The following is a 57,671-nucleotide window of genomic DNA, read 5'->3' on the forward strand; positions in this document are numbered from 1 at the left end:
GTAACGCAATCCCCCCATCCTCCTCCCCTGCGTCCGCGTGTCGTGGGGCCTGGGACACTCGTCGCGCGGGGGGGCCGGCCCCGGGGGGGGGCCACCCCCCGGGCCCGCCCACCGCACTCGCGTACCCCGTACGTACGAAAGGGAGCGCACCACCATGAGTACCCGCACCCTGATCCGAGGCGGTCTGGTCATCACCGCCGCCGAGGAGCTGCACGCCGACGTCCTGATCGAGGACGGCCGGATCGCGGCGCTCGCGGCACGCGGCACCCAGGCCGCGGCGGCCTGGAGCGCGGACCGCGTCATCGACGCGAGCGACAAGTACGTCATCCCTGGCGGCGTCGACGCGCACACCCACATGGAGCTGCCGTTCGGCGGCACCTTCGCGTCGGACTCCTTCGAGACCGGCACCCGCGCCGCCGCCTGGGGCGGCACCACCACCATCGTCGACTTCGCCGTCCAGACCGTCGGCCGGGCGCTGCGCGAGGGCCTGGACGCCTGGTACGCGAAAGCCGACGGCAAGTGCGCCGTCGACTACGCCTTCCACATGATCCTCTCCGACGTCAACGACCGGACGCTGAAGGAGATGGACCTGCTCGTGGAGGAGGGCATCACCTCCTTCAAGCTCTTCATGGCCTACCCCGGCGTCTTCTACAGCGACGACGGGCAGATCCTGCGCGCCATGCAGCGCTCCGCCGCCAACGGCGGGCTGATCATGATGCACGCCGAGAACGGCATCGCCATCGACGTCCTGGTGGAGCAGGCCCTGCAGCGCGGCGAGACCGACCCGCGCTACCACGGCGAGGTCAGGAAGGTCCTCCTGGAGGCCGAGGCCACGCACCGCGCCATCCAGCTCGCCCGGGTCGCGGGCGCCCCGCTGTACGTCGTGCACGTCTCCGCCGAGGAGGCCGTCGCGGAGCTGGCGGCCGCGCGGGACAAGGGACTCGACGTCTTCGGCGAGACCTGCCCGCAGTATCTGTTCCTGTCCACCGACAACCTCGCCGAGCCGGACTTCGAGGGCGCCAAGTACGTCTGCTCGACGCCGCTTCGGCCCCGCGAGCACCAGGCGGCGCTCTGGCGGGGCCTGAGGACCAACGACCTGCAGGTGGTCTCCACCGACCACTGCCCGTTCTGCTTCACCGGCCAGAAGGAGCTGGGCCGCGGCGACTTCTCGAAGATCCCCAACGGTCTTCCCGGCGTCGAGAACCGCATGGACCTGCTGCACCAGGCCGTCCTCGACGGGCACATCACCCGGCGCCGCTGGATCGAGATCGCCTGCGCGACACCGGCCCGCATGTTCGGCCTCTACCCGCAGAAGGGCACCATCGCCCCCGGCGCCGACGCGGACGTCGTCATCTACGATCCCGGCGCGCCCCAGACCATCTCCGCGGCCACCCACCACATGAACGTCGACTACTCCGCGTACGAGGGAAAGCAGGTCACCGGCCGCGTCGAGACCGTCCTTTCGCGCGGTGAAACGGTCATCGAGCAGCGGGAGTTCACCGGCCGCGCCGGGCACGGCCGCTACACCCCGCGCGCCACCTGTCAGTACCTGAGCTGACCGGCCGCACGCGCGCCGCTCACTCACCTGAACCAGCTAGGAGGTCCCTCGTGGATTTCGGACTTGTCCTGCAGACCGACCCGCCCGCGTCCGCCGTGGTCGACCTGATGCGCCGCGCCGAGGGGTGCGGCTTCCGCTACGGCTGGACGTTCGACTCGGCGGTCCTGTGGCAGGAGCCGTTCGTGATCTACAGCCAGATCCTGGAGCACACCGAACGCCTGACGGTCGGCCCGATGGTGACCAACCCGGGCACCAGGACCTGGGAGGTCACCGCCTCCACGTTCGCCACGCTCAACGACATGTACGGCAACCGCACCGTGTGCGGCATCGGCCGCGGCGACTCCGCGATGCGCGTCGCGGGCCGCAAGCCCAACACCCTGGCCCGCCTCGGCGAGTGCATCGACGTGGTCCGTGACCTCGCCGAGGGGCGGCAGGCGGACGTCGGCGGGCAGACGCTGCGCATCCCGTGGGTGCGCGACGGCAGGCTGCCGGTGTGGATGGCCGCGTACGGCCCCAGGGCGCTCGCCCTCGCCGGGCAGAAGGCCGACGGGTTTATCCTCCAGCTCGCCGACCCGTTCCTGACGGAGTGGATGGTCAAGGCGGTGCGGGCCGCGGCCGTGGAGGCGGGGCGCGATCCGGGGGCGGTGAGGATCTGTGTGGCGGCGCCCGCCTACCTCACCGACGACGACTCGCCCGAGGCGCTCGCGCACGCCCGGGACGAGTGCCGGTGGTTCGGCGGCATGGTCGGCAACCACGTGGCCGACCTGGTGGCGAAGTACGGGGAGCACTCGGGCCTGGTGCCCGAGGCGCTGACCGACTACATCAAGGCCCGTGAGGGGTACGACTACGCCCACCACGGCCGCGCCGGGAACCCCGACACCGCCTTCGTGCCCGACGAGATCGTGGACCGCTTCTGCGTCATCGGCACCGCCGACCGACACCGGCGGAAACTGGAGCAGTTGCGCGACCTCGGGGTCGACCAGTTCGCGGTGTACGCGATGCACGACGCCCGCGAGAAGGTCATCGACGGCTACGGCAGCGCGGTCATTCCGGCGCTGGGGCGGTAGCCGCACGGATGAGACCGGCGCGCGGGCGGACGCCGTTGTCCGCTCGCGCGCCGTCCCGTGGGGGACTGTTGGAGCGTCAGCCCCGGATGCCCGGACGGGTGCCGCAGTCGCCCGCGGCGCACTTGTCCAGCCAGTTGGCGAAGTCCGCGTCGTAGCGGGTGCCGATGGTGTTGGTGAGCAGGGTGCGGGCCGCGGCCCAGTCGCCCTTGCGGTAGTGGCCGAGCAGGGTCGTCACGTCCTGGGGGTGCGACTGGATCAGGTAACGGACGGCCAGGTAGCCCCAGTTGTAGATGCGCGTGCTGTCGGCGTTGTCGTAGGTGGTGTCGAAGAGCGTGCTGAGCCGGTACGTCTTCTTGCCCGCCTGCTTGATCGCGTCGTCATAGGTGACACCGCGGTACGAATACGAGATGTACTCGGCGAAGCCCTCCACCCACATCACGGTCGGCGTCTTCATGCCCTCCGCGAAGTCGCCGTACATGTTGAAGCGGCCGTCGAGGTAGTGCGTGTACTCGTGGTTGAGGTTCCAGATCTGGAAGTCGGGGCGCAGCCACTCCGCCTCGTACGCGATGAACCGGGGCAGGTTGCCCGCCTGGGCCGGATTGCCCTCCAGGTACATGCCGCCGTTGTTGGTGTCGATGCCGAAGACGATGCCCGCGTACGTCTTGTAGTCGCTGCTGGAGTCGAACGCGACGACTTCGAGGGTGGTGTTCTTGTCGTTGGCGACGGGGCCGTTGTCCTTGGCCACGCCGTGGAAGTAGGAGTCCTGGGCGAGCAGGCTGGAGCAGGCCGAGCTCAGCTCGGTGGACGTCATCTGCTGGGCGACGATCCGCAGGCTCGGGGCGCAGGTGTGCTTGACCGTGAGGACGGCGTCACGCACGCGGTTCTGCAGGTCGCAGGTGTTGTAGTACGAGCAGTTGTCCTTGTCGTACGCGTCCGTCATCTCGGCCAGGCCGACCCACAGCGGAGCCGTGCGGCCCGTGATCCGGCTGCGGTCGAGGAGCTGCTTGACCAACTGCGGCACCACGCCGCCGAACTGCTCGTGCCGCAGGAAGCGGCCCAGCTCGCGACCGGCGTTGGAGGTGAGGTACGACTTGTCGGTGCCGAGCAGGCCGTCATGGGTGACGGCGAAGTCCCGCAGGACGGTCAGGACGCTCTGGTCGGCCTGCACGGCGGCCACGAACTCCGGCACCTGGTGGCCCCGGAACAGCACCGTGTAGGTGTTGTTGACCGCCGCGACCATCCACCAGAAGCGGTCGTAGGAGGAGTTGTAGCTCTGCAGGAGCCGCTTGACGACGTTCAGGAAGCGGGCGTTCTCGCCCGAGCTGTCGATCAGGGTGACCGTCTCGGCGAGGGTCTCGCCGTTGCCCTCGGTGACGTCGAAGGCGTGCGAGGAACGGAAGAACGCGTCGAGGCCGCCCTGGACGGCGCTCTTCAGCGCCGGGCCGTAGGGGCCGACGGTGTCCGGCTGGCCCCACTGCACGTAGTAGCCGGCGCGCAGGTAGAGCACCACCTGCGTGATCGAACCGCTGTTGTTGCCGGGGTAGTTGACGGCCGTGTCGCGCAGCGCGCGGGACACCGTCACCATCTGCTCCTCGCGGAACAGGGCCCGGGCGTCCGAACCGGTCACGCCGAACAGCGTGTTGATGCAAGCGGTCTCCGAGGACTTGATCTGCTGGACCAGGGCGCCGCCGGTCTTCGACGTGAAGTCGGAGACGTTGCAGGCCGCCTTGGGGGCGCCGCGGTACGCCTTGGGTGCCTGCTTGACGGTGTGCGTCGGCGGGCGCTTGGAGGGGTCCCTGGTCGGCCTGGCCGCGTGCTCGGCCTCGGTGGCCCGCAGGTCCTCGGTCGAGGTGGGGGTGGCGGGCGAGGGGGCGGTGCCCGGGCGCGGTGCGGGTGCCTTGGCCCCGGTGCCCGCCGAGGCACCCTGGCCGGTGAAGGCGACCAGGGTGAGGCCGAGGCACATCACCAGTGCCGATATCAGGAGCCGGGCCAGGGGAGTTCTCGGTGCGCGGGACTTCTGTGGTCGTGAGGTGCGTTTCAAAGTGCCCTCCGGGCGGTCGGCGGCCGTGCCCGAGCACGGCCGTGGGGGTGCGCGAACCGTGGCGACAAAGGGTGCGAGGCGCTGAGCTGCAGAAACCCTTGAACTGTCATGCCCACGAAGGATGCGTGACATGTAATATTGCACACATCACATGGTCAGAGAAGGCCTCTGCGGGCATGGGCAGAGATTGACGCAGCGTCATATCCGGGGTGGGGGAAGGGCGTTGTTCACCGCGATGCGGCCTAGGCGCCGCGCGTGCGGCGCCTAGGGGCTCCGGTGAGGGGGCTTCGGTGAGCCGGGGTCAGCGGGCGGTGCCGAGCCCGCCCCTGCGGGGACGCTTGGCCGGCTCCTGGGGCTGGCGCCCCTTCGCCCACAGGGTCCGTACGTGCCCGAGGTGGCGCGTCATGCACTTCTCGGCGCCCTTGGCGTCACCGGCCAGCATCAGGTCGAGGAGCTCGATGTGCTCCTCGGCCGACGGGAGCAGCTCGCCGCGCTCGTCCAGACCCGTCAGGCCGTAGAGGCGGGAGCGCTTGCGCAGATCGCCGACGGCTTCCACGAGCCGGTCGTTGCCCGACAGGGCGAGCAGCGACAGATGGAAGCGCCGGTCCGCCTCCAGATAGCCGATGAGGTCGTGGACGCGGGCGGCGCGCACGATCTCCTCGGCCACCTCGCGCAGCGCCTCCAGGTCCTCGCGGGCGGCGGTGCGCGTGATGCGGCCGATCGTCGGGACCTCGATCAGGGTGCGGATCTCCGTGTACTGGTCGAGGTCCTGTTCGTTGACCTCGGTGACGCGGAAGCCCTTGTTGCGGACCGGCTCGACCATGCCCTCCCGGGCCAGGTCCAGCATCGCCTCGCGCACCGGCGTCGCCGAGACCCCGAAGTCCTCGGCGAGCGCGGGCGCGGAGTAGACCTCGCCGGGCTTGAGCTCGCCGGAGATCAGGGCCGCGCGCAGCGCGTTCGCCACCTGGTCGCGCAGGCGCTCGCGGGTGGTGATGAGGTCGCGCTGCGTCAGATGACCCATGGCCGTGGTGATCCCTTCGTGCCTGCGCCCCGCGCCTTCGTGGCCGGGCGGATCACCAGCGTACAATGTCACGTTGTTTTCGCAGCTGAGCGGGCGGGGAGGAAGCGGGTCCCCAGCGGTACCGCCAGGAGCGGCGTTCGGGGATCATGTTGGCTTCCGCACGGCCCCTGGTACTCCTCCCCTCCAGCGAATGGCCTGCCCATGACCGACACCGTCCCCCCGGGCCCACCCGCCGTCCCCGCCGGTCCGCCCCCGAGCACCCCCGCCCAGCGCACCGCCCCCGACGGCCGCGTCGAACTGCTCCCCGGCGCCTACCCGCACGACAGCCGCTTCGCCAACGACGACCTCCGGCCCATCCCGCTCGCCGAACGCCACTGGTCCACCTACAACTTCGCCGCCCTGTGGGTCGGCATGGCCCACAACATCCCCTCCTGGACGCTCGCCTCCGGCCTGGTCGCGCTCGGCATGGACTGGAAGCAGGCCGTCTTCACCATCGCGCTCGCCAATGTCGTCGTCCTGCTCCCGATGCTGCTCACCGGGCACGCGGGCCCCAAGTACGGCATCCCGTTCCCGGTGCTCGCGCGCGCCTCCTTCGGGCTGCGCGGCGCCAACCTGCCCGCGCTGATCCGGGCCGCCGTGGCCTGCGGCTGGTTCGGCATCCAGACGTGGATCGGCGGGCAGGGCATCTTCGTCCTGCTGAACGAGGTCTTCGGTGGCGCGTGGGCCGACGCCTCGCACATCGGCGGCCATCCGTGGACGCTGTGGCTGTGCTTCGTGGCGTTCTCGGCCCTCCAACTCGCCATCATCCACCGGGGGATGGAGACCCTGCGGCGGTTCGAGAACTGGGCGGCGCCCTTCGTGCTCGTCGGCGCGGTCGTGCTGCTCGTCTGGATCTCCGACAAGGCGGGCGGCCTCGGACCGCTCCTCGACCAGCCCTCGAAGCTCGGCTGGGGCGCCGACTTCTGGCCGGTGTTCTTCCCCGCTTTCATGGGGATGATTGGCTTTTGGTCCACTTTGTCGCTCAACATCCCGGACTTCACGCGCTTCGGGAAGGGGCAGCGCGCGCAGGTGTGGGGCCAGAGCCTCGGCCTGCCGACCACGATGACCGCCTTCGCGCTGCTCTCCGTCCTCGTCACCTCCGGCTCGCAGGCCGTGTACGGGGAGCCCATCTGGGAGCCCGTGGACCTCGCCGCCAAGTCCGACAACGTCTTCGGTCTCCTCTTCGCGCTGGTGACGGTGCTCGTCGCGACGGTCTCCGTGAACATCGCGGCGAACGTCGTCTCGCCCGCGTACGACCTCGCGAACCTCGCGCCGCGGCTCATCAACTTCCGTACCGGCGCGCTGATCACGGGCGTCGTGGGCGTCCTGATCTTCCCCTGGAAGCTGATCGAGACACCCGAGCTGTACATCTTCGTCTGGCTCGGAGTGGTCGGCGGACTGCTCGGCACGGTGGCGGGCGTCCTCATCGCCGACTACTGGATCGTGCGCCGCACCGCCTTCGAACTGGCCGACCTCTACCGGCAGGACGGGCGCTACTGGTACGCGGGCGGCTGGAACTGGCGGGCCGTCGTGGCCTTCGCCGTCGGCGGGGTGCTCGCCGTCGGCGGCTCGCACTCCGACCCCGGCAAGGGGCCGTTCCCCGACGACGGCATGATCCCCTTCCTCGAGCCGCTGGCCGACTACGGGTGGGCCGTGGGGCTCGGGTCGGCGTTCGTGGTGTACCTCGCGCTGATGTGGTCGCGCAGGGAGGGCGTGAAGTAGGGGAGCAGGGGCGGCGGCAGGGGAGCCGGGGCGGTACGTCAGCTCGGGCGGGTCGCCGTCACCAGCCACACCCGCGCCATCATCCGGACCCCGCGCCCGCCCGCGTACGGGCTGAGCGTGTCCTCGAGGGCCTTGCGGGTGACCCTCGGCACCACGCGGTCGGGCGTGCGGGAGAGGAGGAAGTCGACGGCGTCCGCCGGGTCGCGGCCCCAGTACGTCTCGACGGGCAGCGAGGTCACCGACACGTCCGTGTAGGCGGCGAGGGAGCGGCGGATGTGCGCGGGGTCGCTGAGCGAGGCCATCGCGGCGCGGGCGTCGGTGTGGTCGGCGGAGGGGGCGGCCCCCTGGGCGCCGAGCAGGCCCGCGAGCAGGCCGAGCGCGCGGGACTCCTCGATGTCGGGGCTCGCGGGCTGCGGGCAGACGAACACCAGGCGCCCGCCGGGACGCAGCGCGCGGGCCACGTTGCGGAACGCGGCCGCGTGGTCGGCGAAGAACATCACGCCGCCCCGGCTGATCGCCACGTCGTAGCGGCCCTCGGGAAAGCCGTGCGTCTGGGCGTCACCGAGTTCGTACGAGACGTTGGTGACCGCCTCGGCCTCGGTGCGGACCCGGGCCCGATCGAGGAGCGGCGCCGAGATGTCGACGCCGACCGCGTGCCCCTGCGGCCCGGCGAGCCGCGCCGCGATCCGCGTGACGGTGCCCGCGCCGCAGCCGATGTCCAGGACCCGGGCCCCGGCGCTGATTCGCGCGGCCGCGAACAGACGGCCGTTGAGGTCGCCGCTCATCGCGTCGTAGCGGTCCTGCTGCTCGGCCCAGTGCCGGCCGATGGGGCCGTTCCAGAGCTCCTCCTGGCGGGCGTTGGGGCGGGCTTCGGGCCGGGTGTGCGTCGTCATGGCGGTTCCTTCGCCTCGGGGATCGTCCACGGGGTGCCGCTGTGTCGTGGTGCTTGTGCCGCCGATCGTCGCCGCACCGGTGCCCTCCGGTCGTCGTACCGGCGAAGGCAGTTGGATCTACGGCGACGGGGCCGGGCGGCCGCGCGACTACTACGCCGGGAGTAGCGCCGGAGCGGTCCGCACGGGGGACGTCGCTGTCCTAGGGGCGGGCTAGGGTGCGGGACATGACGGGGGAACGCGGAGGCTCCGGTGGCTGCGGCCACCTCGACGAGCGCAGGATCAGGGCGATGGTGGCGGTGTTCGCCGTGGTCATGGCCGCGGTCGTCGTGGGCGCGACGGTGTACGAGGGCGGCGCGGACGCCGTCGACTACGCCTTGGCGTGCGTCGGCTCGCTCGCCCTCGCGGAGCACCGCCGCGCCCCGCGCGTCGTCCTCGTCGTCAGCGCGGTCGCCATGGCCGCCTTCGTGCTGCACGCCGAACCGGCCACAGCCGCGGCGTTCCCCGTCCTCGCCGCCGTGCACGCCGCCGCACACCACGGCCACCGGCTGCTCGCCTCGGGCACCGGACTCGCCTTCCTCGTCGCGTTCCTCGGCGCCGACCCGGGCCGCGACGGCGCCGTCGAGCGGACCCTGCTGCTCACCGGCTGGTTCGTGTGCGCCGTCGCCACCGGCATCGCGGCCACGACCTGGCAGGCCTATCTGCGCCAGACCGAGGAGCGCGCCCTGGAGGCGGAGCGGACCCGGGAGGAGGTGGCGCTGCGCAGGGCCGGGGAGGAACGCCTGCGCATCGCCCGCGAACTGCACGACTCGCTCACCCACCAGATCTCCATCGTCAAGCTCCAGGCGGGCGTGGCCGTCCACCTGGCGCGCAAGCGCGGCGAGGACGTGCCGCCCGCGCTGCTCGCCATCCAGGAGGCGAGCGGCGAGGCCATGCGGGAACTGCGCGCCACCCTGGAGGTGCTCCGCACGGACGGGCCGACCGGCAGCCCCGCCCTGCTCGTCGAGCGCGCGCGGTCCGCGGGCCTTCCCGTCGAGCTGACGGTGACCGGGCGCGAGCGGACCCTGCCGACGGCCCTGGAACAGGGCGTGTACCGCATCGTCCAGGAGTGCCTCACCAACGCGGCCCGGCACGCGGGCGGCCCGGCGTCGGTCGGCGTCCATCTCGACTACGGCGAGCGGCAGGTGGTGGTCCGCGTGGACGACGACGGGGCCGGGCGCCCGGAGGTGCCCGTGGAACCGGGGGTCGGGCTCATCGGGATGCGCGAGCGGGTCGAGGCCCTCGGCGGGGCGCTGCGCGCCGGGGCGCGGGACGAGGGGGGCTTCTCGGTGCGGGCCGAACTGCCGCTGGGGACGGCGGGGTGAACCGGGTGAACGGGGTCATCCGGGTCGTGCTCGTCGACGACCAGGCCCTGATGCGGGCCGGGTTCCGGGCCCTGATGGACGCCGAGGACGGGATAGAGGTGGTCGGCGAGGCCGCCGACGGGGCGCAGGGCGTGGCGCTCGTCGGGGAACTCGTGCCCGACGTCGCGCTCGTCGACGTACAGATGCCGGTCATGACGGGCATCGAGGCGACCCGCCGCATCGCCGCCGACCCGCGCCTCGCGGACGTGCGCGTCGTCATCCTCACCAACTACGGCCTGGACGAGTACGTCTTCGAGGCGCTGCGCGCGGGGGCCAGCGGCTTCCTGCTCAAGGACACCGAGCCCGCCGACCTGTTGCAGGCCATCGAGGTCGTGGCCCGCGGCGACGCGCTGCTCTCGCCCGCCGTGACGCGGCGCCTGATCGGCGAGTTCGTGGCCAGGCCGCCGGACCGCGCGACGCCGCCGGGCCTGGAGGGCCTCACGCGCCGCGAACGCGAGGTGACGTCCCTCGCGGCCCGCGGCCTCACCAACGAGGAGATCGCCGCGCACATGGTCATCAGCCCGTTCACGGCCAAGACGCATGTGAGCCGGGCGATGACGAAGCTGGGCGCGCGGGACCGGGCCCAACTCGTGGTGTTCGCCTATGAGTCGGGTCTCGTGCGGGCTCGGGTCGAGGGGGACGAGAGGGATGCGGGCCCGGGCCCGGTCGGCGGGGGAGGCGTGGACGGTGGGGGTGCGGACGGCAGGGGTGCGGACGCCGGGGGCGCGGATGGCATGATCCCGGCGTGACTCTCCTGACGCCCCGCCGTGCCCCCTCCCTCTGCGCCCTCTGCGCCCTCGCGATACTCGTCGCCGGGTGCGGGCAGTCGAAGGGGTCCGGGCGGGACGGCGCGGAGGACGGCGCCGCGACCCGTGTGGCGGGCCAGGGCGGACTGCCCCCGACCGCGGCCGGACCCACCCCGTCCCACGCCGGGCCCACCCCGACTCACGCCGGACCCACCCCGTCCTACCGCGTCACCCCCGACGAACTCCCGTCCGGCGCCGCGAGCGCGCCCCCGTACGGAGCGCTGCCGCCCGAGCCCCGGCAGGCGGGCAGGGACTGCTCCGGGAGGCGCGACACCCTCGTCGAACCGGGCCCCGTCGACGCCGCGATGGGCCTGCGCGCGATGCGGGTCACCCTGACGCACTGCGGCACCAGCACCTACCGGCTCCACGGCTACCCCGGCCTGCGCGCGCTCGGCGACGACGGGGCGCCCCTGGACGTGAGCACCCTGCGGGGCACCGGGCGGATCACCACCGGCGTGCCCGACCCCGGGCCGCACCCCGTGGCGCTGCGGACGGGCGAGTCGGCGACCGTGGTCGTGGTGTGGCGCAACACCCACACCGACGTGACGCGCCCCGCCGTGCACGCGCCCCGGCTGCGCGTCGTCCCCGCCCCCGGCACCCCGGCACGGACCGTCACGCCGGACGGCGGCATGGACCTCGGCAGCACCGGCCGCATCGGGACGACGGCCTGGAAGAAGTACGTGCCCGACGGCACCGAGGGATGAGTCGGCCCGGAAGCCGAGGGGTGAGTCGGCCCGGGGCCGTGGCTGAGTCGCCGCGAGGCCGCTCGTGCCACCGGACGCGCCGCACCCCAGGCAAGGTTGGCTTGAAATCGCCAGCCAGGGGGTGCGATTTCAGCCGCAGGAAGGTTCCTGTCCGCGATGGATGGCTGACCCAAGCACCGTACGTATGTACGTGGCCGACGGTGCGTCACCGTCCGGCCTGGGGTGTCGGGTTCCGTACGGGAGTAGCACGCGCGCGGCCCCGATGAGTCCTTTCGCGACGAACCTTCCGGACAGTGCCCCCCGGAGCTGAATGCCCGCTTCCACTGTGCGATCTTGTGACTAGCATGACCACCACAAGTGCCGTCGGAAGACAGCGCCACCAGGCGGACTTCCCTCGCGGCGGCACGCAGTCGAGGGCGGGCCGACGGCCCGCGCACCCGTGCCGACACCGAGGGACCACGGAATGACACAGCCCGCCGATCGTCGTCCGGACCGCACCCCGAGCAGCCGGCGAACGGCATACACGCTGCCCTTGTGTCTCCTCATAGCCGCCGCGGCGGCGGGCGCAGCCGTCGCCGCACTCGCCCCGGACGAGGCCCGCGCCTGGGTGGGCGCCGCGGCCGCCGGGGGCTGGATCCTGCTCACCGTCGCCGTCCTCGTCGGCCTCGCGACGACGAACAGGCTACGCGCGCGGGTCGCCGACGCCGAGGGCGAACTGCTCTCCGTGCGCGGCCAGTTGGACACCCGTACCGCGGAGGACATGGGGCTGGCGCAGGTGACCCTGCCGGGGGTGGCCCGGCTCGTGCGCGAGGGCGTCGCCCCGGACGAGGTGCTGCGCCAGACCCGGCCGCCCGCCCTGCCCTCCCAGCGCGAACTGCTGCGGGTGTCCGTGGGCGCCCTGGCCGACGCCGAGCAGCGCGCCGCCACCGCCGCCGCGGCCCAGCGCCGCACCGCCGACGACCTGGCCCGCGTCACCGAGGACGTCCGGCTCCTCGCCACCGAGACCCTCCCGGACGTGGTCGCCACCCTGCGCGCCGGCGCCTCCGTGGACCGCGCCCTCGCGGGCACGCGCTGGCCCGACGACGCCGCGCTGCGCGCCCTGACCGATGCCGCCGTCCGCGAACTCGCCCTGAGCGAGCGGCGCGCGGCCGCCGCGCAGGCCGCGAGCGCCAAGGCCCTCAGCCGCGTCCAGGCCAAGTCCGTGAGCATGCTCGCCGACCTGCGGGACATGCAGGACCGGCACGGCGAGGAGGTCTTCGGCGACCTGCTCCGGCTCGACCACAGCACCTCGCAGCTCGGCCTCATGACCGACCGTCTCGCCCTGCTCATGGGCGGCCGCTCCAGCCGCGCCTGGAACAAGCCCATCGTGATGGAGTCCATCCTGCGCGGCGCCGTCGGCCGTATCGCCGCCTACCAGCGGGTGCGGCTGCACTGCTCGACCAGGGTCGCCGTCGTCGGCTTCGCCGCCGAGGGCGTGATGCACCTGCTCGCCGAACTCGCCGACAACGCCGCGAACTTCTCCCCGCCCACCGACGAGGTCCACGTCTACGTGGAGGAGTCCCGCACCGGCATCGTCATCACCATCGAGGACAGCGGCCTCAGGATGTCCGAGGCGGCCCAGCGCCGGGCCGAGGAGTCGGTGTCCGGGCGGATGACCGACCTCGCGCTCCTCCAGGGCACCCGGCTCGGGCTCGCCGTCGTCGGCGGTCTCGCCGTGAAGTACGGCATCAACGTCAGCTTCCGCCCCTCGGCGCGCGGCGGCACCGGCGTCGTCGTCCTGCTGCCCCCGCAGCTGATCGCCCAGCAGCCGCAGCCGGAGCGCGCCCCGGCGCTCGACGCGCCCGCGCTGCCCGCTTCCGGTACGGCGGCCGCGCTCGGAGCGGAAGCCGTGCCCACGCCGCGCACCGCCGCGGAGGCCCCCGCGACCCCCGCCGCACCCGTCGACGCGGGCCTCGGCGGCGCACCCGGCGAGCGGGCCGGGACGCCCGAGCACACCGCCGTGCGCGAGCGCGCCGCCGACGGGACCGACGAGTACGGGCGGGCCCCGGGCCACGGCACCGACGGCAGGGGAATCGCCACCGACGGCCGGGGCGGCACGGACGGCCGGGGGATCGCCACCGGCGGCACCGACGGCAGGGGGATCGCCGCCGGTGGCACCGACGGCAGGGGCGCCACCCTCGGCGGCCTTCCGATGCGGCGCCCCGGCCGCACCATGGCCGCCGCGCACGCCGAACTGCAGCAGCGCCAGGCCGCCAACTCCGCCGCCCGGGAGGCCACTCGGAGCGGCCCGGACACCACCCCGGGAGGCCGGGGCACCACCCCCGCGGCCCCCGACGCCCACCGGCACCCCGACCCGGGCGCACCCGGCACGGACGGCGCGGACCCCGCCGGGGCCGAGCGCCCGCCCCGCGACCTCGGCGCCCGGTTCGGCGCCTTCCACCGCGCCCGGCGGGCCGCCGCGGAGGGCGAACCACCGCGGGCCGCCCACGAGAGCGAGCCGCCGCGGGCCGAGTGACCGGCCCCCGCGGCCGCCGGGACCGGTCCGCCCGGACCGCGTCCCCGGCGCGCCGCGCGCACCCCGCGCCCCGCGCCGCCCCGCGGGTCCGCCACGACGAGCCCCACCGTTCTCACCTTCCCCACCCCCGCCCCGCATCGAAAGGGAGGCACGGGCGTTCGCGCACCCGGTGATCGCCCCGAATCAACATGCAGACCACCGACAACAGCCTGAACTGGCTTCTGGACACCCTCCTCGACGGCACCCCCGGAACCCGGCACGCCCTCGTGCTGTCCCGGGACGGCCTCAAGCTCTGCTGGAGCCCCGGCCTCAGCCTCGACCAGGCCGACCAGCTCTCCGCGATCTGCTCCGGCATCCAGGCGCTCGCCCAGGGCGCCTCCATGGAGTTCGGCGACGGCTCCGGGGGCGTACGGCACTCCATGACCGAGTTCCACGGCGGACTGCTCTTCGTCGTGGAGGCAGGACAGGGCGCGCACCTCGCCGTCATCGCCGACGAGGACGCCGACCCCGGTGTGGTCGGCCACCAGATGAGCCAGCTCGTCTCCCAGATCGGCGAACACCTGCGGGCCGAGCCCCGCGGCCAAGGGCACGGGAACCCCGGGGATCCCGCGCGCCCCGTCTCGTGATGCGCCGGCCCGTCGATGTGGGCGACCCCGACCGGCTCTACACGGTCACCGGGGGCCGCAGCAGCTCCGACGGCAGCTCCTTCGACCTGGTCACACTGATCGTCGCCGAGTGCGAGCCGTCCGTGGGCCAGCAGTCGGAGCACGCGCGCATCCTCGAGCTGTGCCGCCACCCCACGGCCGTCGTCGAGATCGCCGCGGAGCTGTCCCTGCCCATCACCGTCGTCCGCATCCTCCTGGAGGACCTGCTGGCGACCGGCCGCATCACCCCTCGTCACCCCCGCGTGGCGGCCTCCGCCGCGCTGCCCGATTCCGCTCTTCTCACGGAGGTGCTCCATGGGCTCCGCAACCTCTGAGCTGCCGTCGTCCCGGACACCGCTGCGCGACACGGCCGAAAACGGCCTGAAGATCGTCGTGGTGGGCGGCTTCGGCGTCGGCAAGACCACTCTCGTCCGCTCCGTCAGCGAGATACGCCCCCTCAACACCGAGGAGGTGATGACGCAGGCGGGCGCCGGAGTCGACCGGATACCCGAGTCGAGCGGCAAGAACACCACCACCGTCGCCTTCGACTTCGGCCGCATCAGCCTCAACGACCGCCTGGTGCTCTACCTGTTCGGCGCCCCCGGCCAGAAACGCTTCTGGTTCCTGTGGGACCGTCTCTTCTCCGGGACGCTCGGCGCGGTGGTCCTCGTGGACACCCGCAGAATGGACGATTCCTGGTACGCCATCGACCGGCTCGAACACCACGGCACGCCCTTCGTCGTGGCCGTGAACCGCTTCGACGACGACACGGCCCGGCACTCCCTTGAGGACATCCGCACCGCGCTCGCGCTGCCGGCCCACGTCCCCCTCATCGACTGCGACGCCCGGGTCCGCTCGTCCGGCAAGGACGTGCTGATCACGCTCGTCGACCACCTCCACCACCTGGCACGGGAACGGGAACTGACAGCATGACCGAAGCGAGTGGACCCGCGGCCGCGCCGAACACCCCGCCGCCCGGCTGCCCCGCCCACACCGCTCACCCCGACGCGGTGCCCCTGAGCGGCCTGGAGTACCAGCAGACGCCCTTCGACCTGTACCGCAGCCTGCGCGGCAAGCACGGCTCGGTCGCGCCCGTCCTCCTCGACGGCGGCGTGCCCGCCTGGCTCGTCCTCGGCTACTCCGAGGTCTCCTACGTCACCGCGCACGACGAGCTGTTCGCCCGCGACTCCCGGCGCTGGAACCAGTGGGACAACATCCCCGCCGACTGGCCCCTGATGCCGTTCGTGGGCTACCAGCCCTCCGTCCTGTTCACCGAGGGCGCCGAACACCGCCGCCGCGCGGGCGTCATCACCGAGGCCCTCGAAGGCGTCGACCAGTTCGAACTCGGCCGTGAGTGCGCCTACATCGCCGACCAGCTCATCGCGTCCTTCTCCGGCCGCGGCAGCGCCGAGCTGATGAGCGTCTACACCCACCCCCTCGCCATGCGCGCCGCCGTCCACATGGTCGGCATGCCGCCCGGCGCCGCCGACACCGAGGCCCTCGTCGAGGACCTGCGGATGTCCCTGGACGCCGCCGAGGGCGACGACCCCGTGGCCGCGTACATCCGGGTCGGCGAGCGCGTCCACCACCTGGTCAAGGAGCGGCGGCAGCATCCGGGAGCCGATGTCACCTCGCGGATGCTGGAGCACCCGGCGGGCCTCTCCGACGAGGAGATCGTGCAGGACCTGATCTCCGTGATCGCCGCCGCCCAGCAGCCCACCGCGAACTGGATCTGCAACGCGCTGCGGCTGCTCCTGACCGACGAGCGGTTCGCCCTGAACGTCTCCGGCGGCCGCCTCAGCGTCAGCCAGGCACTCAATGAAGTGCTGTGGCTCGACACCCCCACCCAGAACTTCATCGGCCGCTGGGCGGTCCGTGACACCCAGCTCGGCGGGCGCCGCATCCGCGCGGGCGACTGTCTGGTCCTCGGCCTCGCCGCCGCCAACGCCGACCCGCAGATCTGGCCGGGCGCGCAGGTGGGCTCCGAGAACTCCGCGCACCTGTCCTTCAGCAACGGCGAACACCGCTGCCCCTACCCGGCGCCGCTGCTCGCCGACGTCATCGCCCGCACCGCGGTCGAGACGCTCCTGGAGCGGCTGCCGGACCTGGTGCTCGCCGTCGACCCGGCGGAGCTGACCTGGCGTCCTTCCATCTGGATGCGCGGCCTCACGGCCCTGCCGGTCCAGTTCACGCCCGTGGCGCAGTGACGGCGGCGGCGCGGAGACGCTCCGCGCCGCGTCCGGCGGCGGGACGGAGCTCAGCGCGGCACGGGCGTGAACTCCACGGGCAGGGCGGCGGGGCCCCGTGTGAACACGCCCTGCTCCGAGGGCACGAAGCCGTCGGCGAGCCGCATGTCCGGCATGGCGTCGAGGAGTTGGTTGACACCCGTCTCCACCTCGGCGCGGGCGAGCAGCGCGCCCACGCAGAAGTGCCGGCCGAGGGCGAACGCGAGATGGTCGGCCGCCGCGGAGAACGCGGTGGTGGCCGTCAGGTCGTCCCGGAAGATGTCGAACCGGTCGGGATCGCGGTAGCGCTCGCCGTCCCGGTTGGCGGAGCCGATGAGGCAGGTCACGGTGGCACCGGCGGGAATGGTGCCCCCGGCCACCTCGACGTCGACCGCGCTCTGCCGCATGATCATGTGGACCGGCGGGGAGTGGCGCAGGGTCTCCGCGAACGCCCGGTCGATCAGGGTGCGGTCCGCGCGCACGGCGGCGAGCTGGTCGGGGTGCGTGAGCAGGTTCGCGAAGATCCCGGCGATGGCCTTGTCGGTGGTCTCGCCGCCCGCGGCGAGCAGCAGGCTGCAGAACGCCTTGATGTCCTCGTCGCTCATCCGCACCCCGTCGACCTCGGCGGCGCACAGCGCCGAGAGCAGGTCGGTCCCCGGGTTCTTCCGGCGCTCGGCGATCACCGGGAACATGTACTCGGCGAACTCCACCCGGGTCCGCTCGCCCGCGGCCGTCACCTCGGGGTCGCCCGCCAGATTGCCGAGGAAGGCGATGACGGTGGTGTACCAGCCGTGGAACCGGGCGTGGTCGGCCTTGTCCAGGCCGAGCATGTCGGCGATCACGTTCACCGGGAAGCGGGTGGCGTAGTCGGCCACCAGGTCCGCGGAGCCGCGGTCGCGGAAGGCGTCGATCAGCTCCTCGGAGTTCTGGCGGATGACCGGCAGGAAGACGTCCCGCAGCTCGCTGCCGCGGAAGGCCGGGGCGACGAGGGCCCGGCGGACGGCGTGTTCACGGCCGCTGAGCTGGAGTATCGTCCGGCCGTGCACGGGCTCGAGCTGCCAGTCGTAGTTCTCCGTGGTGAACTGTGCCTCCTTGTCCTTGAAGACACGGGCCACGTCCTCGTAGCGGGAGACGAGGTAGCTTTTGGTGGGCTCGTGCCACAGCAGCGGGGCTTGTTCCCGCAGGGCGCGATAGACAGGGTAAGGATCGGCCGCGAACTCGGGCGAGAGAATGTCCGGTATGGGCTGAGCAGTGGACACGGTGCTCCTTCGGAGGGCGACTGCCTGGCCGGCACAGCCTATTGATCAAGGAAAAGAACCAACAGAGTGCGTCAGCCGTCATCTGTCGGCTGTTCGCCGTCATCCGTCAGCTGTTACATGTCACCCATCAAGTGTTTTCCCCGCATTCCCCGAGCCCGTCGGGGCATACGGGTCCCACCACCCCCCGAATCCCCTGGAGGCACGCCGTGGAGGCCGAGGTCAGAGTGACGGTGTTCATGGAACTGGAGACCGCCGACGTACCCGGCGGCCGGGCCCCCCTCTCCGCCGATCTCGCCTACGCGGCCGCCGATCCCTTCGCGGTCACCATGACGTTCCACTGCGAGGGCGGTGAGGTGACGCGCTGGCGCCTGGACCGGCAGCTCCTCGGCGACGGCTGCCGGGGCCCGGCCGGTGAGGGCGACGTCCGCGTCGAGCCGACCGCGGACACGGGCCGCGGGTCCGGCGTGCGCATCGAGCTGTTCGGCATGCCGGGCCCCGCGGGTCGCTCCCACGGCGTGCTGCACGCCGCCGCGGCCGACGTCACCGCCTTCCTCGCCACCACCCACGAGATCGTGGCGCCGGGCGCGGAGCGGATCTGCCTGGACGAGCTCGTGGCGGCCTGCCTGGGCGACAGCGAGAGCCCGTTCGGGGAGCACGCGGCGTAGCCGCGGGCGGCGCGCTCACGCGGACCGCGGTCCGTCCGCGGCCCCGGCGGACCGCCGCAGCCGTTCCTCGATGACCGGCGCGAGGGACCGCAGGACGTCGGGGCGTACGAGGGTGTGGTGCTTGGACCGGACGAGGTGGCGGGTGATGTGCCCGTCGACGTACCCGCGCCACATCTCGGCCGTGACGAGCGGCGGTTCCCGGTCGGTGGCCGCGAACAGGAGCATGTCGGTGGCGACCCGTTCGTGTTGGTGCTGTCCGGCCAGGCGCACGAAGTGCCGGGTCCGCCGCACCAGCGCCGCCACCTCCTCCTCGGACAGTGAGCCGAGTGCCGTGCCGGTGGTCCTCGCCGCCTCGGTGAACTGTTCGTAGGTGAGGCGGTCGGAGTCCGGCTCGGCGCCCATCAGTTCGAGCAGCGTCGCGTAGATGCGTCCGGTGTCGTCCATCCGCTCCAGCTCGTCGGCCGGGACCGGCCGCGCGGGTTCGCTGTCCAGGGAGACGATGACCTCGACGCGTTCGCCGGACCGCTCGAGGAGCGCGGCCATGGCGTGCGAGACGATGCCGCCGAAGGAGTGCCCGAGCAGGTGGTACGGGCCCGTGGGCTGGACGCGTCGCATCTGCTCGACGCAGTCCGCCGCGATCTCGTCGATGCTCGCGGGCACGTCGTCGGGGTGTCGGAGCAGTCGTGACTGCAGGCCGTAGACGGGGAAGTCGGCGCTGAGCAGCGGCAGCAGATTGGCGTAGCTCCAGCTGTCGCCGCCGCCCTGGTGCACGCAGAACAGCGGCGGCAGGTCCCCGCCGGTGCGCAGCGGCAGCAGGACGTCCAGGGAGTTGTCGCCGTCGGTGGCGTCGTCGAGGTGGGCGGCGAGCCGGGCGGGCGTCGCCTGCACGAAGACGACGCGCAGCGGCACCTCGGCGCCGAGGGTGGTGCGGATGCGGCTGATGAGGGTCGTGGCGAGCAGCGAGTGCCCGCCCAGGTCGAAGAAGCTGTCGTCGACGCCGACTTCGCCGATGCCGAGCACCTCGGCGAAGAGCGTGCACAGGATCTCCTCGCGGGGCGAGCGCGGCGCCCGCCCCCCGGTGGTCGCGGGGAGTCCGGGCGCGGGCAGGGCGCGTCGGTCGACCTTCCCGTTCGGTGTCAGCGGGATGGCGTCGAGGGCGACGATCGCGGACGGGACCAGGTGCGCCGGCAGCCGTTCCTGGAGTGCCGTGCGCAGTTCGGGAAGAGGGAGCTCGCCGGGCACGGCGGGTACGACGTACGCGATGAGCCGTAGGTCGTCCGCCTCGGTCTGACGAGTAGTCACCACGGCCTGAGCGACGGAGGGTTGGGCGGTGAGGGCGGCCTGGATCTCGCCGGGTTCGATGCGGAAGCCGCGGATCTTGACCTGGTCGTCGGTGCGGCCGAGGTATTCGAGTTGGCCGTCGGGGGCGCGGCGGACGAGGTCGCCCGTGCGGTAGAGACGTGAGCCCGGCGGGCCGTAGGGGTTGGCGGTGAAGCGGCTCGCGGTGAGGGCGGGTTGGCCGAGGTAACCCCGGGCCAGCCCGGCGCCCTCCACGTACAGCTCGCCGGGGGTGCCGGGCGGGGTGAGGGCGAGGTGTTCGTCGAGGACGTGCAGGCGGGTGCGCGGCAGCGACAGGCCGATGGGGACGCGGTCGCCCGTCATGGGTCGGCTGATGGTGGCGAGGGCGGTGATCTCGGTGGGTCCGTAGCCGTTGAGGAGACGGCGGCCCGGCGACCAGCGGGCCACCAGATCCGGCGGACAGGCCTCCGCGCCCACCATGAGCCCCCGCAGCCCGGTGAGGGCACGCGGGGCGTCGGCGGGCAGCGTCGCCAGGACCGAGGGCGGGACGAACGCGTGCGTGATCCGGTGCTCGGCCAGGGCGTCGGCCAACTCCTCGCCCGCGAGCCGGGGTTGGCCCGGAACGACGAGCGTGGCTCCGGCACGGAACGCCATCGTGTACTCCAGGACCGAGGCGTCGAAGCTCACGGACGACAGCTGGAGCACCCGGCTTTCGGCGGTGACCTCCGCCCGTACGGCCAGGGCCGTACCGAGACCCGCGAGGCCGGAGTGCGTGGCCGCGACGCCCTTCGGCCGTCCCGTCGAGCCCGATGTGTGGATGACGTACGCGAGGTGCGCGGGCGTGAGGGGAGCCGTGCGGTCGGCGTCCGTGGGGTCGGCGGTGGATGCCTGTGCCAGCGCGTCGCGTACGTCGGACGCGTCGAGCGGGACCAGGCGCGCGGGCAGCTCCGGGGGAAGGTCCCGGGCCGTGGGGTCGTCGGTGAGGACGAGCGCGGGCCGGGCGTCGGCGGTGAGGAAGGTGATGCGGTCGGCGGGGTAGGACGGGTCGATGGGGAGGTGGGCGGCGCCCGCCTTGGTGATGCCGAGGACGGCGGCGATCTGCTCCCCGGAGCGGGGCAGGGCCACGCCCACCCGCTGCTCGGGGCCGACGCCCTGCGCGATGAGCCAGTGCGCGATGCGGTTGGCCCGCTCGTTCAACTCCGCGTACGACCAGGTGCGCGGCCCGTCCACGACCGCCGACGCGGCCGGCGTCGCGTGTGCCGTGGCCTCGAAGAGCGCGGGCAGCGTCAGGGGCTCCACCGCCGCCTCGTCCGGCTGCTCCCCGGGGGCCAGGAGCAGGTCGCGCTCCGCCGTCGTGAGCAGGTCGGCGTCGCCGATGCGCAGCGCGGGGTCGGCGGCCACGGCCGTCAGGAGCCGTCGCCAGCGCTCCACGAACGCCTCGACGGTCGCCGCGTCGTACAGCTCCGTGGAGTACTCGACGCCGATCACCAGGCCCGCGGGCGTCGCCCGGCCCTCGAACTTCTCGGACAGCGTGAGCAGCAGGTCGTACCGGGACGTGCCGGTCGCCGCGCCCTCCGTGCGCACCCGGAGGCCGGGCAGGTCGAAGTGGGCCTGCTCGTTGTTCTGCAGGGCGAGCGCGACCTGGAACAGCGGGTGCCGGGACGGCGAGCGCCGCGGGTTCAGCTTCTCCACGAGGCTCTCGAACGGCACGTCCTGATGCGTGTACGCGGCGAGGCTCGCCTCCCGGACCTGCGCGAGGAGATCCGCGAACGCCGGGTTGCCGGAGGTGTCCGTGCGCAGCACCAGCGTGTTCACGAAGAACCCGACGAGGTCGTCGAGGCCCGCGTCGGTGCGCCCCGCGATCGGCGTGCCGATGGCGATGTCGTCGCCCGCGCCGAGCCGCGTCAGGAGCGCCGCCATCGATGCCTGGAACACCATCTGCACGGTGGCGCCCGCGGCCCTGGCCAGCTCCGTGACCCGCTGGTGCAGGCGCGCGTCCACGGTGAACCGGGTGAACTCGCCGGTGTGGTCCGGGCTGGCCGGGCGCGGCCGGTCGGCGGGCAGCGTGACCTGCTCGGGCAGCCCGGCGAGCTGCTCGGCCCAGTAGGCGTGCTGCCTGCCGTAGCGGCTGTCCGGGTCGTCGGCGTCGCCGAGGAGGTCGTGCTGCCACAGCGTGTAGTCGGCGTACTGCACCGGCAGGGGCGCCCAGTCCGGCGCGCCGCCCGCGCGCCGCGCGGTGTACGCGGCGGTGAGGTCCCGGGTGAGCGGGGTCAGTGACCAGCCGTCGGCGGCGATGTGGTGGAGCACGAGCACGAGCACCGACCGGTTCGGGCCGACGGTGAACAGCCGGGCGCGCAGGGGCGGTTCGTCGGTGAGGGAGAAGGCGTGCCGCGCGGCGGCCGCGACGGCCGCCGTCAGCTCGTCCTCGCGCACCGGCCGCACGGGCAGGTCGAGCGGCGCCTCGTGCGGTTCGAGGACGCGCTGGTGGGGCTTGCCGTCGACGACCGGGAAGACGGTGCGCAGGGTCTCGTGGCGCGCCACGACGTCGCCGAGCGCCGCCGTCAGCGCCGGGACGTCGAGGTCACCGGTCAGATGCAGGACGAACGGCATGTTGTACGTCGGCGACGGGCCCTCCAGCTTGTGCAGGAACCACAGGCGCTGCTGGGCGAACGACAGCGGAAGCCGCTCGGGCTGCCGCACCGCGGGCGCCAGCGGGGTCTGCGCCCGCGCGGCCGTGTCCAGGTGCGGGGCGAGCCCGGCGACCGTGGGGTGGGCGAAGAGCAGCCGCAGCGGCAGCTCGGCGCCGAGGGACGTGCGGATGCGGCTGATGAGCTTCGTGGCGAGCAGCGAGTGCCCGCCCAGGTCGAAGAAGTCGTCGTCGACGGTGACGGGCGCGGGCAGCGCGAGGGCCTCGGCGAACAGGGCGCAGAGGATCTCCTCGCGGGGCGTGCGCGGGGCCCGGCCGTCCCCGGCGGAACGGTGGCCGGGGCTCGGCAGCGCCCGGTGGTTGATCTTGCCGTTGGGGGTGAGGGGCACCTCCGTGATGGGGACGAGCGCCGACGGCACCATCGGCGCGGGCAGCCGCTCCTTCAGGTTCTGCCGCACGGCGGCGAGCAGGTCCGCGGTCGCCGCCGTGCCCGCGGGGGAGTTGGCGGGCGCCGCGGGCGGGGCGGGCGAGTCGTAGGTGCCGACGTGCGCTCCGTCGGCGCCCGGCGGCAGGATCAGCGCGTCGAAGGCGTCCAGGGCGTGCCCGCTCCACGTGGCGCGGACCGTGCGGCCCCGCTCCCGCGCCCAGCGGTGGACGTCCTCGGGGTCGACGGCCCGGGTGTCGGCGTGGGCGAGGAGGTGCCGGATGTGCTCCAGGGGCGTGCTGCCCGACGCGGCCCGCTGGGCGGCGACTTCGCGGGTGAGGCGCGCGTTGGGGATGCCGGTGACGCGCAGCGGTCCTTCGGCGGCGGCCGCGAGCCCGTCCAGGGTGGCGGCGACGTCGGCGGGAGAGCCGTCCTCGGGCCAGGGGCGGGCGGGGGCGGCGGCGAGGTCGGCCGGGTGGGGCGCGGTGTGCAGGACGGCGTCGTAGCGGTGGCGGCTCAGCTCGTTGTGCGCGGTGGCACGCTTGAGGCGGATGTCGACGCCCGTGGTGCCCGGGTTGCGGTGCGCGTAGGCGGTGAAGTAGCCGGGGTGGACGAGGAGTTCCTCCTCGGTGAGCACGGAGCGCTGCACCGCGTCGTACAGACCCGGAGTCGTCGTGACCCCGCCGCGCGGCGCGTGCGCGGCGGTCTGCAGGGCCGGGAGGAGCCCGTGGTGGCGGACGTCGCCGACGATGACGCGGCCGCCGGGCGCGAGGTGCGCGAGGGCCTGGTCCAGGACGCCCGTCAGATAGGGGTGGCCGGGGAAGTACTGGACCACCGAGTTCAGCACGATCGTGTCGAAGTGCCCGGCGGGCAGCCCCGTGAAGTCGTGCGCGGCCTGGTGGCGCACCCGCACGTGGTCCCAGTGCGCGGTGAGCGCGGCGAGCCGGTCCACGGACGCGGCGGACAGGTCCGTCGCCAGGTACGACTCCACGTCCGGCGCCAGCGGCCCCAGGAGCAGCCCCGAACCCGCGCCGATCTCCAGGACGTGCCGCGGCCGGTGCTCACGGATGAGGGCGACGGTGGCGTCGCGCCACTCCCGCATCTCGTCGAGAGGCAGCGGACGGCCGGTGTACGTGCTGTTCCAGCCGTGGAAGTCGGTGCCGAGCGGCACGTCGGGCGCCTCCGTGTACACGGCGTCGTAGACGCGTCCCCACTGGGCGACGTGCCGCTCGCCGGTGTCGTCGTCGGTGGCGGGCACCACGTACGCGACCAGCTGCCGGTCACCGTCGTCGGTGTCGTGGGTGGTGACGACCGCGCGGGCCACGCCGGGCTGGTCGGTGAGGGCCGCCTGGACCTCCCCGGGCTCGACGCGGAACCCGCGGATCTTGAGCTGCTCGTCGCCCCGGCCCAGATACTCCAACTGCCCGTCCGCGGCCCGCCGGACCAGGTCGCCCGTGCGGTACATGCGGGTGCCCGCGGGCCCGTACGGATCGGCGACGAACCGGTCCGCCGTCAGCGCGGCCCGCCCCAGATAGCCACGCGCCAGACCGGGGCCCGCCACGTACAGCTCGCCCGGGACGCCGGGCGGGGTGAGGCCGAGACGCTCGTCGAGGACGTACAGACGGGTGCCGACGGCGGCGGTGCCGATGGGCACCCGGGGGCCGGTGGTGAGCCGCGCCATGGTGGCGTCGCAGGTGATCTCCGTGGGCCCGTAGCCGTTCATGAGGCGGCGGCCGGGTGCCCACCGGGCCGCGAGCTCCGGCGGGCACGCCTCTCCGGCCACCGTCAGGACCCGCAGCTCCCCGAGCGTCTCGGGGGCGTCGGCGGGCAGGGTGGCGACGACGGACGGCGGCAGCGTGACGTGCGTGACGCGGCGGCCCGCCAGGGCGCGCGCCAACTCGTCCCCGACCAGGCGCGGTTGGGTCGGCAGGATCAGTGTCGCGCCGGTCGTCAGGCCCATGAGCAGGTCCCACACCGCCACGTCGAAGCCGGTGGACGCCGCCTGAAGCACCCGGGCGCCCGGGCCCGGCGCGAGGTCCCGCAGTTGGGTGGCGCGCAGCGGGGCCAGGCCCGCGTGGGTCAGGGTGACGCCCTTGGGGCGGCCGGTGGAGCCCGAGGTGTAGATGACGTACGCCGGGTGGGCGGGCGTGAGCGCGGTGGTGCGCTCCGCGTCGGTGGGGTCGGTCGCGGGGGACCGGTCCCAGGCCGCGCGCGTCTCGGGGGCGTCCACGACGGTCAGGCGCGCGGCCAGGCCGGCGGGCAGGCGGCGGGCGGTCTCGCGGGTGGTGAGGACGAGCGCGGGCCGCGCGTCCTCGACGAGGTGGGCGACGCGGTCGGCCGGGTACTCCGGGTCGACCGGGAGGTGGGCGGCGCCCGCCTTGGTGACGCCGAGGACGGCGGCGACCTGCTCGCACGAGCGGGGCAGGGCCACGGCCACCAGGTCCTCCGGGCCGATGCCCTGCCCGATGAGCCAGTGCGCGATCCGGTTGGCCCGCTCGTTCAACTCCGCGTAGGACCACAGGAGTTTGCCCGACTCCACGGCCGTGGCGTCCGGCGTGGCCCGCACCGCGGCCTCGAAGAGCTCCGGCCAGGTCGCCGCGGGCACCTCGGCCTCGGCCCGTTCCGGCGCCGCGAGCAGCTCCGCGCGCTCGGCGCCGGTGAGCAGGTCGGCGGCGCCGATCCGCAGCCCGGGGTCGGCCACCACGGCCCGAAGGAGCCGTTCCCAGCGGGCGACGAACACCTCGATGGTGGCGGGGTCGAACAGCTCCGTGGAGTACTCGACGTCGACGGTGACCCCGGCGGGCGTGGTCCGGTCCCGGAAGGTCTCGGACAGGCTGAGCAGCACGTCGTAGCGGGACGTGCCGGTGCCGGTGGTCACGGTGCGCACCCGCAGGCCCGGCAGGTCGAACCGCGCCTCCTCGTTGTTCTGCAGGACCAGGACGATCTGGAACAGCGGGTGGTGGGAGGGGGAGCGCTGTGGGTTGAGCCGCTCCACCAGGCCCTCGAAGGGGACGTCCTGGTGGGAGTAGGCCGCGAGGCTCGTCTCCCGTACCCGCGCGAGCAGGTCGGCGAACGCCGGGTCGCCGGAGGTGTCCGTGCGCAGCACCAGCGTGTTCACGAACAGGCCGATCAGGTCCTTCAGGCCCTCGTCGGTGCGGCCGGCGACCCCGCTGCCGATGGGGATGTCCGTGCCCGCGCCGAGCCGGGTGAGCAGCGCGGCCATCGCGGCCTGGAGCACCATGAACGGCGTGGCTCCGGCGCCGCGCGCCAGGTCGGTGACGCCCTGGTGGAGGTCGGCGTCCAGGGAGAGCCGGACCAGGTCGCCGCGGGTGGACAGGACGGCGGGGCGCGGCCGGTCGGCGGGGATGGTGACCTGCTCGGGCAGGCCGCCGAGCTGCCCGGCCCAGTACGCGTACTGCTCGCTGAACCGGCTGTCCGGGTCGTCGGCGTCGCCGAGCAGCTCGTGCTGCCACAGCGTGTAGTCGGCGTACTGCACCGGCAGGGGCGCCCAGTCCGGTGCGCCGCCCGCGCGCCGCGCGGTGTAGGCGGCGGCGAGGTCCCGCGCGAGCGGCGCGAGCGACCAGCCGTCGCCCGCGATGTGATGGACCACCACGGTCAGTACGCGCTCGTCGGGACCGACCTCGAACAGCCAGGCCCGCAGCGGCATTTCGGCGCCCAGGTCGAAGGCGTACCGCGCGGCCTCGTCGAGCGCGCCCGGCAGCTCCTCGTCGGTGACCCGCCGCACCCGCAGTGGCGGCCGCGCCTCCTGCGCGTCCAGGACGCGCTGGTACGGCTTGCCGTCGGCCATCGGGAACACCGTGCGCAGCGTCTCGTGCCGGGCGACGAGATCACACACCGCCGACTCCAGTGCCACGACGTCCAGTTCACCGCTGAGGCGCAGGACGAACGGCATGTTGTACGTCGCCGAGGGGCCTTCGAGCCGGTGCAGGAACCACAGGCGCTGCTGCGCGAACGACAGCGGGAGCCGCTCGGGCCGCCGCTCGACCCGCACCAGCGGCGCCTGTGTCGCGGACGGGCCGCCGTCGTCCAGCGCGGCGGCGAGCCCCGCGACCGTGGGGTGCGTGAACAGCGTCCGCAGCGCCACCTCGGCGCCGAGGGCCGTGCGGATGCGGCTGATGAGCTTCGTGGCGAGCAGCGAGTGCCCGCCCAGGTCGAAGAAGCTGTCGTCGACGGTCACCGCCGCCGCGTCCAGGACCTCCGCGAACAGCGCGCACAGGACCTCCTCGCGCGGCGAGCGCGGCGCCCGCCCCGCACCGCCCGACGCCCGCTCGGGCGCGGGCAGCGCACGCCGGTCCACCTTGCCGCCGACCGTCAGCGGGATCGCGTCGAGCGTGACGAAGGCCGACGGGACCATGGGCGCGGGCAGCAGCTCCGTCAGCGCGTCCCGCAGCGCGGGCACGGATAGCTCCGCCGACGCGGCGGGCACGACATACGCGACGAGGCGCCGGTCGCCCGATTCGTCCTGATGGGCCGTCACCACGGCCTGGGCAACGGCGGGTTGGGCGGTGAGGGCGGCCTGGATCTCACCGGGCTCGATGCGGAAGCCGCGGACCTTGACCTGGTCGTCGGTGCGGCCGAGGAATTCGAGCTGGCCGTCGGGGGCAAGCCGTACCAGGTCGCCGGTGCGGTAGAGGCGGGATCCGGGCGGGCCGTAGGGGTTGGCGGTGAAGCGGCTCGCGGTGAGGGCGGGTCGGCCGAGGTAGCCGCGGGCCAGTCCGGCGCCCTCGATGTACAGCTCGCCGGGCGCTCCCGGCGGGGTGAGGTTCAGCCGCGCGTCGAGCACGTACATCCGAGTGTGGGGCAGGGGTGTGCCGATGGGGGCGCGCTCCCCGGTCAGGGGTTCGCTGAGGGTCGACACCGACGTGGTCTCGGTGGGGCCGTAGACGTTGAGGAGGCGGCGCCCCGGCGCCCAGCGGGCGGCGAGGTCCGGCGGGCAGGCCTCGGCGCCGACCATGAGTCCCCGCAGGGCGGTGAGGGTGTCCGGGGCGTCGGCGGGCAGGGTGGCGAGCACGGACGGCGGGATGAAGGCGTGCGTGATCCGGTGCCCGGCCAGGGTGTCCGCCAACTCCTGGCCCGCGAGCCGGGGTTGCTCGGGCACGACCAGGGCGGCGCCCCCGCACAGCGCCATCGTGTGCTCCAGGACGGAGGCGTCGAAGGCGGCGGACGCCAGCTGCAGGACCCTGCTGCCCCGGGCGACCCGCGCCCGCGCGGCCAGGGCCGTACCGAGCCCCGCGAGCCCGGCGTGGGTGACGGTGACGCCCTTCGGCCGCCCAGTCGAGCCCGAGGTGTAGATGACGTACGCGGTGTGGGCGGTGGTGAGGGGCGCGCTGCGGTCGGCGTCACCGGGCCTTGTCGCGGCCGCGCCCTCCCAGGCCGCCCGCACGTCCGGCGCGTCCACGGCGACGGCCCGCGTGGGCAGGTCGTCGGGCAGGCGGGGCGCGGTGTCGAGGGTGGTGAGGGTGAGGGCCGGGCGGGCGTCGCGGATCAGGTGGGCGATGCGGTCGGCCGGGTACTCGGGGTCGATGGGCAGATGGGCGGCGCCCGCCTTGGCGATGCCGAGGAGGACCGCGATCAGCTCGGCCGAGCGGGGCAGGGCGGTCCCGACGAGCTGGTCCGTGCCGACGCCTTGGGCGAGCAGCCAGTGCGCGACGCGGTTCGCGCGCTCGTCGAGCGTCCGGTACGTCCACGACGTGCCGCCGTGCGTGACGGCGACCGCGTCCGGCATGGCCGCCGCGTGCCGCTCGAACAACTGCGGGAGCGTCAACTGCGGCACCGAGAGGCCGGTGTCGTTGAACCCGTGCAGGACCTGCTCCCGCTCGGCGGACGACAGCGTGTCCACGCGGTCCACCGGCAACTGCGGATCATCGGCGATCTGCCGCAGGACCCGGGCGAACCGCTCGGCGACCAAGACCACGGCGGCACGGTCGAAGACATGGTGCTGGTACTGGAGGAGCAGGCGCAGCTGGGGCTCGGCGTCGGCCACCACCGTCAGCGGGTAGTGCGTGCCGCTCACCGCGCTGAGGCCCGCCACCGCGACACCCGCCGCCGAGTACGCGTCGGCGAGGGAGACGGTGTCGATCGGATAGGAGTCGAACCCGATCATGGTGTCGAACAGGGAGTCCAGCCCGATGGCCCGCTGGATGTCCGACAGGCTGTGGTGCTGGTGGTCGAGGAGTGCGGCCTGGCGTTCCTGGAGGCCGGTGAGGAGCTGGGCCAGGGTCTGGCCGGGCTCGGCTGCCACGCGGACGGGCAGGGTGTTGATGAACAGGCCGACCATGGTGTCGACGCCGGTGACGGACGGGGGTCGTCCGGAGACGGTGGCGCCGAACGTGACGTCCTGACGTCCCGTCAGCTGACCGAGGGCGAGGGCCCAGGCGCCCTGGACGAGGGTGTTGAGGGTGATGCCGAGTTCCGAGGCGCGCCGTGACAGTGTGCGGGCGTCCTCCGTGGGCAGCGGCACCTCGACCATGCCGGGCTCGGCCCGGCCGGGGGAGTCGGGGGCGCCCGGGGCGAGCAGAGTCGGCTCCTCGACCCCGTCCAGCTCGCGCGCCCAGGCACGAGCGGCCTCGCCCCGGTCCTGCCGGTCGAGCCAGGCCAGGAACTCCCGGTAGCTGCGTACGCGGGGCAGGTCGGCGGGGTCGCCGTGGGAGCCGTAGAGGCGCAGGAGGTCCTGGATGAGCATGGGGAAGGACCAGCCGTCGTACAGCACGTGGTGGGCGCTGAAGACCAGCTCGGAGAGGTTGTCGTCCATCTTGACCAGGCACATCCGCAGCAGCGGCGCGGTGGCCGGGTCGAAGTGGGTGACCTGGTCCTCGGCGAGCAGCCTTGCGAGGGCCACCTCCCGATCGTCCGGGGCGAGCGCGCTCAGATCCGCCTCGGCCCACGGGAGTTCGACGTCGTCCGCGATGAGCTGGACCAGCTCGCCGCGCGCGTCGGTGACGAACGCGGCCCGCAGGTTCGCGTACCGGTCGAGCAGCGCCTGCCCGGCCGCCCGCATGCGGTGCGGGTCCACCTGTCCGGACAGGTGGAGCACCAGGCGGACCTGGTAGGCGTCGTGCTCGTCGGCGCCGAGCATGCTGTGGTAGAGCAGGCCCGACTGCATCGGGGTCAGCGGCCATACGTCCGTGAGGCCGGGGTGTGCCGCCTCCCAGGCCTCGATGTTGGACTGCCGGGCGGTGACCAGGGGCACGTCGGACGGCGTGAGGCCGCCCGCGTCCGGGGTGGCGGCATGGCGGGTGAGGCCGTCCAGGGCCTCGCGCCACAGGTCCGCCAGACGGCGCACCTCGTCCTCCGCGAGCAGGCCGGTGGGGAAGCCGAACCGGGCACTCAGGCGTGGGCCGCCCGCGCCGTCGGTGACGTACGCGTTCAGCTCGACCGTGGCGAGGGCGGGCATGTCCGCGTTGAGGTCGGCGATGAGCGCGTCGGTGTCGGGGGCGATGCTCCAGCCCAGGCCGCGCAGCTCCTCGGGCATGTCGTCGGCGGAGAACCGGCCCAGGTAGTTGAACGCGATCTGGCCCGTCGACCGCCCCTCAAGGGCACGGGAGGTGTCCGCGTTGAGGTAGCGCAGCAGACCGAAGCCGATGCCCTTGTCCGGCACCGCGAGGAGCTGCTCCTTGACCGCCTTGACCACCGACCCGGCGGCCCGGCCGCCCGCGAACGCCTCGGCCACGTCGTGCCCCGCCACGTCCAGACGTACCGGGAACATGCTCGTGAACCAGCCCAGCGTGCGCGACACGTCCGCACCCGGAGCCACGTACTCCTCACGGCCGTGACCCTCCAGACGGATCAGCGTGGAGGACTCCGCCACGCCCCGCTCCTCGCGCCAGCGCGAGACGGCCAGGGCGAGCGCGGCGAGCAGGCCGTCGTTGACACCGCCGTGGAACGCGGCCGGGACGGTCGTCAGGAGCGACTCCGTCACCGCCACCGGCAGCTCCACCCAGAGGTGGTCCACGGTGGCTGAGGTGTCAACGGAGCTGTCGAAGAGCCGGGCGCCGAGGTCGGGGTCCGGACCGTCCAAGATGCCCTGCCACAGGGGGAGTTCGGCGGTGCGGGTGTCGCTGTTCGCCTCGTCCTTCAGGGCGTGGGACCAGCGGCGCAGCGAGGTCGCCACCGGCGCGAGCTCCGGCGTCCGGCCCGCCTTGACGTGCTCCCAGGCCGCGGCCAGGTCCGGCACCAGGATCCGCCAGGACACCCCGTCCACCACCAGGTGATGCAGCACCACGATGAGCCGCCCGGCCGCGCCGGAACCCGCGGTGTCGAACCACACGAACTGCGCCATCACCCCCGCCGCCGGATCCAATCGCCCTGTGGCGGCGTCGAGTTCAGCCTCTGCCGCCTGCCGCCAGGCGTCCGAGCTCCACTCGCCCGCGTACTCCACCCGGTGCACCAGCGACGCCACGTCGACGGTGCCGGGCGCGCCGACCTCCAGGCCGCCCTCACCCTCGGTGAGGAAGCGCGAGCGCAGCACGTCATGGTGGTCGACGACGGCCGTGAGGGTCGCGACGAGGCCCGCCTCCTCGATGTCCTCGGGCAGGTCCAGGACGCTGGACTGCGAGAACCGGCTGATGGCGGAACCGAGTTCGGCGGTCATGTAGCGGGCCAAGGGCAGGAGCGGCATCCAGCCGACGCCGCCGCCCTCCAGCTCCGCCAGCTCCTTCGGGCCTGCCGGGGCGGCACTGGCTCCCGGGCCCCCGGGCGCCGCCGCGACCGCGAGTTCGGCCACCGTGCGGCACTCGAAGATCTGCCTCGGCGTGATCTCGACGCCCTGGGCGCGGGCCCGCGAGACGACCTGGATGGAGCGGATGGAGTCGCCGCCGACGGCGAAGAAGTCGTCGTCGACACCGACCCGGCCGAGGCCGAGCACCTCCGCGAAGACCCCGGCGAGGACCTTCTCCTCCGCCGAGCCCGGCGCGCGGTAGTCGCCGCCGGTGAACTCCGGCTCGGGCAGGGCCCGATGGTCCACCTTGCCGTTCGACGTGAGCGGCAGCCGGTCGAGGACCACGAACACTCCGGGCACCATGAACTCCGGCAGCCGCGCGGCGAGGAAGCGGCGCAGCTCACGCGCCGAGAGCACGGTGGCCAGATCGACGTCCAGGTCACTGAGCGCGTGGGACTCCGCCGAAGCTGACGAAGCCGTGGGTGCCGACGAGCCCACCGGCGCGGACGATATCTCCGGCGCAGGCGACCCCACCGGCACTACATAGCCCACCAGTTGCCGACTCCCGTTGCCCTCCCGGACGGTCACGACCGCCTGGGCGACGCCCGGGTGCTCAGTCAACGCGGCCTGGATCTCGCCGGGTTCGATGCGGATACCGCGGATCTTGACTTGGTCGTCGGTGCGGCCGAGGTATTCGAGTTGGCCGTCGGGGGCGCGGCGGACGAGGTCGCCGGTGCGGTAGAGGCGGGAGCCGGGTGGGCCGTAGGGGTTGGCGGTGAAGCGGCTGGCGGTGAGGGCGGGTTGGCCGAGGTAGCCGCGGGCGAGTCCTGCGCCTTCGACGTACAGCTCGCCGGGGGTGCCGGGTGGGGTGAGGGCGAGGTGTTCGTCGAGGACGTGCAGTCGGGTGCGGGGGAGTGGGAGGCCGATGGGGACGCGGTCGTCCGTCATGGGGCGGCTGATGGTGGCGAGGGCGGTGATCTCGGTGGGTCCGTAGCCGTTGAGGAGGCGGCGGCCGGGCGACCAGCGGGCAACCAGGTCCGGCGGGCAGGCCTCCGCGCCCACGATGAGGTCGCGCAGCTCGGTGAGGGCGGCCGGGGCCCCGGGCGGGAGGGTGGCGAGGACGGAGGGCGGTATGAAGGCGTGGGTGATCCTCTGGTCGGCGAGGAAGCGGGCCAACTCCTCTCCGACCAGGCGTGGTTCACCGGGAATGACCAGGGCGGCGCCGGAGCGGAACGCCATCGCGTATTCGAGGACGGACGCGTCGAAGCTGACCGACGACAGCTGGAGGACACGGCTGCCCGGGGTCGCGCGGGCACGCTCGGCCAGCGCGGCGCCGAGCCCGGCGAGGCCGGTGTGGGTGGCGGTGACGCCCTTCGGGTGGCCCGTGGAGCCCGACGTATAGATGAGGTACGCGGCGTGCGCGGGGGTGAGGGGCGTGGTGCGGGCGGCGTCCGTGGGGTCGGTGGCGGGCGCCTGCCGCCAGGCCGCCCGGACGTCGGGCGCGTCGACCGCGACCAGGCCGCCGCCGAGGGCGCTCAGGGCGCGGTGCGGCTCGGGCGGGAGGCCGTCGGCCGTGGCCCGGTCCGTGAGGGTCAGGGCGGGCCGCGCGTCCCCGGCGAGGAAGGCGATGCGATCGGCCGGGTACGTCGGGTCGATCGGCAGATGCGTGGCGCCCGCCTTGGCGATGCCCAGGACGGCGGCCAACTGCTCGCAGGAGCGGGGCAGGACGACAGCGACCACTCGCTCGGGGCCGATGCCCTGCCCGATGAGCCAGTGCGCGATCCGGTTGGCACGCTCGTTCAACTCCCGGTACGACCAGGAGAGTTGGCCGTCGACGACCGCCGTGCCATCCGGGTGGGCCAGGGCCCGGTCCTCGAACAGCTCCGCCAGCGTCGTCGCACCCGAAGCCGCCGCCTCGGGAGACACCGCGTCGGAGTGCGGCACCTCCTCCGCGGGCGACAGGAGCAGGCGCCGCTCCGCCTCGGTGAGCAGGTCGACCGCGCCGACGCGCAGCCCGGGGTCGGCGGCCACGGCCGTCAGGAGCCGCCGCCAGCGCTCCACGAACGCCTCGACGGTCGCCGCGTCGTACAGCTCCGTGGAGTACTCGACGTCCACGGTGACCCCGGCGGGCGTACCGCCGCCCTCGGTGGCCCCCGCCCGCGCGAACGTCTCGGACACGCTGAGCAGCAGGTCGTAGCGGGACGTCCCGGTGCCGACGGTCTCGGCGCGGACCCGCAGCCCCGGCAGCTCGAACCGGGCCTCCTCGTTGTTCTGCAGGGTGAGCGCGACCTGGAACAGCGGGTGCCGGGACGCCGAGCGCCGCGGATTCAGCCGCTCGACCAGGGTCTCGAAGGGTACGTCGTGGGCGTACGCGGCCAGGCTGGTCTCGCGTACCCGGGCGAGGAGGTCCGCGAACGCCGGGTTGCCCGAGGTGTCCGTACGCAGCACGAGCATGTTGACGAACATGCCGACCACGTCGGTGAGTTGGTCGTCCTCGCGGCCCGCGGTGCCGCTGCCGACGGCGATGTCCGTACCGGCGCCGAGCCGGGTGAGCAGCGCGGCCGTGGCGGCCTGGAGCACCATGTGGACCGTGGTGCCCGACGACCGGGCCAGGTCGACGAGCCCGCGGTGCAGCGCGGCGTCGAGGGCGAACGTCGCCGTGTCGCCGGTGTGGGCGAGGGCGGGCGGGCGCGGGCGGTCGCCGGGCAGGGTGACCTGCTCGGGCAGGCCCGCGAGCTGCTCCGCCCAGTAGGCGTGCTGCCGGCTGAGGAGGCTGTCGGGGTCGTCCGCGGCACCGAGGAGGTCGTGCTGCCACAGCGTGTGGTCGGCGTACCGCACCGGCAGCGGCGGCCAGTCGGGCGCGGTGCCCGCGAGCCGGGCGGTGTAGGCGGTGGCGAGGTCCCGGGCGAGCGGCGCGAGGGACCAGCCGTCGACCGCGATGTGATGGAACACGAGCACCAGCGCCGACCGCTCGGGCGCGAGCCTGAACAGGTGTGCCCGCAGCGGCACTTCGCCGGACAGGTCGAAGGCGTGCCGCGCGGCCCCGGCGACCGCCGCGGCGAGATCGTCCTCGGCGACGTCCCGCACCGGCAGGCCGACCGCGGCCTCCCGCGGGTCGAGGACGTGCTGGTGAGGCTTGCCGCCGGTCGTCGGGTAGACGGTGCGCAGCGGCTCGTGGCGGGCGACGAGGTCGCCGAGCGCCGACTCCAGGGCGTGCAGGTCGAGCGTGCCGGTGAGGTGCAGGACGTACGGCATGTTGTACGTCGCCGACGGGCCCTGGAGCTCGTGCAGGAACCACAGGCCCTGCTGGGCGAACGACAGCGGCAGCCGCTCCGGCCGCCGCACGGCGGGCGCCAGGGGCGTCCGCGCGCCCGGCCCCTCCGCGAGCGCCGGGGCGAGCCGGGCCACCGACGGGTGCGCGAAGAGGGTGCGCAGCGGCACCTCGGCGCCGAGGACCGTGCGGATGCGGCTGATGAGCTTGGTGGCGAGCAGCGAGTGCCCGCCCAGGTCGAAGAAGTCGTCGTCGATCCCGGCCCGGCGCACACCGAGGACCTCCGCGAACAGGGCGCACAGCGCCTCCTCGCGCGGGGTGCGGGGCGCCCGGTACCCGGCGCCGGTGAACTCGGGCTCCGGCAGCGCGCCCCGGTCCACCTTCCCGTTCGGGGTCAGCGGCAGCCTCTCCAGGGTCAGGAACGCCGACGGCACGAGGTAGTCGGGCAGCCTGCCCGACAGGAAGTCCCGCAGCCCTGCCGTGCCCTCGCCCGCCCCGCCGTCGCCGTCGCGGACCACGTACGCCACCAGGCGCCGCCCCGCCGGACCGCCGTCGTCGCGGGCGACCACGACCGCCTGCGCCACGTCCGGGTGGGCGGTGAGGGCCGCCTCGACCTCGGCGGGCTCGACCCGGAAGCCGCGCACCTTGACCTGCGCGTCGCTCCGCCCCCGGTACTCCAGTTGCCCGTCGGCGTTCCAGCGGGCCAGATCGCCCGTGCGGTACATGCGGCCACCGGCCGGTCCGAACGGGTCGGCGACGAAGCGGTCCGCGGTGAGCGCGGCCCGGCCGTGGTAGCCGCGGCCGATGTTCCCCGCCACGTACAACTCGCCCACCACACCCGGGGGGACGGGCGTCAGGGCGGGACCGAGGACGTAGGTGCGCATGTTCCCGAGCGGTGTGCCGATCGGGGTGCTGCCCACGCCCTGCCAGTCCGCGTCGGCGGCGAGCGCGAACGTGGTGGCGTAGAAGGTCTCACTCTGGCCATAGGCGTTCACGACCGTCACGCCGGGCATGGCCTCGCGGACCCGGCGCACGAGGGACGCGGGCAGCGCCTCACCGGCGAACACCAGCGTGCCGGGTCCTGAGCCGGGTGCGCGGCCGCCCGGGCCGGGCTCGTCGATGGTGTCTCCGCCCGTCGTCGTCCCGGCGATCCGGTCGGCCATCTCGGCGAAGACCGACGGCACGGTACTGACCACGCCCACCGTCGGCGCGCCGGGCTCGACCAGCGCCAGCGCGTCCCGGACGACCTCGACGGTGCCGCCGGTGGCCAGCGTCGTGAACGTCTCGAACACCGACACGTCGAAGTTGACGGACGTACCCGCGAGCATCCGCGTGCCCGCGCCGCCGCCCACCCGCGCCGCCAACTGCGTCACGCCGTTGACGACGTTGGCGTGCGTGATGACGACACCCTTGGGGGTGCCCGTGGAACCGGACGTGTACATCACGTACGCCATGTGGTCGGGGCCGAGCGGCGCGCGCCGCTCGGCGTCGGTGACCGGCGCCGACGGCGAACCGTCGAGGGTCAGCTCGTCGAGGCGCAGCTGCGGCACGTCGGAGGCGGGCAGCACCCCGGCGGTCCCGGTGTCCGTCAGGATCAGCGTCGGCCGCGCCTCCGCCAGCACGAAGTCGAGGCGGTGGCTCGGGTACTTGGGGTCGATCGGCAGGTATCCGGCGCCGGACCTGAGGACGGCGAGCATGCCGACGACGAGGTCCGCGGAGCGCGGCAGGGCGAGGCCGACGACGGTCTCCGGGCCCGCTCCGCGAGCGATCAGCTCCCGCGCGAGCCGGTTCGCGCGCGCGTCCAGTTCCCGGTACGTGTACGTCACGTCGCCGCAGGCCACCGCCACCGCTTCCGGCGTACGGGCGGTCTGCCGCGCCACGAGCCCCGGCACCGTGGTGTCGGGCACCGGCTCGGCGGCGGCGTGGGCGCGCTCCAGCAACCGGCGGTGCTCGGCGGGCTCCAGGATGTCCACGGCGGCGACCGGCAGGGCGGGGTCCGCCGCGAACTGCCGCAGGACGCGGGCGAACCGGGCGGCGAGGTCGTCGGCCGTCTCCCGGTCGAAGACGTTCCGCTGGTACTGCAGGTCGAGCCGCGGCTGCGGGCCGTCCGGGTAGACGAACACGGTCACCGGGTAGTGGCTCGCGGTGAACGCGCGGATCCCGGAGACGGTGATCCCCGCCGCCGCGCTCGCCTCGGCGATGCCCGACCGGTCCATCGGGAAGGACTCGAACCCGATGATGGTGTCGAACAGCGCCTTCAGGCCGGTCGCCTCATGGATCTCGGTGAGGCCGTAGTGGTGGTGGTCCAGGAGGGCGGCCTGCCGCTCCTGGAGGCCGGTCAGGAGGTCGGCGAGGGTGCCGCTGGGTGCGCAACGGAAGCGTACGGGCAGGGTGTTGAGGAACATCCCGACGATCGAGTCCACCCCCGGCATGGTGGGCGGCCGCCCCGCCACCGTGGCGGAGAGCACCACGTCCTGACGGTTCGTCAACTGGCTGAGCAGAAGGCCCCACGCGCCCTGCACCACGGTGTTGAGGGTGACGCCCGCCTCGGCCGCGCGGCGCCCCAACTCGCGGGCCCGCGGCGCGGACAGCGGCACGGAGACCTGGTCGATCCCGGCGCTGTCGGCTCCGGCCCGGACGCCCGGCGCGAGGAGGGTCGGCTCGTCGACGCCGTCCAGCTCGTGCCGCCAGGCCTCGGCGGAGACCTCGGGGTCCTGCTGGGCCAGCCAGGCGAGGTAGTCGCGGTACGTCCGCGCGGGCGGCCGCGCCTGGGCGCCGCCGTCGGCGTAACACCGCAGGAGGTCCTGGACGAGCAGGGGCAGAGACCAGCCGTCGAACAGCGCGTGGTGGGCCGTGAAGACCAGGTCGTGCCGTTCCTCGTCCCGCTCCCCGTCCCGCTTCTCGTCCCGCTTGATGAGGGAGAGCCGCAGCATCGGCGGTCGGAGCGGGTCGAAGTGGTGCTTCAGGTCCTCGGCGAGGAAGTCCTCGAAGGCCTGCTCGGTGCCGCCGAGGTCGACCTCCTGCCAGGGCAGCTCGACGCCGTCCACGACGAGCTGGACGAGGTCGCCCCCGTCCGTGCCGTTGACGAAGGCGGTGCGCAGGGCGGGGTGGCGGTCGAGCATGGCCTGTCCGGCGGCGCGCATCCGGGCCGGTTCGATCCGCCCGGAGAGGTGCAGCACGTACTGGACTTGGTACGCGTCGAACGACGTGCCCGACTCGGCCGCCATCGCTGTGTGGAACAGCAGGCCGGACTGGAGGGGGGAGGTCGGCCAGACGTCGGACAGGCCGGGGAACTGTTCCTCCCAGGCTTCGATGTCGCTCTGGGTGGCGGTGACGAGGGGGATGTCGGAGGGGGTCAGGCCTCCGGCGCCGGTCTGGGCGGCGTGCCGGGCCAGGCCCTCCAGGGCGGTGCACCACAGGTCGGCGAGTTCTTGTACTTCGGCGCGGGTGAGGACGCCGGTGGGGGCGGTGAACAGGGCGCCGAGCTGGGGGCCTTGGGGGGTGTCGGTGACGGAGGCGTTGATGTCGACTTCGGCGGGGGCGGGCATGGCCTGGTCCTGCGCGGCGTCGAGCTCCGCGAGCTCCTCCACGTCGGTGGCCTGGGTGAAGCCGAGACCTTGGGCGTGGGCGGGCATGTCGGTGTGGGTGGAGAAGCGGCCGAGGTAGTTGAAGCCGACCTGGCCGTGTCCGTGGGCGGCCAGGACGTGGGCGGTGTGGGGGTTGAGGTGGCGCAGCAGGCCGTAGCCGATGCCCTTGTCCGGGATGGCGCGCAGCTGTTCCTTGACGGCTTTGAGTACGCGCGCGGCGGCCGGGCCGCCGTTGAGGGCGTCGTCGAGGTCGGCGTCGGTGAGGTCGAGGCGGACGGGGAAGACGCTGGTGAACCAGCCCACCGTCTCGGAGAGGTCCGCGCCCGGGGCGGCCGCCTCCTCCCGGCCGTGGCCCTCCAGACGGATCAGCGAGGACGACTCGTCGGTGCCGCGCGTCTGGCGCCACTTGGCCAGCGCCAGGGCGAGACCGGCCAGGAGGCCGTCGTTGACCTCGCCGTGGAACGCGGCCGGGACCGTGGTCAGGAGGGCTTCGGTGACCTGTGCCGGGAGCTGGACGCGGGTTTCGGTGAGGGTGGCGATGACGTCGAGGGCCGGGTCGAGACGGCGCGCGCCCAGGACCGGGTCCGGGCCCTCCACGATGGACTGCCACAGCTCCAGTTCGGCGGTCCGCTTGGTGCTGGTGGCCTCCTCGGCCAGGGCGTGGGCCCAGCGCCGCATCGAGGTCGCCACCGGCGCGAGCTCCGGGGTGCGGCCGTCGCGGACCTGCTCCCAGGCCACGGCGAGGTCGGGCATCAGGATGCGCCAGGACACCCCGTCCACCACCAGGTGATGCAACGCGACCAGCAACCGCCCGGGGGCGGCGCCGTCACCGGCGTCGGTGGGGTCGAACCACACGAACCTCGCGATCACCCCGCTCGCCGGGTCCAGCGAAGCCGCAGCCGTCTCCAGCTCGGCCATCAGCGAGGCGTGCCAGGCCGCGCTCGCCCAGTCCCCGTCGCACTCCACCCGGGTGATGAGCGCGTTGACGTCGACGGATCCAGCCGGAGCGACCTCCAGCCCGCCCCCGCCGTCCGACTCCACGAGCCGTGCGCGCAGCAGGTCATGCCGGTCGATCACCGCACTCAGCGTGGCTGCCAACTGCCCGGCCTCGATCCCTTCCGGGAGGTCGAGGACCATCGCCTGCAGGAACCGGTCAAACCCGGGCCCCCACCCCCGCAGCAACTGCGCGACCGGAAGCAGCGGCATCCACCCGACGCCCCCGCCCTCCAACTCCTCCAACACGGTGACAGCGCCGGACAGCCGGTTGGCGACCGCCACCTCCGCAAGCCGGGCCACCGTCCGGGACTCGAACACCTCCCGCGCGCTGACCTCAAGCCCCTCCGCCCGCGCGCGGGAGACGACCTGGATGGACTGGATGCTGTCCCCGCCCACGGCGAAGAAGTCGTCATCGATGCCGACCCGCTCCAGGCCGAGCACGGCGGCGAACGCGCCCGCCAGGACCTCCTCCTCCGCCGTGCGCGGCGCCCGATAGGCCCCGCCCTTGAACTCCGGCTCCGGCAACGCCTTCTTGTCGACCTTGCCGTTCGTCGTCAACGGCAACCGGTCAAGGACCATCACCGTCGCCGGCACCATGAAGTCCGGCAACCGCCGGGCCAGGAACGTCCGCAGCTCGCCCGTCGCGAACCCCGAGCTGAGGTCCAGATAGCCCGTGCCGCCGCCCGCGCGGGAGCCACCGGCCGACGCGCTGTCGGCGTCGGCCGGGACGGCGTACCCGACCAACTGCTTGCCGCTGCCCCGCCCTTCGTGGGCGATCACGACGGCCTGGGTGACCCGGGGGTGCGAGGCCAGCGTCGCCTCGATCTCGCCGACCTCGATCCTCAGGCCACGGATCTTGACCTGGTCGTCGGTGCGGCCGAGGTATTCGAGCTGGCCGTCGTCGGCCTCGCGGACCAGGTCGCCGGTGCGGTACATGCGGTGGCCGGGCGCGCCGAAGGGGTCGGCGACGAACCGGTCGGCGGTGGTGCCCGGGCGGCCCAGGTAGCCGCGGGCCACGCCGGGACCCGCCACGTACAGCTCGCCCGGGGAACCCTGGGGGACGGGGGCGAGACGGTCGTCCAGGACGTGCAGTCGGGTGCCGGGGACGGCGGTGCCGATGGGGACGCGGGGGGCGGGGAGGAGGCGGGCCACGGTGGCCGCGCAGGTGGTCTCCGTGGGGCCGTAGGCGTTCATGACGAGGCGGCCGGGGGCCCAGCGGGCGATCAGGTCGGGCGGGCAGGCCTCACCGGCCAGGGACAGGACGCGCAGCTCCGTGAGGGCCCGGGGCGCGTCGGCGGGGAGCGTGTTGACGACGGACGGCGGCAGCGAGACGTGGGTGATCCGCCGGTGGGCCAGGGTGGCGGCCAGCTCGTCGCCGACCAGCCGCAGCTGGGGCGGCAGGACCAGTGTGACGCCCGTGGTGAGGCTCATGATCAGGTCCCAGACCGACACGTCGAAACTGGGCGACGCGCACTGCAGCACGCGGGATCCCGGCGTGAGGCCGAACCGGGCGGCGTGGACGGCGCGCAGGGCGGCCAGGCCGGTGTGGGTGACGGTGACGCCCTTGGGGCGGCCCGTGGAGCCCGAGGTGTAGATGACGTACGCGGGGTGGGCCGGGTCGAGCGGAGCGATGCGATCCGCTTCGGTCGGGTCGGTGTCCGGGTGCCGCGCCCACGCGCGTACGAGGGCGGGCTCGTCCACCGCCACGACCTCCGGGCCCGCCTGAGCACTCTCCTGACCCGTCTGACTCGTATGCCCCGTTCGACCCGGCTGGTGCGTCTGACCCGGTTGCTCCGCCTGGCCCGCCGACAGGTCCGCGGACAGCCCTGTGGCCGCGGCCCGAGTGGTGAGGACCAGCGCCGGAGCCGCGTCCGCCGCCATGTAGCGCACGCGCTCGCCCGGGTAGTCCGAGTCGATCGGCAGATAGGCACCACCGGCCTTCATGATCCCCAGGAGCACGGCCACCTGCTCGGCGGAGCGTGGCAGGGACACCCCGACCAGACGCTCAGGTCCGACGCCCCGCCCGATGAGCCAGTGCGCGATCCGGTTCGCCCGGGCGTTCAACTCCCCGTACGTCCACGAGAGGTCGCCCGACTCCACGGCAGGCGCGTCCGGCGTCGCGGCCACCCGCTCCTGGAACAGGGCGGGGAACGTCGCGAACGAGCGGGGGTCGCCCGCTCGGAGCTCGGCGGTGTCGGCGGCGGAGGATTCCTGATGGTGGGTCACGAAAGCTCCAGAGGTCGAACTGTGCGTGTTGGGGGGGTGGGGCGACGGGTCCGGAACGTCCCGCGCCGCCCGTGACCCCGGTGGGGGCGGGGTACGGGCGGCTGATCTCCGATGCGGGTCGGCTAGACGACCCGGCGCGGCGGCCTGGAGAACGGGCACGGCTGCGAGAAGAACTCGCGCCGCTCCTGCACGTCACGGAAGTTGCCCTGCGTGGACGCGCCGGTCGCGGCGAGGAGCATCCCGTCGGAGGAGTCCGGCCCGTCGAGGTAGCCGATCAGCGGCCCCGCCGAGCTGGACGGCACGTGCGCGGCGACCTCGTGCCGCTCCAGGGGGTCGGCCTGTGCCGCGTTGTCCCGCATCTTGCGGACCGTGCGGATGGCGTCCGGGGCGCCGGTGAGCGACTTGGTCTCCATGCCGCCGAGGTTGTTGCGCGGCAGGTGCAGGTGCATGTCGCGCCAGGCGAAGATGAACACCCGCAGCCCCACGCCGTGCCGTTCGAGCCGCGGGAGCAGCGGGTCGGCGACGCCCTCGGCCCGCAGCCGCGCCAGCTCCGCGCCGAACTGCTCGTACAGATCGGTGAACAGGTGGAACCGCATGCTGACCGAGTGGCTGCCGCTCGTCAGGCCGAGGTTCTCGCGGATCTGGTGGTAGTCGTGAGTGCTGAGGTTGTCGACGATCGGCGGCAGGCACACCTCGACCGGGTCGAACAGCTCGGCGGCCCCGTCCAGGGCGTCGACGGCGGTCGCGATGTCACCGGCACGGGCGCTGCGGATGGCCGCCTCGATACGGTCGTTGATCTCCCGTACGAGAAGTTCGGGGATCTGGTGAAGTGCCCGGAACTGGGTGAAATACGTGTCACCGGCCAGGTGGTGCTCATGGACGGCGTGGTGCAGCCGGTCGCTGGCGAGCAGGCGCTCCGGGGCGACGCCCGGCGCGGGATGCGCGGCCTTCGACAGGTTCGAACTCCACACCCGGGCGTCGTGGTTGGCGACGCGCACGCAGTGCAGTACGCCGAACCACCGGTCCTCCAGGCCGCGTTCGGCGATGACTCCCTCCACGTCGACCATGCCCTGCCCGGCGAGCGTGGTGAGCCGCTGGTCGAAGCGGCGCAGGGCCGGGGTGAACTCGGCGAACGCGGGGGTCGCCTCGACGTCCCAGCGGGGCGCGTCGTCCGGCATGCCCCCGCTCACGCGCAGGGCGGCGACGCTGAGGCGCACCAGGACGCGGTGGAAGCTGCGCACCCAGTGCAAAGCCGTCACGCAACGGTCGACATCCAGCCTTTCCAGATGGTCGCCGGCGCGGTCGAGAAGGTCCGTCAGGTTGTGCAGCGCGATCTCGGCTGACTGGTAGAGCCCCACGAGCAGGGCCTGCGGGGTGACCGGATCTGCGGTCGCCTCCTCGCGGGCTTCCTCAATGGCACGCAGGCTCTGCAGGGCGTAGTAGTGCTCGGCGATGACGCCTCGTTCGTTGTGGGTGGGGGCGTGGGAGGCGACAGGCGTGGGGTGCAAGAGACTCTCCCTCAGGGGCGATTGACACACCATTGGATGTCGTTGCCCGAATGGTGGTCGATGTCATCTGTCGTACGGCATGAGCAGATGTCGTTCTTCTTAGTGAGGCGCTTTTCCGGGCGATAGACTGAAAGTTTTTCCTGTCCTGTCGACAGGACAGGCGGCCCTTGAATTGCGCGATGTCGCGGACCCGGGCCGACAACTTCCCACCCGGTCGGGAAGTTCGCTGGTGGGGGGTGGCGCTTCCCGTTCACTGCAACATCATTCGCCCACTCGGCGGGCCGGATACGTGTGTCCAGCACCGGTGGGGCAGCTCCAGACTCGCTCACCTTAGGCGCCGAGTGGTATGGGTAAAAGTGCGTATCGACACTCGGGGAACGCGTTAAGGGCGCAATAAAAATTACGGGGAGACGCTGTGTTGGTTATGTCCGCTATATCCGTGCGTCACTATCAGCGCATGCTCGACCTGGCCATCGAGGCGCTACGGGAACCGGATCCCGGAAGGCTGTGGCCACCGGTGGTCTCGGAGTTATTGAACGCCTGCGGCGGTGAGTTCCTGTTCCTGACCCGTACGGAAGGGACGGGCGACGGGGGCCCGGTCCGTTCCTGGGCCGCGGACGGGGCCGCCGACCACCGCCTCGACGATCATCTCAGGGAGCGCATCCGCCTCAGCTGTCCCTTCGCGGACCACTACGCCTCGTCCGGCGACCGGGCGCCGCGGACCGCCGCGGACATCCTCGGCGAGCGGGAGTGGCACGACAGCGAGACGGCACGGCTGCTGCGGGCCCGCCTCGGCACGGACCACCTCCTGGTGCTGCCGCTGCCGGACGCCTCGGGGCCGCGCCGCTACTTCCTCATCTGCCGCTCCGGGACGGACTTCACCGACGCCCACCTCGCGTACGCGCGCCGGATCCAGCCCCTGCTCGCGAGCGTCGACGAGCAGGCGGAACTCCTCAGCCGCTGGCGGGCGGCGGCCGCGTCCCCGGAGGGCGTACCGGTGGCCGGGGAGAGGGCCCCCGCACCGGCCGCCGAGGAGAAGGCCCCCGCACCGGCCGCCGACGAACCGGCGCCCGGCGGTGACCTCACGCCGCGCGAACTGACCGTCCTCGGACTGCTCGCCGACGCCCTCACCGCCGCGGTCATCGGCCGCCGCCTCGGCATCTCGGTGCACACGGTGCAGAAGCACATCCAGAGCATCTACCGGAAGCTCGGCACCCGCGACCGGGTCACCACCGTCCTGCGGGCGCAGACGTACGGCCTGATCCCCGCCCCCGCCGGGGCACCGGAGGCAGGTGGGACGGGTGCCGCCGGACGGCACCAGAACGACAGGGCCTAGCCTGCGGGCATGTTCACGACGCGCCCCACGCTCCAGGGCACCTTCGGCATGGTGTCGTCCACGCACTGGCTCGCCTCGCAGTCCGCGATGGCCGTCCTGGAGGACGGCGGCAACGCCTACGACGCCGCCGTGGCGGCCGGCTTCGTGCTGCACGTGGTCGAGCCGCACCTGAACGGGCCCGCCGGCGAGGTACCGATCATCCTCGCCCCGGCGGGCGGCGACGTGCGCGTCCTGTGCGGACAGGGCGTCGCGCCCGCGGGGGCGAGCGTCGCGCACTACCGGGACGCCCTCGGCCTCGACCTGGTGCCCGGCACCGGGCCGCTCGCCGCCGCCGTGCCCGGCGCCTTCGACGCGTGGATGCTGCTGCTGCGCGACCACGGCACCAAGTCCCTCGCCGAGGTCCTGAAGTACGCCATCGGGTACGCCGAGGACGGGCACCCGCCCGTGGAGCGCGTCACGGAGACCGTCGAGACCGTACGGGAACTGTTCGAGACCGAGTGGACGTCGTCCGCCGAGGTCTACCTCCCCGGCGGCACCCCGCCCGCCCCCGGCGAGCTGCTGCGCAATCCGCGCCTCGCCGCCACCTGGCGGCGGCTCCTCGCCGAGGCCGAGGCCGCGGGCGGCGCCGACCGCGAGGCGCAGATCGACGCCGCCCGCGAGGTGTGGCGCACCGGCTTCATCGCCGAGGCCCTGGTCCGCCAGGCCGCACGCCCCACCCTGGACACCAGCGGCAAGCACCACACCGGCACCCTCACGGCCGCCGACCTCGCCGACTGGTCGGCCACGTACGAGGACCCGGTCACCCACGACTGGAACGGCTGGACCCTCTGCAAGGCGGGCCCCTGGAGCCAGGGCCCCGCCTTCCTCCAGCAACTCGCCCTGCTTCCCGATGAATTGCCCGCATACGGCTCGGCCGACTACACGCATCTGCTCATCGAAGGCTGCAAGCTCGCCATGGCCGACAGGGAGGCCTGGTACGGGGACGCCGCCGAAGCGCCGGTCGCCGAACTCCTCTCGTACACCTACAACGCCCGGCGCCGGGAGCTGATCGGCGAGCGCGCCTCCCACGAGCTGCGCCCCGGGCGGCCCGGCGGACGCGAGCCGAGGCTGTCCGCGCACGTGCGGGCCGTCGCCTCGGGGGCGGCGGGTGCCGGTGCGCGCGAGGCCGCGCCGGGAGCGGGGGAGCCGACGGTGGCGGGGGCCGGGGAGCCGACCGTGGCGCGGGGCGCCGATCCGGCCGTGGCGGGGGACGGCGGGACCCGGGGCGACACCTGTCATCTGGACGTCGTCGACCGCTGGGGGAACATGGTCGCGGCGACGCCGTCCGGCGGCTGGCTCCAGTCCAACCCCGTCGTGCCGGAACTCGGCTTCCCGCTCGGCACCCGGCTGCAGATGGCCTGGTTGGAGGAGGGCCTGCCCAACTCGCTCACCCCGGGCCGCCGCCCCCGCACGACCCTGACGCCGTCGCTCGCCCTCAAGGACGGCGTGCCCGTCATGGCCTTCGGCACGCCGGGCGGGGACCAGCAGGACCAGTGGCAGGTGCACTTCTTCCTGTCGGTGGCGCTGCGCGCGCCGGTACGCGGCGGGCTCGACCTGCAGGGCGCCGTCGACGCCCCCAACTGGCACACCGAGTCCTTCCCCGAGTCCTTCTACCCGCGCGGGATGCGGCCGGGCCTCGTCGTCGTCGAGACCCGCACGGACCCGGAGGTCGTGGCGGAGCTGCGGCGCCGCGGCCACGATGTGACCGTGGGCGGCCCCTGGTCGGAGGGGCGGCTGTGCGCGGTGGCCCGGGACCCGCGGACCGGGGTGCTCTCGGCGGCGGCGAATCCACGGGGGATGCAGGGGTACGCGGTCGGGCGGTGAGGCCGGGGCGGGCGCCGGGACGGACGGCGGGGCGGGTGCCGGGCGGCACTCAGTCACCCCAGGAACTCCCTTTCATCCCGATTCCACCCACTGTTCACCCCGGGAGTCCGCGTTGTCAGTGGTACGTGCTCTCATGGAGGCATGATCGAAACACAGGCAATCAAGGAAAGCATCGACGACTTTCTCGCACGACAGAGCGCTGACGTGGAGCGCGTGGTCCGCGAGGCCGCGGCCGCGGAGATCACCCCGAGGTTCCGGCAGCTCGCCGAGGACGACGTCGTCCAGAAGAGCGGCCCGCACGACCTGGTGACCGTCGCCGACCGGCTGGCGGAGGAGCACCTGACCCGAGAGCTCACGGCCCTGCTGCCCGGCTCGGTCGTCGTCGGCGAGGAGGCGGTGCACGCCGACCCGGCGAGGTACGACGCGATAGCGGGCGAAGCGCCGGTCTGGATCGTCGATCCCGTCGACGGGACACGCCAGTTCGTCCACGGAGACCCCGGTTTCTGCACGCTCGTCGCGCTCGCCCTGGACGGCGTCGTCCTGGCCTCGTGGACGTACGCACCCGCGCTCGACGAGTTCGCGACGGCGGTCCGCGGCAAGGGCGCCACGCTGAACGGCACGCCCCTGCGCGCCGGTTCCCCCGAGCCCGGCCGCCCGCTGACGGTGGCCACGTCCCACCCGGACTTCACCACCGACGACCAGAAGCGCGCCCTGCTCGGCCTCACCGCCGAAGGCTTCGCCGCCCGCCCCTGCGGCTCGGCGGGCCTGGAGTACCTGGCCATAGCCCGCGGCGCCCTCGACGCCGTCGCCTTCAGCTGGGAGCTGGCCTGGGACCACGCCGCGGGCCTGCTCCTGGTGGAGGAGGCGGGCGGCGCCCACCGCACCCGCGAGGGCGTGCCCTTCGCCATCACCGGCGGCAACGCCCTGCCGTTCACGGCGGCCCGCGACGAGGCCACGGCCCGCCGGGTCGCGGGGGTTCTCGCGGGCGGGGCCTGATCGGGACGGGTGCCGCGGCGGGGGCGGCCCGGGGGAGGGCGCGCCGTGGGGGCGGCGCTCCGACTCGCGCGGGCTGCCGCAGGCCGTCGGGGCCGGGGAAGGGCCCGTGCTGCGGCATATCCTGGGCGGCACTGGCCATCGGCTGACGAAGGAGTCCGAAGGTGCCGTCGATGCTCGATGCCGTCGTCGTGGGGGCGGGACCGAACGGTCTGACCGCTGCCGTGGAGCTGGCCCGCCGCGGCTTCTCCGTGGCCGTCTTCGAGGCCAGGGGAACCATCGGTGGCGGCGCCCGCACCGAGGAGCTGACCCTCCCCGGCTTCCGGCACGACCCGTGCTCGGCGGCGCACCCCCTCGGCATCAACTCACCCGCGTTCCGCGCCATGCCCCTGGAGCGGTACGGCCTCGCGTGGCTCCAGCCCGAGCTGCCCATGGCCAATCCGCTCCTCGACGGCCGCGCCGCCGTGCTCGCGCGTTCCGTCGCCGAGACCGCCGCCTCCTTCGGCCCGCGCGACGCGGGAGCGTACCGCAGGCTCGTCGAGCCCTTCCTGCCCCACTGGGACACCCTGCTGCGCGACTTCATGTCGCTGCCGATGACCGCGCTGCCCCGCGACCCGGCGCTGCTCGCCCGGTTCGGGCTCGTGGGTCTGCCGCCGTCGACGTGGCTGATGCGGCGCTTCCGGGACGAGCCCGCGCGGGCGCTGTTCTCCGGACTCGTCGCCCACGTCATCGCGCCGCTCGGCGGACTCGCCACGGGCGGCGTCGGCATGGTCTTCGCGCTCGCCGCGCACGCCCGCGGCTGGCCGCTGGCCCGCGGCGGCTCGCAGTCCATCTCCGACGCGCTCGCGGCGTACCTCACCGACCTCGGCGGCATCATCCACACCGACTACGAGGTCAAACGGCTCGACGACCTGCCGCCCGCCCGCGCGTACGTCTTCGACACCTCGCCCACCGCGCTCGCCCGCATCGCCGGGCTCGGGCGCTACTACGACAACTTCCGGTACGGCGCCGCCGCCTTCAAGGTCGACTACGCGCTCGACGGGCCCGTGCCGTGGACCGCGCCCGAGGCACGCGTTGCAGGGACCGTCCAGGTCGGCGCGAGCAGGCAGGAGATCGGCGCCGCGCTGCGGGCCGCGTCCCGCGAGGGCCGGGCACCCGACGCGCCGTTCCTGATCACGGTGCAGCCCGGCGTCGTCGACCCGTCCCGGGCACCCGCGGGCAAGGAGGTCTTCTGGGCCTACGGGCACGTACCGAACGGATGGCAGGGCGACCTCACCGACGCCATCGAGCGGCAGCTGGAACGCTTCGCGCCCGGCTTCCGCGACCGCGTCCTCGCCCGTGCCACCGCGGGCCCGCCGCAGCTCGCCACCCGCAACGCCAACTACGTCGGCGGCGACATCGCCTGCGGCGCCGCCAGCGGACTCCAGCTCCTGCTGCGGCCCCGGCTCACCGCCCACCCGTACCGCACCCGGCACCCGGCCGTGTTCATCTGCTCCTCGGCCACCCCGCCCGGACCCGGCGTGCACGGCATGTCCGGCCACAACGCGGCGAAGGCCGTCTGGAAGCGGCTGCGGGAGCCCGCGTGAGCGCCCGCCTCACCTGCGTCCAGGGCGACATCACCCGGCAGCGAGCCGACGCCCTCGTGAACGCGGCGAACTCCTCGCTGCTCGGCGGCGGAGGCGTCGACGGGGCCATCCACCGGCACGGCGGCCCCGACATCCTCGCCGACTGCCGCCGCCTGCGCGCCGCGCACCACGGCAAGGGCCTGCCGACCGGCCAGGCCGTGGCGACGACGGCCGGACGCCTGGACGCCGCCCACGTCATCCACACCGTCGGCCCCGTGTGGTCCCCCACCGAGGACCGCTCACCCCTGCTCGCCTCCTGCTACCGCGAGTCACTGCGGGTCGCGGCCCAGCTGGGGGCCCGCACGGTCGCCTTCCCGGCGATCTCGACGGGGGTGTACCGATGGCCGCTGGACGACGCGGCGCGGATCGCGGTGGCGGCCGTGCGGGGCGCCTTGGCGGCGGGCCCGGACGGGGTGGGCTCGGCCGGGGTGGGCCCGGGTGGGTCAGGTCTGGGCGAGTGGGGCTCGGGTGAGGCGGGGCCGGGCGGAGCGGGCCCGGGTGACGTGGGGCCGGGCGGGCCGGGCCCGGGCGGGGTGGTGCCGGTGGGGTGGGGCCTGGACGAGGTGCGGTTCGTCCTGTTCGACGAGGTCGCGTACCGGGCGTTCGAGGAGGCCCTGGCCGCGGAAGGTTGATGTCGGATTCTCGCCAGCCCCGGGCGCGGGGATGGCCGATGCTTGAGCCATGCCGCCCGTGACGCACACCCCATCCCGAGACCCCGAGACCACCGCCCCCACATCAGCAGCCGGCCGGTCCGAGGACCCGGCCACGTCCGGCACGCCCCTGGAGACGGGGCCGGACGGCAACGGGCGCACCGGCCCGGCCGGGGCCCGGAGCGCCGATCGGCCCGGCCCGGCGGAGCCGCAGGGGGCTGTGCGTCCCGGCAGGGAGGGTACGTCCGAGGAGGGCCGGACCGGACCGGCCGGTGACCGGGGTGCCGGTCGCCCCGGCGATGCAGGAGGCCGACGTGGTTCCGGCAGCTCCGGTGATGCGGCAGCGCTCGGCTCCGGCAGCCCCGATGACGCGGCAGCGCAGGGTTCCGGCAGCCCCGGTGACCCGGCAGCGCACAGCTCCGAGAGCCCCGGTGATGCGGCAGCGCACGGCTCCGGCAGCCCCGCAGACCCGACAGCGCACGGCTCCATCCGCTCCCGCCGGACCGGGGGACCGGCGTCCGACCGCCCCCGCCCTGGCCAGTCCCGGGGACCGGGTTCCGGCCGCACCGGCCCGGCAGCCGCACAGAACCCGGTCGGCGACCCCGCCCGCACCCCCGACCGAGCAGCCGCGCCCGCAGGGACGTACGGGGACTTCGAGCGGTGTGTGCGGGCCGTGCAGTCGAAGGACGCCCGGTTCGACGGATGGTTCTTCACCGCCGTCCTGACGACCCGCATCTACTGCCGTCCCAGCTGCCCGGTCGTGCCCCCCAAGCCCGCGAACATGAGCTTCTACCCGAGCGCCGCCGCCTGCCAGCAGGCCGGATTCCGCGCCTGCAAGCGCTGCCGCCCCGACAGCAGCCCCGGCTCGCCCGAGTGGAACCAGCGGGCCGACCTCGTCGCCCGCGCCATGCGGCTCATCGGCGACGGCATCGTCGACCGCGAGGGCGTCCCCGGCCTCGCCACCCGCCTCGGCTACAGCACCCGCCAGGTGGAGCGGCAGCTCCTCGCCGAACTCGGCGCGGGCCCGCTCGCCCTCGCCCGCGCCCAGCGCGCCCAGACCGCTCGGCTGCTCATCGAGACCACCGCCCTGCCCATGGCACAGATCGCCTTCGGCGCGGGCTTCTCCTCGATCCGTACGTTCAACGACACCGTCCGCGAGGTCTTCGCGCTCGCCCCCGGAGAACTCCGGGCCCGGGCGGCGAAGCGGTCCGGGGACAGGCGCGCGGTCCCCAGTGTCGGTGCCAGTGCCAGTGCCAGTGCCGGTGCCGGTGCCAGTGCCAGTGCCGGTGGCGGTAGTGGTGGCGGTGCTCACGGCCCCGCCTCCGCCGGTGCACGCGGTGCACGCGGTGCACGTGCTGCAACCGGTGCACCCGGTGTGCATGGTGCGCCCGAGGCCTTCGCGACCGGAGGGACAGCCCCCACGCCCGACAGCCCGCACACGGCCCCCGCCTCCCACACCACCCCCGCCGGCACCCTCGGCACCATCTCCCTCCGCCTCCCCTTCCGCGCCCCCCTCAACCCCGACAACCTCTTCGGGCACCTCGTCGCCACCGCCGTGCCCGGCGTGGAGGAGTGGCGCGACGGCGCCTACCGCCGCACCCTGCGCCTGCCCTACGGGCACGGCATCGTGGCCCTCACCCCGCACCCCGACCACATCGGCTGCCGCCTCACCCTCACCGACCCGCGCGATCTGACCCTCGCCATCAGCCGCTGCCGCCGCCTGCTCGACCTGGACGCCGACCCCGTCGCCGTCGACGGTCAACTGGCCGAGGACCCGCTGCTCGCCCCCCTCGTCGCGAAGGCGCCGGGCCGGCGGGTGCCGCGCACCGTGGACGAGGCCGAGTTCGCCGTACGAGCCGTCCTCGGCCAGCAGGTCTCCACGGCCGCCGCCCGCACCCACGCCGCGCGCCTCGTCACCGCCCACGGCGAGCCCATCGACGACCCCGAGGGCGGCCTCACCCACCTCTTCCCCGCACCGGAGGCCCTCGCGGACCTCGACCCGGAGTCGCTCGCGCTGCCCCGCAGCCGCCGCACCACCCTGCTGACCCTGGTGCGCCACCTCGCCGACGGCACCCTCCAACTGGGCGTCGAGAACGACTGGGAGCGCGCCCGCGCCCAGCTCACCGCCCTGCCGGGCTTCGGCCCCTGGACCACGGAGGTCATCGCGATGCGGGCCCTCGGCGACCCGGACGCGTTCCTGCCCTCCGACCTCGGCATCCGGCGCGCCGCCCAGGCGCTCGGACTGCCGCACACCCCCGCCGCCCTCACGGCGCGCGCCGCCGCCTGGCGCCCCTGGCGCGCCTACGCCGTCCAGTACCTGTGGGCCACCGAGGACCACGCCATCAACTACCTCCCGAACGGGACGTGACCCATGCACCGACAGCACACCGTCGTCGACAGCCCCTACGGGCCGCTGACCCTCGTCGCCACCGACGGCACCCTCAGCGGCCTCTACATGACCGAGCAGCGCCACCGCCCCGCCGAGGAGACCTTCGGCGACCGCGACCCGTCCCCCTTCGGCCCGGCGACGGAGCAACTGGATGCCTATTTCGCGGCCGAGTTGAAGGAGTTCGACCTGCCGCTGCGCCTGGACGGCACCTCGTTCCAGCGCTCGGTGTGGCAGCGGCTCCTGGAGATCCCCTACGGCGAGACCCGCACCTACGGCGAGCTGGCCGCGGAACTCGGCAACCCCGCCGCCTCCCGCGCCGTCGGCCTCGCCAACGGCAAGAACCCCATCGGCGTCATCGTCCCCTGCCACCGCGTCATCGGCGCGAACGGCGGCCTGACCGGCTACGGCGGCGGCCTCGACCGCAAGCAGCGCCTGCTCGCCTTCGAGAGCGGATCGGTGCTCTTCTAGACGGCGCTCTTCTAGGCGGTGCTCTTGTAGGCGGTGCTCTCCCAGGCGGTACGAACGGGCTCGGGTCAGCCGATCCGGCGCCCGTTCTCCAGCTCCACCGCGCCCGTCCCCGCGTCCAGCGCGTCCAACGCGGCGAGGACCCGGCCCGCGAGCGGCGCCGAGAGGTACGTCGGCAACTCCTCGCGGGTGGCGAGGCGCCAGGAGAGGAGTTCCTCCTCCTGGAGCCGGATCGCCTCGAACCGCTCGTCGGCGAGCACCCCGCCGTCGTACAGGAAGGCCACCAGCGGAGGCCGCGCGGACGTGCCCGGCACCCAGTCCACGGCGAGCAGTCCGCCGGGCGCGATGTCCAGGCCGATCTCCTCGACGGTCTCGCGGCGCGCGCCCTGGCGCGGGCTCTCGCCGTCGTCCGACTCGACGGTGCCGCCCGGAAGGGCCCAGCCCTCGCGGTAGTTGGGCTCCACGAGCAGGACGCGTCCGGCGCGGTCGCGGATGACGCTGGCTGCTCCGGCGAGGACGCGGGGGAGGCTCGCGATGTACGTGGCGTAGTCGAGAGTGGTCACGACAGGAAGCGTAGCGCCAGGTGGATCACCCGCCGTGGCGCTTCGACGGCGGGAGCAGCCCCAGGGTGGCCAGGGTGTCCGGGTGGTCGGAGCCGAGTACGTGCGCGCGGGCCGTGTGCACCTCCGCCGCCACGGCGTCGGCCTCGGTGTCGCGGCCCGCCCCGCGCAGGGCGACGGCGAGTTCGTGTCCGCTGGCGAGCGTGTCCGGGTGCTCGGGGCCGTGCACGAGGGCGCGCCCGCTGTACGCGGCGCGGGCCTCCTCGGCGGCCTCCTTGCAACGGCCGAGCAGGATCAGCGCGACGGCCAGGTTGTGGCGGCACAGGAGCGTGCCGGGGTGGTACGGGCCGACGGTGGTGTTCCAGGACGACAGGACGGCGCGGTAGGCGGAGTAGGACTCCCCGTGGCGGCCGATGCGGCCGAGCAGGAACGCGCACTGCTGGTGGGCGACGAGGGTGTGGACGTCCCGTGCGCCGAGGGCGCGCGCCCGGCGTCCGGCCGTGTCCGTGCACAGGGTGAGTGCGTCTTCGTACCGGCCCAACTGCGCGTGCACGATGGAGAGGTCATAAGCGCTGTCGAGGGTTTCCGGATGGTCGGGGCCGAGCAGCAGGCGCTGGTTCTCGGCGACGCGGGTCAGGTCCGCGAGCGCGTGCTCGGGACGGCCCGCGCGGCCGACGGCGACGGCGTTGCGGTGCTCCACGACGAGCTGGGCCTGACGGGTGGGCTCGACGGTGGGGGCGGTGACGGCGGGTGTTTCGGTGAGCGGGCGCAGGGGCGGGGCGGGCAGGACGGTGAAGGGCGTGGCCTCGCCGCCGTGCCGGAGTGTGCCGCGGTACGGCGTGACGCCGTCCTGGGGGTTGAGACGTTCGCCGGTGAAGCCGATCGCGAAGCCGAAGCCGTCACTGTTGCCGCTGCCGCTGTCGGGGGTGTTCAGGAGTACGACGTGCACGCCGAGTTCGGGAGGCGGCGGCTCCGTCCAGAGGGCCGACCCGCTGTAGAAGAACGCTTCGGCGAGGACGACGATCAGGCGGGACTGGGCGGGTGGCGGTGTGCCCGTGTTCCGTGCCTCGTCGACGAGAGCCCGACGGCGCTCCAGCTCCAGGTCCAACGCCCGTGTCGCGTCCGGGGTGTCGGGTGCGAGCACGACATGGGGCAGGCTCCGCGCAGTCTGCGGGCGGAGGAACCGCGTCGCGTCGCCCACGAGGACGATCTGCACGTCGGCGGGGGAGTGGTGGGCGGTGAGGCCGAGGACGAGCGCGTCCAGGATCGCGGTCTGATGGTCGACGGGCCCCCAGAAGCTGCCGTGCGGGCCCATGCGGTCGAGATCCAGGACGAGTTCGGCCCCTGCCGTCGTATGGCCGATGGTCGCTCCGAGCACGGCCTTGCGGGAGTGCGTCCGGGCGAACCCGTCGAAGCGCTCGGCGACTTCGGCCGCCGACGGCCGCAGGTGCAGCAGCGGGCTGCCGCACAGCCTGAGCAGATCGTGGAACGCGAGCGGCAGACCCTCGCCCGCCACCTGCCGCAGCACCTCGGCCAACTGGCTGATGTCGTGCGCGATCCCGTCCGGGTGCTCCTCCACGCACCATCCCGTCACGAACACCTCGCCGCCCGACACCAGGACCCGCGCCGCCGCGAGGTCACCGTGGACGATCCCCGCCGCGTGGGCCCCGGCGAGGGCGTCCGCCAACTGCTGGCCGAGCCGGGCGAATTCCACGGGGTCGTCGAAGCGCTCCGGCGCGCTCGTGCGGCGCAGCAGGTCGGGCGCGGGGCGGTCACCCTCCCAGATGACGCCCGTCGCGAGCCACGCGGGCTCGTCGGCCGGGTCGACCTCCGTCAGGAGCGGGGCGTGCCTGCCGTTCAAGGAGCGCAGTGCCGCCACCTGGCGGGGCAGGGACGCCCTCGCGACCGACCCTGGTCGGGTCAGCCGCACTGAAGCGACGCTGCCCGTGCCGAGGAATCGGCCGAGGAAAAGACCACTCGTCGTACGCGCCGTGAGATGCCGGGCGAACAGCTGCCAGGGGCCCGCCCAGGGAGGGTTCCCCGACGTCAGTGAGCGCCAGTCCGAGCCGGGCTCGTCGACGTACGCGGGCACCTCGGGGGGCCCGGAGGTCCAAGGGACCTCGACGGACGGCGTGCGGGGTGCCACCTGCGGCGCGCCGCCGTCACCGCCGGACAGCGGCGGCCGGTACCCGCCCACCCCCAGCCGCCGCAGCAGCCGCTCGTCCACCCACCCGAACGGCCGCGCCCCCGCGTCCGCCCAGTCCGTGCCCGCCGGATGCGCCATCCAGGCGGGGAAGTCCGGTGAACGGCCCGCGAGTTCGGCGAGCCGTCGGCTCACGTCCCGGCCGGTCCGCACCAGATCCGGCGTGGGCGCCGCGGTCAGGAGCAGGCCGCGGGCCGCGTCGGTGAAGTCGAACGACCTGTGCTGCGGCGGGAGTCCGGCCGAGTCCGCCGTGCGGCGCATCAGCCCGCTGAGGAACACCTCCGCCAGATGGCCCGTCGTCACCTCCGCGCCGAGTGCGTCCTGCGTCAGCCGCATCACCGGCACCGACAAGGGTGCGATCGCGGCCAGTTGGGCGGCGAGGCGGTACGCCTGCGGGGATGCCGCGGCACGGAAGCGGAGGACGGCCTTCGCGGCGTCGTCGGGGCTTTGGGGGTGGTCGGCGTACATGAGGCGTGGGGCGGCTCCGGTTTCTCCGGTGCTCCCGACGTCTCCGGCGGCCACGAGGCCCTCGGCGGCCACGATGCCCTCGGAAGCCTCGGCGACCCTGCTGCCCCTGGCAACCCCGCTGCCCCTGGCGGAAAGGCTCGTACGGAGGGAGGGCGCGACCCCCGCATCCGGCCCCGCCAGAAGCGGCAGCACCGCGCTCGTGCCCGGCGAGGCCACCAGCGCCGCCCACGCCCCCACCGCGTCCGGCTCCGGCGCGAGCACCGGTACCGGGATGCCGTCGAACGCCGCGAGGTCCGCCGGCAGCACCGGATCGGCCACGTCCCAGGTGAGGTTGGGCGCGCCGCGCCGCCGCGTGGTGACCTGCCAGCGCTCCGCACGCAGCCCGGAGCCGTCCCACAGGTGCTCCGGCAGCGCGTGCAGGACGGCCGTCGGGCCGCACCGCGCCCACTGCTTGAGGGCTGCCCGCATCCGGCCGTCGCGCCATGCCGCGCCGACGCCGTCGCTGACGACGAGGACGAGGGTGTTGCCGCCGGGGTCGGTGACGGTGGCGGGGGACAGGACGGCCGTGCCGGGGCTGTAGGCGCGGCCGAGCAGGGGCGCGGTCGTGCTGCGGGTGTCCAGGCCGAGGACCCGTACGGTACGGAACGCGCCGCTGCGTTCCAGCAGTTGCCGGGTCTCCGCGGCGAGCCGCTGCCACAGCAGCATGGACACGCCGTCGTCCACGAGCAGCGCCAGGTCGAGCCAGCGCGCGCGGCCGGGGCGAAGGACCGCGTCCGCGAGCCCGCTCTCGGCCGCCGAGTCGGCACTCGCGATCTCGTCCAGCTCCCACCGGCGCCGGTCCGGTCGGCTCTGCTTCAACGGCCGCAGTGCCCGCCCGAGTTGGAGCTGGCGGGCGCCCAACGCGGTGGTGCCGGGGGTGCGGACGGGAAGGGCGCGGGACGCGCGCGAGGTGACGCGCGGCGCGGAGGCACCGGCGTACAGCGGAGTGGTGCCGCGCGCCGCCGGCCGGGCGTCGGCGGCGGGCGCGTCCCGGGCGGACGCGAAGGCAGGCGGCCATCGGGACGTCTTGGCGGGCCCGGGGAACCGTGCCGGTCCGCTGCTCGGACTCCCGGGGGCTGATCCGAAGCCCCGTGGGTCGACGTCGACGTCGACGTCGGAATCGGCGTCCGCGTCGGCTTCGGCGGGCGGGCCGGTGATCGGGGCGTCCAGGTCGTGCGCGGGCGGTGGCGGAGGCGTGAGCCCGGTCGCCCGCGCCAACGGCGCCGACGCGTCCGAGGGCAGCCGTTCCGCCAGCCACAGGGCGTCGAGCAGCTCCTCGCGGGAGAGGTCGAGGCCGCTGGTGGAGAGGGTGGCGAGGACGGCGTGGAGGGGGTGCGGGGGCGCGGGCTGCGGGGGCGGCGCGGACTGCGGGGTGTACCGGGCACGGAGGGCGTACGTCATGCCCGGGGAGGGCGTGCCCTCCGGGACGTGCCAGCGCTGGCTCGCGGCGTCCTCGGCCGCGCCCTGCGGTTCGTGCGGAGGGTGCTGCCCGCCCACCCGCAGCTCGCTCCAGGGGGAGCCGGGCGACCAAGGCGGAAGGGGTGGCTCCGGATCGGGGGCGGCCTCGTCCTCCCGCGCGGCGCCCCGCTCCTCCTCCGGCGGCCCCGCCCCCACCCGCTACACCGCCCCGCCGAGCCGGTGCAGTACGGCGTCCAGGAGGGCGCCGGGCGGCAGGTCCACGCCGCCCTTGCGCAGGAACACCGCGTTCAGGAGCTGGTCCGTCGCCAACTCGCCGGGGGCGCGCCGCGCGAGGAACGTCCGCAGCAGGTCGTCCACGCCGACCAGGGCCTCGTCGCCCAGGTGCGCCCCGACGATGTCCCGCAGCCGCTGCTCGTCCGGCTCCGCCAGGTCCAGGCGGACGCAGCGGCGCAGGAACGCGGGCGGGA

27 protein-coding genes and 2 pseudogenes (1 of these 29 cut by a window edge) are annotated in these 57,671 nt (G+C 73.9%); 20 read left to right on the top strand and 9 right to left on the bottom strand.

What is annotated here, in order from left to right; genetic code table 11:
• Window positions 1–154: 154 nt before the first annotated feature.
• Together hydA and ACFVHO_RS13975 are read left to right on the top strand one after the other, a co-directional pair.
• Entirely contained in the window at window positions 155–1,558 is a 1,404-nt protein-coding gene (gene hydA / locus ACFVHO_RS13970; RefSeq protein WP_385713287.1) for a dihydropyrimidinase, read from the top strand.
• A 50-nt stretch (window positions 1,559–1,608) separates the two neighbouring features.
• The gene (locus tag ACFVHO_RS13975) at window positions 1,609–2,625 is read left to right on the top strand and encodes a TIGR03842 family LLM class F420-dependent oxidoreductase (RefSeq protein WP_385713289.1); all 1,017 of its coding nucleotides are present in this window, start codon (window positions 1,609–1,611) and stop codon (window positions 2,623–2,625) included.
• A 76-nt stretch (window positions 2,626–2,701) separates the two neighbouring features.
• On the opposite strand, the gene ACFVHO_RS13980 is transcribed toward ACFVHO_RS13975, so the two are convergent.
• Entirely contained in the window at window positions 2,702–4,588 is a 1,887-nt protein-coding gene (locus tag ACFVHO_RS13980; protein WP_385713480.1) for a collagenase, read from the bottom strand.
• Window positions 4,589–4,967: 379 nt separating this feature from the next.
• Window positions 4,968–5,687, bottom strand: coding sequence for a GntR family transcriptional regulator (locus ACFVHO_RS13985; protein WP_385713290.1), 720 nt, complete (start codon window positions 5,685–5,687; stop codon window positions 4,968–4,970).
• Between the two features lie 201 nt (window positions 5,688–5,888).
• Between ACFVHO_RS13985 and ACFVHO_RS13990 the strand changes: the two genes are divergently transcribed.
• Window positions 5,889–7,448, top strand: coding sequence for an NCS1 family nucleobase:cation symporter-1 (locus ACFVHO_RS13990; protein WP_385713292.1), 1,560 nt, complete (start codon window positions 5,889–5,891; stop codon window positions 7,446–7,448).
• A 38-nt stretch (window positions 7,449–7,486) separates the two neighbouring features.
• Here the strand turns inward: ACFVHO_RS13990 and ACFVHO_RS13995 are convergent, their stop codons facing one another.
• Window positions 7,487–8,341 (bottom strand): class I SAM-dependent methyltransferase, encoded by an 855-nt coding sequence (locus tag ACFVHO_RS13995; protein ID WP_385713293.1) that lies wholly within the window; start codon window positions 8,339–8,341, stop codon window positions 7,487–7,489.
• A 46-nt stretch (window positions 8,342–8,387) separates the two neighbouring features.
• On the opposite strand from ACFVHO_RS13995, the gene ACFVHO_RS14000 reads away from it, so the two are divergent.
• The 9 genes and pseudogenes from ACFVHO_RS14000 (at window position 8,388) to ACFVHO_RS14040 (ending at window position 16,617) form a co-directional block, all read left to right on the top strand.
• Window positions 8,388–8,555: a hypothetical protein gene (locus tag ACFVHO_RS14000; protein ID WP_385713295.1), complete on the top strand. Its 168-nt coding sequence runs from the start codon at window positions 8,388–8,390 to the stop codon at window positions 8,553–8,555.
• A 10-nt stretch (window positions 8,556–8,565) separates the two neighbouring features.
• On the top strand, window positions 8,566–9,702 hold the full coding sequence (locus tag ACFVHO_RS14005; protein ID WP_385713297.1) for a sensor histidine kinase: 1,137 nt from the start codon (window positions 8,566–8,568) through the stop codon (window positions 9,700–9,702).
• A 5-nt stretch (window positions 9,703–9,707) separates the two neighbouring features.
• Window positions 9,708–10,370 (top strand): annotated as a pseudogene (locus tag ACFVHO_RS14010) (response regulator); the annotation flags it as partial.
• A gap of 116 nt (window positions 10,371–10,486) precedes the next feature.
• Window positions 10,487–11,251 (top strand): DUF4232 domain-containing protein, encoded by a 765-nt coding sequence (locus ACFVHO_RS14015; RefSeq protein ID WP_385713299.1) that lies wholly within the window; start codon window positions 10,487–10,489, stop codon window positions 11,249–11,251.
• A gap of 532 nt (window positions 11,252–11,783) precedes the next feature.
• A complete protein-coding gene (locus ACFVHO_RS14020) occupies window positions 11,784–13,766 on the top strand; it encodes an ATP-binding protein (RefSeq protein ID WP_385713300.1) in 1,983 nt (660 codons plus the stop codon).
• A 188-nt stretch (window positions 13,767–13,954) separates the two neighbouring features.
• On the top strand, window positions 13,955–14,392 hold the full coding sequence (locus ACFVHO_RS14025) for a roadblock/LC7 domain-containing protein (protein ID WP_385713301.1): 438 nt from the start codon (window positions 13,955–13,957) through the stop codon (window positions 14,390–14,392).
• Window positions 14,389–14,745 (top strand): DUF742 domain-containing protein, encoded by a 357-nt coding sequence (locus tag ACFVHO_RS14030; RefSeq protein ID WP_385713303.1) that lies wholly within the window; start codon window positions 14,389–14,391, stop codon window positions 14,743–14,745. The genes ACFVHO_RS14025 and ACFVHO_RS14030 overlap by 4 nt, the downstream gene beginning before the upstream one ends.
• Window positions 14,726–15,343, top strand: a complete 618-nt coding sequence (locus ACFVHO_RS14035) for an ATP/GTP-binding protein (protein WP_385713305.1) — start codon at window positions 14,726–14,728, stop codon at window positions 15,341–15,343. Before ACFVHO_RS14030 ends, ACFVHO_RS14035 begins: the two co-directional genes overlap by 20 nt.
• Window positions 15,340–16,617 carry a cytochrome P450 gene (locus tag ACFVHO_RS14040; protein ID WP_385713307.1) on the top strand — a complete coding sequence of 426 codons (1,278 nt, stop codon included), beginning with the start codon at window positions 15,340–15,342 and terminating at the stop codon, window positions 16,615–16,617. The genes ACFVHO_RS14035 and ACFVHO_RS14040 overlap by 4 nt, the downstream gene beginning before the upstream one ends.
• Window positions 16,618–16,667: 50 nt before the next feature.
• On the opposite strand, the gene ACFVHO_RS14045 is transcribed toward ACFVHO_RS14040, so the two are convergent.
• Window positions 16,668–17,894 (bottom strand): cytochrome P450, encoded by a 1,227-nt coding sequence (locus tag ACFVHO_RS14045; protein WP_385713309.1) that lies wholly within the window; start codon window positions 17,892–17,894, stop codon window positions 16,668–16,670.
• 206 nt (window positions 17,895–18,100) lie between these two features.
• On the opposite strand from ACFVHO_RS14045, the gene ACFVHO_RS14050 reads away from it, so the two are divergent.
• Window positions 18,101–18,559 (top strand): SsgA family sporulation/cell division regulator, encoded by a 459-nt coding sequence (locus tag ACFVHO_RS14050; protein WP_385713311.1) that lies wholly within the window; start codon window positions 18,101–18,103, stop codon window positions 18,557–18,559.
• Between the two features lie 15 nt (window positions 18,560–18,574).
• Here the strand turns inward: ACFVHO_RS14050 and ACFVHO_RS14055 are convergent, their stop codons facing one another.
• Window positions 18,575–41,686: a non-ribosomal peptide synthase/polyketide synthase gene (locus ACFVHO_RS14055; RefSeq protein WP_385713313.1), complete on the bottom strand. Its 23,112-nt coding sequence runs from the start codon at window positions 41,684–41,686 to the stop codon at window positions 18,575–18,577.
• Window positions 41,687–41,808: 122 nt separating this feature from the next.
• Window positions 41,809–43,194 carry a hypothetical protein gene (locus tag ACFVHO_RS14060; RefSeq protein WP_385713315.1) on the bottom strand — a complete coding sequence of 462 codons (1,386 nt, stop codon included), beginning with the start codon at window positions 43,192–43,194 and terminating at the stop codon, window positions 41,809–41,811.
• A gap of 439 nt (window positions 43,195–43,633) precedes the next feature.
• On the opposite strand from ACFVHO_RS14060, the gene ACFVHO_RS14065 reads away from it, so the two are divergent.
• The 7 genes and pseudogenes from ACFVHO_RS14065 to ACFVHO_RS14095 all read left to right on the top strand — a co-directional run bounded on the left by ACFVHO_RS14065 (window position 43,634) and on the right by ACFVHO_RS14095 (window position 52,518).
• On the top strand, window positions 43,634–44,530 hold the full coding sequence (locus tag ACFVHO_RS14065) for a response regulator transcription factor (RefSeq protein ID WP_385713317.1): 897 nt from the start codon (window positions 43,634–43,636) through the stop codon (window positions 44,528–44,530).
• A gap of 9 nt (window positions 44,531–44,539) precedes the next feature.
• Window positions 44,540–46,393, top strand: a complete 1,854-nt coding sequence (locus tag ACFVHO_RS14070) for a gamma-glutamyltransferase family protein (RefSeq protein ID WP_385713319.1) — start codon at window positions 44,540–44,542, stop codon at window positions 46,391–46,393.
• 141 nt (window positions 46,394–46,534) lie between these two features.
• On the top strand, window positions 46,535–47,389 hold the full coding sequence (locus ACFVHO_RS14075) for an inositol monophosphatase family protein (RefSeq protein ID WP_385713321.1): 855 nt from the start codon (window positions 46,535–46,537) through the stop codon (window positions 47,387–47,389).
• 170 nt (window positions 47,390–47,559) lie between these two features.
• Complete coding sequence (locus tag ACFVHO_RS14080; RefSeq protein WP_385713482.1) at window positions 47,560–48,972, top strand: phytoene desaturase family protein; 1,413 nt, start codon at window positions 47,560–47,562, stop codon at window positions 48,970–48,972.
• Window positions 48,969–49,394: pseudogene (locus ACFVHO_RS14085) on the top strand (O-acetyl-ADP-ribose deacetylase); the annotation flags it as partial. The gene ACFVHO_RS14080 and the pseudogene ACFVHO_RS14085, both read left to right, overlap by 4 nt.
• Before the next feature lie 940 nt (window positions 49,395–50,334).
• A complete protein-coding gene (locus ACFVHO_RS14090; RefSeq protein ID WP_385713323.1) occupies window positions 50,335–52,029 on the top strand; it encodes an AlkA N-terminal domain-containing protein in 1,695 nt (564 codons plus the stop codon).
• Window positions 52,030–52,032: 3 nt separating this feature from the next.
• Window positions 52,033–52,518 carry a methylated-DNA--[protein]-cysteine S-methyltransferase gene (locus tag ACFVHO_RS14095; RefSeq protein WP_385713324.1) on the top strand — a complete coding sequence of 162 codons (486 nt, stop codon included), beginning with the start codon at window positions 52,033–52,035 and terminating at the stop codon, window positions 52,516–52,518.
• 65 nt (window positions 52,519–52,583) lie between these two features.
• Here the strand turns inward: ACFVHO_RS14095 and ACFVHO_RS14100 are convergent, their stop codons facing one another.
• The 3 genes in view from ACFVHO_RS14100 to ACFVHO_RS14110 are tightly spaced (at most 25 nt apart) and all read right to left on the bottom strand, a layout consistent with a single transcriptional unit that may run on beyond the window.
• Window positions 52,584–53,078 (bottom strand): NUDIX domain-containing protein, encoded by a 495-nt coding sequence (locus ACFVHO_RS14100; RefSeq protein WP_385713326.1) that lies wholly within the window; start codon window positions 53,076–53,078, stop codon window positions 52,584–52,586.
• A gap of 25 nt (window positions 53,079–53,103) precedes the next feature.
• On the bottom strand, window positions 53,104–57,399 hold the full coding sequence (locus ACFVHO_RS14105) for an SAV_2336 N-terminal domain-related protein (protein ID WP_385713327.1): 4,296 nt from the start codon (window positions 57,397–57,399) through the stop codon (window positions 53,104–53,106).
• A gap of 3 nt (window positions 57,400–57,402) precedes the next feature.
• Window positions 57,403–57,671 carry the 3' end of a MoxR family ATPase gene (locus ACFVHO_RS14110; protein ID WP_385713328.1) on the bottom strand. Its footprint extends 1,057 nt past the window's final position, so only the last 269 of its 1,326 coding nucleotides appear in the window; its start codon lies beyond the right edge, outside the window — the gene reads right to left on this strand; its stop codon occupies window positions 57,403–57,405.

The sequence above is a fragment of the Streptomyces sp. NPDC127108 genome (assembly GCF_042677545.1).
Taxonomy (GTDB): Bacteria; Actinomycetota; Actinomycetes; order Streptomycetales; family Streptomycetaceae; genus Streptomyces.

Bases quoted from the DNA above. Each gene is read 5' to 3' on its own strand.
- ACFVHO_RS13995 (WP_385713293.1), bottom strand. From the start codon at position 8,341: ATGACGACGCACACCCGGCCCGAAGCCCGCCCCAACGCCCGCCAGGAG.
- ACFVHO_RS13990 (WP_385713292.1), top strand. From the start codon at position 5,889: ATGACCGACACCGTCCCCCCGGGCCCACCCGCCGTCCCCGCCGGTCCG.
- ACFVHO_RS14095 (WP_385713324.1), top strand. From the start codon at position 52,033: ATGCACCGACAGCACACCGTCGTCGACAGCCCCTACGGGCCGCTGACC.
- ACFVHO_RS14080 (WP_385713482.1), top strand. From the start codon at position 47,560: ATGCTCGATGCCGTCGTCGTGGGGGCGGGACCGAACGGTCTGACCGCT.
- hydA (WP_385713287.1), top strand. From the start codon at position 155: ATGAGTACCCGCACCCTGATCCGAGGCGGTCTGGTCATCACCGCCGCC.
- ACFVHO_RS14005 (WP_385713297.1), top strand. From the start codon at position 8,566: ATGACGGGGGAACGCGGAGGCTCCGGTGGCTGCGGCCACCTCGACGAG.
- ACFVHO_RS14035 (WP_385713305.1), top strand. From the start codon at position 14,726: ATGGGCTCCGCAACCTCTGAGCTGCCGTCGTCCCGGACACCGCTGCGC.
- ACFVHO_RS14075 (WP_385713321.1), top strand. From the start codon at position 46,535: ATGATCGAAACACAGGCAATCAAGGAAAGCATCGACGACTTTCTCGCA.
- ACFVHO_RS14040 (WP_385713307.1), top strand. From the start codon at position 15,340: ATGACCGAAGCGAGTGGACCCGCGGCCGCGCCGAACACCCCGCCGCCC.
- ACFVHO_RS14070 (WP_385713319.1), top strand. From the start codon at position 44,540: ATGTTCACGACGCGCCCCACGCTCCAGGGCACCTTCGGCATGGTGTCG.
- ACFVHO_RS13985 (WP_385713290.1), bottom strand. From the start codon at position 5,687: ATGGGTCATCTGACGCAGCGCGACCTCATCACCACCCGCGAGCGCCTG.
- ACFVHO_RS14025 (WP_385713301.1), top strand. From the start codon at position 13,955: ATGCAGACCACCGACAACAGCCTGAACTGGCTTCTGGACACCCTCCTC.
- ACFVHO_RS13980 (WP_385713480.1), bottom strand. From the start codon at position 4,588: ATGTGCCTCGGCCTCACCCTGGTCGCCTTCACCGGCCAGGGTGCCTCG.